The following is a 57671-nucleotide window of genomic DNA, read 5'->3' on the forward strand; positions in this document are numbered from 1 at the left end:
GGTGAGGGCGCCAGAGGGTGGTGGGTGAGGGCGCCAGAGGGTGGTGGGTGAGGGCGCCAGGGGGGTGGTGGGTGAGGGCGCCAGGGGGGTGGTGGGTGAGGGGGCGTTGCCACGTGCAGGACACGGTCTGGCAGCACCGCCACGGTCAGCGACACGATCGTGATCATCCGCGCGCGGCCGGAACGGGGCGACTGCGGCCGGAGCGGGGCGGGTACGACCGAGGCGAGGACGGCCGGAACGGGGCCAGCTGAGGCGGGTATGGCTGAGGCGGGGTACGACCGGAACGGGTACGGCCGGAACGGGACGGCTGAGGCGGGTATGGCTGAGGCGGGGTTCGGCCGCGACGGGTTCGGCCGGAACGGGACGGCCGGGGTGGTACGGCCCCTGCGGGCCGGGCTGCCGCGACCACCCGCGGCCACCAGGTGCGGTCGTGCCTGGGATTCTCCACCGGCCACTCCCACCGAACAGGCGGCTCCGCGGCCGGACACCGGGGATTCACGTGAGCACGGAACCGGACTCGTGCCTCTCGCGAACAAAGTGCTCATGAGGTGAGCACTTTGACGTCGACGATGGGACTCACCGCCTTCGAGAGAGGACAACGCGAATGCCGCGAGAAATGGACGTCATCGCCTTCGCCGACGCCGCCGAGTGGGAGTCCTGGCTCGCCGACAACCACGGGCGAACGGACGAAGCCTGGCTCAAGATCGCCAAGAAGGGCTCCGGCAGGACCTCGGTCACGCTGACCGAAGCCCTCGACGTCGCGCTGTGCTACGGCTGGATCGACAGCCACCGCAGGGGCTACGACCAGGACCACTACCTCCAGCGGTACTCGCCCCGCCGGCCGGGCGGCTCCTGGTCGCAGGTCAACGTCGGCAAGGTCGAGGCGCTCATCGCCGCGGGCCGCGTGCGCGCCCCCGGCCTCGCGGTGATCAACGCCGCGAAGGCCGACGGCCGGTGGGACGCCGCGTACCAAGCGCAGCGCGACGCCACCGTCCCGGACGACCTGGCGAACGCGTTGGCGCACAACGAAAAGGCACGAGCACGCTTCGAACTCCTCGGCAAGACGCACCAGTACGGCCTGTTCCTGCCCCTCATAAAGGCGAAGACGCCAGCGGGCCGCGCCACCCAACTCCGGCGGATCATCGCATCGCTGACAGCACCTGAGCTCACCCCTGCCGGTCACCCGGCTCGTCCCAGCTGACGGTCAACCCGGCGTCGTCGGCACCGACGTGGATGACCGCGCCGTCGCCGACGGCACCGCTGATGAGGGCACGGCCGATGCGGGTCTCCACCTCACGCGCGATGAAGCGGCGCAGCGGGCGGGCTCCGTAGACCGGGTCGAAGCCCCGCCGCGCGATGAGCTGACGGGCCTCGTCGGTGAGGCGGAGGGTCATCCGCCGCTCGGCCAGGCGGCTGCGCAGGTCGTCGAACATCAGCTCCACGATGCGTTCGACGTCCGCCATGGTCAGCGGGGTGAAGAGCACGACGTCGTCGACCCGGTTGAGGAACTCCGGCCGGAAGCGCGTGCGCAGCTCGGCCATCACCTCGGCCCGCGCGTCCGGGGTGAGGCCGTCGAGCAGGCGGTGGGAACCGATGTTGGACGTCATGATGACCACGGTGTTGCGGAAGTCGACGGTGTGGCCCTGGGCGTCGGTGAGGCGGCCGTCGTCGAGCACCTGCAGCAGCGTGTTGAACACGTCGCTGTGCGCCTTCTCGATCTCGTCGAAGAGCACGACGGAGTACGGCTTGCGGCGCACGGCCTCGGTGAGCTGGCCGCCCTCCTCGTAACCGACGTAGCCGGGTGGAGCCCCGACCAGGCGGCTGACGGTGTGGCGTTCCTGGTACTCGCTCATGTCGAGCCGGACCATGTTGTCCTCGGAGTCGAACAACGCCGCGGCCAGCGCCTTGGCCAGCTCGGTCTTGCCGACCCCGGTGGGGCCGAGGAAGACGAACGACCCGATCGGCCGACGGGGGTCCTTGACGCCCGAGCGCGCCCGGATGACCGCGTCGGCCACCAGCGTGACGGCGTCGTCCTGGCCGACGACCCTCTCGTGCAGGATCTCGTCCAGGCGCAGCAGCTTCTCCCGCTCGCCCTCTTGGAGGCGGGCAACGGGGACTCCGGTCCACCGCGACACGACGACCGCGATCTCCTCGGCGGTGACCACCTCGCGCAACAGGCGGTGTTCTCCCTGTTTCGCGGCCAGCCGCTCCTCCTCGGCGCGCAGCCGTCGCCGCAGGTCGGGAAGTCGGCCGTGCCGCAGCTCGGCGGCGCGGTCGAGGTCGTAGTCGCGCTCGGCCCGCTCTGCCTCCAGCCGCACCTGTTCGTTCTCCCGGCGCAGCGACTGGACCTTGCGCAGCGCGCTGCGTTCGGCCTCCCACTGAGCGCGCATCGCGTCGGCTTCGGCGCGCAGGTCGGCGAGCTCCTTGCGCAGGTCCGCCAAGCGGGCCTGCCCCGCGGGGTCGGACTCCCGGGTCAGGGCGGCTTCCTCGATCTCCACGCGCATCACCCGCCGGGTGAGCTCGTCCAGCTCGGCGGGCATGGAGTCGATCTCGGTGCGCAGCATCGCGCAGGCCTCGTCGACCAGGTCGATCGCCTTGTCCGGCAGGAACCTGTCGGCGATGTAGCGGCGGCTCAGCGTCACCGCCGCCACCAAGGCGCTGTCCTGGATCTTCACCCCGTGGAAGATCTCCAGGCGCTCGCGCAGGCCACGCAGGATCGAGAGCGTGTCGGCCTCGTCCGGCTCCTCAACCAGAACCGGCTGGAAGCGCCGCTCCAGCGCGGCGTCGGACTCGACGCGCTTGCGGTACTCCTGCACCGTGGTCGCGCCGATCATGTGCAGCTCTCCGCGCGCGAGCATCGGCTTCAGCATGTTCCCGGCGTCCAAGGCGCCTTCGGCCGCGCCCGTGCCGACCACGGTGTGCAGCTCGTCGACGAACAGCAGGATCCGGCCCTCCGCTGCGCTGACCTCGTTGAGCACGGCCTTGAGCCGCTCCTCGAACTCGCCCCGGTACTTCGCTCCGGCGACCAGGGAACCCATGTCCAGCGCGAAGATCGTCTTCTCGCGCAGCCCTTCCGGCACGTCGCCGTGGTTGACGCGCTGGGCGAGCCCCTCGACGATGGCGGTCTTGCCGACGCCGGGATCGCCGATGAGCACGGGGTTGTTCTTGCTCTTGCGGGACAGGATCTGGATCACACGGCGGATCTCGGCGTCGCGGCCGATGACCGGGTCGAGCCTGCCCGCCGCGGCGTCGGCGACCAGGTCGCGCCCGTACTTCTCCAGTGCCTCGTAAGCGACCTCGGGCATCGCCGAGGTGACCCGCTGGTTGCCCCGGACCGCGGTGAGCGCCCGGAGGAACCGGTCCCGGGTCAGGCCGTGCTCGTGCAGCGCCCGGCCCGCCGCGGTGGTGCCGCCCTCCTCGACCAGGGCGATCGCCAGGTGCTCCACCGACACGTACTCGTCCTTGAGCCGCTTGGCCTCCCGCCCTGCCGCGTCCAGCAGGCGGGCCAGGCGCTGGGTGAGGAAGACCTGGCCGGGCGGCGCGCCGGGTCCGGAGACCTTCGGCCGCCTGGCCAGCTCGGCCTCCACCGCCCCGCGCACCGCGTCCGGGTCGGCGCCCGCTCCCTCCAGCAGCCGGGGCACCAGCCCCTCCGGGTCCTCCAGCAGCGCCAGCAGCAGGTGCTCGCCGTCAGCCTCGGTGTGCCCGAACCGCAGTGCCCGGGTCTGCGCGTCGCGCAGCGCCTGCTGGGACTTGCGGGTCAGGTTCTCGGTGTCCACGGTCGGCCTCCGGGTCGTCGTTGTCCGTGCCGCAGCGCGTGCTCCAGCTCGGCCACCCGGTCCAGCAGGTCGAGCACCAGGCCCAGGGCGGCGTAGTTGACGGAGAAGGCGGCCCGCAGCCGCTGGATCCTGGCGAGCCTGGCCAGCTCCGCCGGGGTGAACCACAGCCCGCCCGTCCGGTCGCGGTCGGCGTCGAGCAGCCCGAGGGCGACCAGGCGCAGGACCAGCTTCGGGTGGGTGTCGGCGGCGCGGGCGAAGGCTTCCAGGTCCAGCAGGCCGAGCCGCTGGGCGCGGTACCTGGTCAGGGCGTGGCTCATCGCCGCCTCCTCGCCGACGCGGTGTCGCGGGGGTCGAACGCGGAGACCGCGGCCAGCTCGGTGAACAGCTGCCGTTCTGCGGCGGAGAGCTTGTCCGGCACCATGATCCGAGCCTCGGCGTAGAGGTCGCCCGGCCTGCCCCGTGGGTTGGGCAGCCCCTGACCGCGCAGCCGCAGCCGCCGCCCGCTCGATGTTCCCGGCGGCACCTTGACGGTGGACTGGCCGCCAGGGGTGTCCAGCGCGACGGTGGTCCCCAGTGCCGCCGCCCACGGCGTCAGGGGCAGGTCCACCAGCAGGTCGCGGTCCTCGACCCGGTAGCGGTCGTGCGGGGCCAGCCGCACGACCAGGTACAGGTCACCCGCCTGGGCGTTGCCGGTACCGCGCGCACCCTGCCCGGCCAACCTGATCCGCTGTCCGCCGGTGACCCCGGCGGGGATGGTGACCCGCAGGGTGCGCGGCCCGCCGGGCCCGGGGAGGGTGATCGAGCGCTGACCGCCGCGAAACGCCTCCTCCACGGTCAGCTCCACCTCGGCCTCCTGGTCCGCGCCACGCATCGGGCTCCGCCGGGCCCGGCCGAAGATCTCGCCGAACAGGTCCTCGACATCGAAGCCCGCGCCGGTCCGGACGCGGTGGCCACCGGTTCCCGACCGCGCGCGGGCACGTCGCCACGCTTCGGGGTCGGCGTCCTCCCGCACCTGCCGGAAGTCCGGCCCGAACGCGTCGTAGCGTCCTCGCAGCGCGGGGTCGGACAACACTTGGTACGCCTCGGAGATCTCCTTGAACCGCTCCTCCGCGTTCGGGTCCTTGTTCACGTCGGGGTGGTAGCGGCGGGCGAGCGTCCGGTAGGCGCGCTGGATCTCCTCCTGGCCGGCGCCTCGGGAGACCCCGAGCGCCTCGTAGAAGTCGCTCACGGCCACGACGCTCACCTCCCGCGCTCGCCGTCATCCGTCTCACCACCCCCTGGCGGCTCGGCTGGTTCCGGCGGGGTCGCCACGACCACCGAGGCCGGGCGCAGCTGCCACTCGCCCTGGCCGTACCCGGGGCGCAGCACGGCCACCACGGTGCCGGGCGGAGCGTGCGCGTCCGGGGTGCTCGACACCGCCTCGTGCCGTACCGGGTCGAACTCGGCACCGTGGTCCTCGCGGCGCGGGAAACCCAGGCGCGCCAACACTGTCAGCGCCTGGTCGCGGATCCCCCGCACGCCCTCCACGATCGAGGCCGGGTCGGCGTCGGCGTGCTGGAGCGCCAGGTCCAGGTTGTCCACCACCGGCAACCACGCCGCCGCCACCTCGCCGCGTTCCCGCCACCGTTGCCGCTCGGCCTCACCGACCGTCCGCTTGCGGAGGTTGTCCAGCTCCGCCGCGGTCCGTCGCCACTGGTCCTCCAGCCGCGCCACCTGCGCCCGCAGCTCGGCCATCTCGTCGTCGGCGTCGGAGCCGGCCGCACGCTCGTCGTGCTCAGCCATTGGTGAACTCGGCGTCGATCACGTCGTCCGCACCGGTCGGGCGTGACGAACCGCCCTCTCCCTCAGCTGTCCTGCCGGCGCTGTCCAGGCCGTGCGCGAGCTGCTGAAGCTCGGAGGTCAGCGACCGCAACCGGTCCAGCGCGGCGTTGTCGTCCTTGATCGCCTGGTGGGCCTCGCCGACGAGCATCTCGGCACGGGCCTTGTCGTGCTCCGGCACCGCGTCACCGCGCTCGCGGACGCGCTTGTCCACCTGGTAGGCCGCCGTGTCCAGCGCGTTGCGGGCATCGACCAGCTCCCGGATCCGGGCGTCCTCGTCGCGGTGCCGCTCCGCGTCGGCGACCATCCGCTCGACCTCGCTCTGGTCGAGGTTGGAACTCTCGCTGATGGTGATGCGCTGCTCGGCGCCGGTGGACTTGTCCCTGGCGGAGACGTCGAGGATGCCGTTGGCGTCGATGTCGTAGGTGACCTCGATCTGCGGCACACCGCGTGGCGCGGCGCGGACGTTCTCCAGCCGGAACCGGCCGAGCACGCGGTTGTCCGCCGCGCGTTCCCGCTCCCCCTGCAACACCACGACGTCCACGGCGTCCTGGTTGTCCTCGGCGGTGGAGAAGATCTCGCTGCGCCTGGCGGGGATCGTGGTGTTGCGGTCGAGCACCTTGGTCATCACCCCGCCCAGGGTCTCCACGCCCAGCGACAGCGGCGTGACGTCCAGCAGCACGACGTCGGACACCTCGCCCTTGAGCACCGCGGCCTGCAGTGCCGCGCCCAGCGCGACGACCTCGTCCGGGTTGACCGTCATGTTGGGTTCCTTGCCGCCGGTCAACCGGCGCACCAGCTTCTGCACGGCGGGAACCCGGGTCGAGCCGCCGACCAGGATGACCTCGTCGATGTCGTCGGCCGTGACCTTCGCGTCGGACATCGCCTGCCGCACCGGACCGAGGCAGCGCTGCACCAGGTCGGCGGTGAGCTGGTCGAAGGTCGAGCGCATCAGCGTGGTGTTGAGGTGTTTCGGCCCGCTCGCGTCGGCGGTGACGAACGGCAGGTTGACCGTGGTCTGGGTGACCGAGGACAACTCGACCTTGGCCTTCTCCGCCGCCTCGAACAACCGTTGCAGCGCCTGGGGATCACGACGCAGGTCGATGCCGTTGTCCTTCCGGAACTCGTCGGCCAGGTGGTCGACGACCCGCCGGTCGAAGTCGTCGCCGCCCAGGTGGGTGTCCCCCGCCGTGGCGCGGACCTCGACCACGCCGTCGCCCACGTCGAGCAGGCTCACGTCGAAGGTGCCGCCACCCAGGTCGAACACCAGCACCGTCTCGTGGCCCTTCTTGTCCAGCCCGTACGCCAGTGCCGCCGCGGTCGGCTCGTTGATGATCCGCAGCACGGTCAAGCCCGCGATCTTCCCCGCGTCCTTGGTGGCCTGCCGCTGCGCGTCGTTGAAGTACGCGGGCACCGTGACGACCGCCTCGGTCACCCGCTCGCCGAGGAACTTCGAGGCGTCGTCGGCCAGCTTGCGCAGCACCGCGGCGGAGATCTCCTCCGGCGCGTACTGCTTTCCCCTGATCTGGAACCGCACCGCGTCCTGCGGCCCCGGCACCACGTCGTAGGACACCGTGTCCTTCTCGCTGCTGACCTCGTCGAAGCGGCGGCCGATGAAGCGCTTCGCCGAGGAGATCGTGGCCTTGGGGTTCAGGATCGCCTGGCGCCGCGCGAGCTGGCCCACCAGCCGCTCGCCGTCCTCGGTGAAGGCCACCACTGAGGGGGTCGTGCGCGCGCCCTCGCTGTTGGGAACCACCGTCGGCTGGCCACCTTCGGTCGTGGCGATCACCGAGTTGGTGGTTCCCAGGTCAATACCGACTGCCTTGGCCATCACAGCCTCCCCTGTGATCGATCACGGTCGGTCCGTCAGCAACATCTCGTTGGCCCGCTGGGCCAGCACCGGGTCGACCAGCACCTCGTAGCGGTCGGCGAGCAGCTGCTTGGACGAGATGAAGTCCCTGCGGCCGCCGGTGAAGGCGTGCGCCACCAGCCCGAACACCGCCCCGGCGACAGCACCCCACAGCAGCGCCGACAGGATCGTGGTCAGCCACCACCAGACGCTGGTGGTGAACACCGCGACGAACACTCCGAACAACAGGCCGAACCACGCTCCTGCCGCCGCACCCATCCCGGCCGCCCTCGGGTAGGTCAACCGACCGAGCACGTGCTCGACCAACCGCAGCCCAACGCCGACGATCTTGGTCTTCTCGACGGGGAACCCGCTGTCGGACAACGAGTCCACGGCCCTCTCGGCCCCGTCGTAGCTGTCGAAGGTGGCGACGGCCACCATGTCCCGCACATCCATCGGTGCTCTCGCCATTACCTCTCCCCTCGTCACGGCGCGGAAGCGCTTCTCGCGGGGACAACGGACACCGATGGGCTACCCCCACCGCCCCCCGTAAACCCCCACTCCCCGCACCTCCTTCCCCACCCAAATACCTTGCCCCACAAAGACATCCGCACCCCACCCCGCCATTCGCGGGCTTATGGACGCATCTGGGGGCGCCAGGAGGTCCATAAGCCCGCGAATGGCCGTATTAGGGCAGGGAGGGGAAGTGGGTTTCGTCTACATAGGTCTGGAAGGGTTTTGGGGCGCGGCCTGTCACCTGTCGGACGGCGTCTGTGGGGGTGGAGTCGCCTTGCGCGCGCAACGCTTCGAAGGCGCGCGCGTCGGCCAGGACCTGCTCGCGGGGCAGACCCAGCGCCGTCATCGTGGCGATGTAGTCCTCGCTCTCGCCGCGGAAGGTCAGCTCGCGGCCGACCGCTTTGCCGATCATGCCAAGCGCCTCGGCGAAGGACAGGGCCTCCGGCCCGGTCACCTCGTAGCTGCGTCCGGCATGGCCGTCCTGGGTCAGCGCCGCGACCGCCACCGCCGCGATGTCGTCGGCGTCCACGAAGGCCTGGCGGACGTCGCCGAGGGGGACGGCCAGCTCCCCCGCCGCGACCGCCGCCTGGAACACGCCCTCGTCGAAGTTCTGGTTGAACCAGTTGGGGCGCAAGATCGTCCAGTCCACGCCGGACTCGGCGACCACGCGCTCCGCCGCCATCAGCCGCTCGTCGCCCATCACCTCGATCGCCATGCTGGACAGCAGCACCATGCGCCGCACACCGCCGTCCACGGCGCACCGGACGAAGTCGGGATCAACCGGCAGCTCGTGCGGCGCCATCAGGTACATGCCGTAGGCTCCGGCGACCGCGGGCTGCCACGTGCTCTTGTCGGCCCAGTCGAAGCGCACGTCAGCGGTGCGCGAGGCAGCGCGCACCGGATGCCCCGCCGCCCGCAGCCGCGCGGCCACTCGACGGCCTGTCGAGCCGGTCGCGCCGAGGACGAGTGTCGGTCTGCCAGTCGCGTCAGTCATGCCCCACTGGTAACACCGACCCCTGACACTCGACGCCCGAACCGACGCGCATCCCCCAAGCGACGCGCCGGGCGCGTGGGTAACGACCTACTCGCTGTCCTCCGACGCGCGCTCCAGCCCACGCGTGCGCGTGGGTTGCTGTCTCGTCCAACCGCGGAGGCTGCGGCGTAACTAGCATTTGAATCACGTTGCCAGGCCCGGCCATCACGATTCCTGCCTGCGCCATTATCACCGTCGCGTGACCGGCGGTGAATCAGCTTTCGGAGGGTTCTTGATGCTGAAAAGCATTGTTGTCGTCGGCGGTGGAACATCGGGGTGGATGACGGCCTCGTACCTGAGCGCCGCGTTCGGCGACCGGATTTCGGTGACCGTGGTGGAATCTGCCCGAGTCGGCACCATCGGCGTCGGTGAGGCCACGTTCAGCACCGTTCGGCACTTCTTCGAGTACCTCGGTCTTTCCGAGCAGGACTGGATGCCCGCGTGCAACGCCACCTACAAGCTCGCCATTCGGTTCGAGAACTGGCGTGAGCAGGGACACCACTTCTACCACCCCTTCGAGCGGCAGCGCGTCGTCGACGGTTTCAACCTCACTGACTGGTGGCTGCGCGAGCCGAGGTCGGACCGCTTCGACAAGGACTGCTTCCTGGTCGGCACGCTGTGCGACAACCTCAAGTCGCCGCGCCACCTCGACGGCTCCCTGTTCGAGAAGGGGCTCGGCGAGCAGCAGCACGCCTACCGCACCACGCTGTCCGAGCAGACCACCCAGTTCCCCTACGCCTACCACTTCGACGCGTCGCTGGTTGCGGACTACCTGCGGGACTACGCGGTCGCGCGCGGCGTGAAGCACGTGGTGGACGACGTGGTCGACGTGGCACAGGACGAGCGCGGGTGGATCACGCACGTGACCACGCGCGAGCGCGGTGACCTGGCCGGGGACCTGTTCGTGGACTGCACCGGCTTCCGCAGCCTGCTGATGGCGAAGACGCTCGGCGAGCCGTTCGAGTCCTACCAGAGCACCCTGCCCAACGACAGCGCCGTCGCGCTGCGGGTGCCCCTGGACATGGAGCGCAAGGGCCTGCGCCCGTGCACGACGGCCACCGCGCAGGAGGCGGGCTGGATCTGGACGATCCCGCTGTTCGACCGCATCGGCACCGGCTACGTCTACGCCAGCGACTACAGCACCCCGGAGCAGGCCGAGCAGCGGCTGCGCGAGTTCGTGGGACCGGCTTCCGAGGGCCTTGAGGCCAACCACATCAAGATGCGGATCGGCCGCAGCCGGCGGCACTGGGTGAACAACTGCGTGGCGATCGGTTTGTCGAGCGGATTCGTCGAGCCGCTGGAGTCGACCGGAATCTTCTTCATCCAGAATGCGATCGAGCAGCTGGTGAAGCACTTCCCCGACTCGAACTGGGACGAGGGTCTGCGCAACACCTACAACACGTTGATCAGCCGCTGCATGGACGGCGTCCGGGAATTCCTGGTGATGCACTACTACGCGGCGAAGCGGCAGGACAACGAGTACTGGAAGGACACGAAGAAGCGGCCCCTTCCGGACGGGCTCGCCGAGCGGCTTGAGCGCTGGCAGACCCGTATTCCGGACTCCGAGTCGATTTACCCGTACTACCACGGGTTCGAGTCCTATTCCTACGTGTGCATGCTGCTCGGGCTCGGCGGAGTCCCGTTGAAGGCATCGCCCGCGCTGAACCTGATGGACCCGTCGTCCGCTGAGCGGGAGTTCACCCTGCTCGCCGACCAGGCACGCGACCTGGAGCGGTCGCTGCCGACGCAGTACGAGTACTTCGCCCAGTTCCACTGACCGTCCGACTGACCACCTCACTGACTTCACCGATGACGACAGGGGCCGGGATGACTCTCCTCAACGGCGTGCACCTGATCGCGCTGCTGGGCGTGCTGTACCTGGTCGCGGCGGCGGGCCGGGCGGTGGCGAAGCTGCTCCGCCTGCCGTCGGTGATCGGGGAGATCGCGCTGAGCCTGCTGCTGGGCCCGGTGCTGCTCGCCGCGGCCGGGCCCGAGGTGTTCGCCGCGGTGCTGCCCAAGGACCTGACCGGGGTGCTGCACGAGGTCGGCGACGCGGGCCTGGTGCTGTTCCTGGTCGGCATCGTCTACCACCTCGACCACGGCTCCGGCGGCCTGCGGGGCAGGACGGTCCGGCGGATCACGGCGGGCTCGTTCCTGCTGCCGCTGGTGACCGGCATGGTGTTCGCGGGCTGGGTGGTCTGGCTGGCTCCGGAGGAGCTGCGCGGCAGCGCGTCGCCGCCCGCGCTGGTGCTGATGCTCGCGGTGGCGATGAGCGTCACGGCGGTCCCCGTGCTGGCGCGGATCATCGAGGACCGCGACGCGGACCTCGGTGGCGCGGGCACGCTGGCGATGATGGCGTCGATGCTGATCGACACGCTGGCGTGGCTGCTGCTGGCCGTGGCGCTCGGCTTGGCGGCGGGCGGCATCGGCGGGGTGGTCGGGGCGTTCGTGGCCATCGCGGTCGGCGGCGTCCTCGCCTACGCCGGGCACCGGGGCCTGTCGGCGCGGCGGGCGGGCACGTTCTGCGCGAGCAACCTGCGCACGACCGCGCTCGTGGTCGGCGTCCTCGCCCTGGCGGCGGGAGCGGGGGCGCGCTGGGCCGGGCTGACCGCGATCTTCGGCGCGTTCCTGGTCGGCATGATGATCCCCAAGGGCGGCGGATGGCCGAGCGTGGTCACGCTGGTCAGCCGGATCGGCCGGGGCCTGGTGCCGGTGTTCTTCGTGGTGGCGGGCGTGACGCTGTCCACCGGCGGGCTCGGCGGGATGCCGTGGGGCGCCGCGCTGCTGGCGACCGGGCTCGCGGTCGTCGGCAAGATCGGCGGCGGCTATCTCGGCGCTCGGTGGGCGGGTGAGGACAGGGTGACCGGCCTGCGGGTCGGCGTGCTGGTCAACACCAGGGGCCTCACCGAGATCGTGGTGCTCCAGGTCGGCTACACGGCGGGCCTGCTCACCCCGGGGCTGTTCGTGGCGTTGCTGGTGATGGCGTTGACCACCACCGCGCTCACCGGGCCGTTGCTCGACCTCATCGACCACCGCGCGGCGCGCGCGAAGCCGCTGGCGCGACAAGGGGGTGCGCTGTGAACACGTCCTACGAAGTGACCTCGACCGGGTTCCGGTCCCTGATGGCGGGTTTCCCGACCGGCGTCGCCGTGCTCACCACGAACGACCTCGACGGCACACCGTGGGGTATGACGTGCTCGTCGGTGTGCAGCGTTTCCCTTGAGCCACCAACGCTTCTGGTGTGCGTCCGCAACGGCAGCCCGACGCTCGGAGCGATGCTGCGACAGGGCACGTTCGCGGTGAACCTGCTGCACGACGGCGCGAGGCCGACCGCGGAGCTGTTCGCCTCCGGCGATCCGGAGCGCTTCGACCGGGTCCAGTGGGCGCACGGCCCGTCCCACGGCGGCCCGCACCTCGTCGACGACGCGCACGCGGTCGCCGACTGCCGCGTCAGCAGGACGCAGACCGTCGGCGACCACATCGTGGTCTTCGGCGAGGTCTTCACCGTCACGCACCAGTCCGGCCCGCACCCGTTGCTGTACGGGATGCGCCAGTACGCGGCGTGGCCCGCGAGCTGACTCGCGGGCCACGTCCGCTCCTTTCGCTCCCCCAGCCCGCGATCAGCGGTCGGCGAGGATCCACTCACTCGCCACCCTGATCGCGGGCGCCTGCCATTCCCGGCTCTGCGGTCCGTCGATCTCCACCAGCCGGTGCTCGCACGTCAGAGCCGCGTCCGCCGCGCGCGAGGACTCGACCGGCACCGTGGTCGGCCCGGTCCCGTGCACGATCAGCGTCGGCGCGGCGATCACGTTGAGCACACCGCGCGGCTGGAGCCAGAACACCTCGTTGAGCATCGCCCTGCCCACGGCGAAGGTCGGGGAGAGCTCCACGCGGCCGGAGGCCAGCAGCTGCCGCCCCGCCAGCTCGTCCATGACGTCCCCGGTCCACGTGGGCTGCGCGTCGACGAAGTGCTCCTTGTAGTCGATCAGCGGGTTGAGCAGCACCAACCGGGAGACCTCCGCTCCCTTGCGCGCGGCGTACCCGGCGGCGACACCGCCGGTCAGCCCGGTGGCGAGCAGGGTGACGGCCGCTCCGCCGAACCGCTCGCGCAGGTGCGCGAGCCCGGAGCTGATCGTGTTCAGCAGCCCGGACAGGCTCAGCTCCTCCTGGCTGCCCTCGCTCTCCCCGTGCCCCGGCAGGTCGAAGCGCAGGCTGGCGACGCCCTGTTCGGCCAGCTCGGCGGCCAGCCGGGTGTAGAAGCCGCCCTGCTCCCGCGTGGCGCCCTCGCCGTGCAGCAGCAGCACCGCGCGCTCCGGACTCGGTCCGGGGGTGGTCACCGTGCCCGCCAGGCGCAGGCCGTCGTGCGTGCGCACGGTGGTGAGCTTCTGGGTCTCTGCGGTCAGGGGCATCACGGACTCCCGTCATGGAGCGGCTTGAGGGCGCCAGTGTCGCTTTCGGACGATCCCGACCTACGCGCGTGCGGGAGATCCTGTTGCCTCGCGTGGTGTGAAGCCCGCTCGGGGAGGCGACCGAGTGGGGTGCGGACGCGGCAAACCGTCAACCGGGGGCCGTCTCTGGGGATGTGTGCGAACACCGGGGCTGACCAGGATGAGTGCTGGACCGTCCACGGCCCCGTTCGACCCGCCTCTGCCGAAGGAGTCCGGTGCACACCAACGTCCTCGCCGGCGCACAGCGCTGGCACACGCAGCAGAAACCGAAGCGGGTCACCGTCATCGGCGCGGGCGTCGCCGGCCTGGTCGCCGCGCACGAGCTGGAGCGGCTCGGCCACAGCGTGCAGGTCCTGGAGTCGCGCCTCGCGGTCGGCGGCCGGGTCCGCACCCACGGCTTCGCCGGTCGCGCCAACGGGCCGCTCGCCGAGCTCGGCGCGATGCGGATCCCCGCATCGCACAACCGGACCATGCAGTGGATCGACCTGCTCGGCCTGAGCGACCGGGTGCGCCAGTTCCGCACGCTGTTCTCCGACGACGCCAGCTTCCTGGAGACCCCGGCCGGGCACCAGAGGGTGCGCGACGCCTCCCCCGTGCTCGTCGAGGAGTTCCGCAAGGGCCTGCCCCCGGGCACCTCCTACCGCGAGGAGACCGTGCTGTGCGCGGCGTGGCTGACCGCGAGCGTGAACGCGGTCGCCCCCGGCACGTTCCGGCAGAGCCTGCACGCCGATCTCAACACCGAGCTGCTGGACCTGCTCGACGGCATCGACGTGCGGCCGTTCATCGTCAGCGGCTCCGCAGAGCGCATCGACCTCAACCGGTTCTTCGCCAACAACGCGGGATTCGCCGCGCGGAGCCGGTTGCAGCACTTCTTCGACGACATCATCACCGAGACCTCCTCGGCGTTGTTCCGGCTCGAAGGCGGCATGGACCAGATCGCCCGGCGACTGGCGGAGCGGCTGCGCGGGCCGATCCACCGGGGGCGCAAGGTGGTCGGGCTGCACGTGCGCGACGACGGCGTGGTCGTGGAGGTGCAGCGCGGCCTGGCGACCGTGGCCAGCCACTGCGACTACGTGCTGTGCACCGCGCCGTTCTCGGTGCTGCGCAGGATGCGGCTCAGCGGCTTCGACGACGACAAGACCGCGACCGTGCACGACATGCAGTACTGGCCCGCGACGAAGATCGCCGTGCACTGCCGCGAGGCGTTCTGGGAGCGCGACGGCATCAGCGGCGGCGGCTCGTTCAGCGGCGGCCTGGTGCGCCAGACCTACTACCCGCCGGTGGAGAGCGACCCCCGGCTCGGCGCGGCGCTGCTGGCCAGCTACACCATCGGCCCGGACGCGGACGCGCTCGGCCAGGTGCACCCGGACAAGCGAGCCAGGGTGGTGCTGGAGGAGCTCAGCGCGATCCACCCGGAGCTGTCCCAGCCGGGCATGGTGCTCGACGTCGTGACCCAGGCGTGGGGCGAGGACCCCTCCAGCATGGGCGCGGCGGCGGTGCGCTGGAGCAAGGACGCCACGACCTCCGAGGAGGAGCGCGCGCTCGCGGCGAAGGCCCAGGGCACGTTGTTCTTCGCCGGTGAGCACTGTTCGTCGTACCCCGCGTGGATCGAGGGCGCCATCGAGTCCGGACTCGCGGCGGCGCAGGAGATCCACGCGTGCTCCCCGCTCGCCCGCCCGGTGCGGGCGTCGGGCTACCGCAGGATGCCGGGCGGCGCGGCCTGATGCCCGCAGCAGGAAAGGACAAGCGATGACCTCCCAGCTCACGACCGACGTGCTCATCGTCGGCGGCGGTCCCACCGGCATGGCCACGGCGCTGGAGCTGCGCTCCCGCGGTGTCGGCTTCGTCCTGGTCGAGGCCGGGGACGGCTCGGTCGGCCACCCCAAGGTCAGCAGCATCGGCCCGAGGTCGATGGAGTTCTTCCGGCGGTGGGGGATCTCCGACCGCGTCAGGCACTCCGGCTGGCCGGGCGACCACCCGCTGGACTGCGTGTGGACAACGCGCATCGGCGGCCACGAGCTGTTCCGCCTCAAGCGGCACACCATGGACACCCGCCCCGACTTCCGGCACACCCCGGAGCCGGACGCGATCTGCCCGCAGCACTGGCTCGGCCCGCTGCTGCGCTCGGAGCTGGGCGTGCACCCGGACGGCCCGGTGCGGATGAAGACCCGCATGGAGCGCTTCGCCCAGGACGACGACGGCGTGACCGCGACGATCACCGACCTGGACACGGGCGAGAGCACCGAGGTCCGTTCCCAGTATCTCATCGCCTGCGACGGCACGGGTTCCCCGATCCGCAAGGAATGCGGCATCCCGGCACCGGCGCAGCACGAGACCCAGGTGTTCCGCAACATCCTGTTCCGCGCGCCCGAGCTGCGGGCCCGGCTGGGTGAGCGCAACGCGAACTTCTACTACCTGATGATCTCCTCGGCGCTGCGTTTCCCGTTGCGCGCCTTGGACGGCGAGAGCCTGTACCGCCTGACGGTCGGCCTGCAAGGGCACCCGGAGTCGCTTCAGGACGCGGAGACCTTGGTGCGCAAGGCGATCGCGTTCGAGACTCCGGTGGAGGTGCTCTCCGACAACGAGTGGCACCTGGTGCACCGCGTCGCGTCGGACTTCCGGCACGGCCGGGTCTTCCTCGTCGGCGACTCGGCGCACACCCTGTCGCCGTCGGGCGGTTTCGGCATGAACACCGGGATCTGCGGCGCGGCGGACCTCGGGTGGAAGCTGGCGGCGGAGCTGGCGGGCTGGGCGGGTCCCGGCCTGCTGGACAGCTACACCCTGGAGCGCCAGCCGGTCGCCTTCGAGGGCCTGGAGGAGGCCAACCGCAACCTGGAGCGCGCGATGCGGCGACAGGTCCCCGACGAGCTCAACGACGACACCCCGCAGGGCGAGCTCTTCCGCAACAAGATCAGCGAAGGACTCCAGCGCGGTGGCGTGGCCCGCGAATTCGACGCCCCGGAGATCCACCTCGGCTTCACCTACGCGGGCTCGCCACTGATCGTCCCGGACCCCACCGCGGAGTCCACTGAGGACCGTCGCCCGAACACCCGCCCAGGCTCTCGTGCCCCGCACGCTTGGGTGAAACCCGGCATGTCCACTTTGGACCTATTCGGTGACGGCTTCGTCCTGCTGCGCTTCGCCGAGTCCGCCCGGCTGGAGTCCTTCTCGTCCGCGTTCACCTCGCGCGGCATCCCGTTCAGCTCGATCGCGCTGGACGTGCCCGAGGTGGTCGAGGCGTACGAGCGGCCGTTCGTCCTGGTCCGCCCGGACGGCCACGTCGCGTGGCGCGGCCACGAGCTGCCGGAGTCCGCGGGCGAGATCGCCGACCAGGTGCGCGGCGGTGCGCGATGACGTTGCCCCCCTTCGACCTCCAGGGTTGGGACGCGGCGGACGTGCGCGATCCGTACCCGGTGTACCAGCGGTACCTGGCCGCCTCGCCGGTCCACGCCGTGGACGGGAACTACTACGTCTTCGGCCACGCCGCCGCGTCGAAGGTGTTGTCCAGTCAGGTGTTCGGCCGCCGATCGGGTTCGGGCGGCGGCCCTGTCCCCAGTGGACACTCCGTGCTGCGCACGATGGTGGAGAACTGGCTGGTGTTCCTGGACCCGCCCCGGCACACCGAGCTGCGGGCGGTGCTGAACAAGGAGTTCTCACCGACCGTGGTGAGCAACCTCCGCGAACGGATCACCACGATCGCGAAGGAACTGCTGGCGGAGCTGCCCTCCCAGGGCGCGTTCGACCTGGTGGAGTCCTTCTCGGCTCCGTTCCCGATCCTGGTGATCTCGGAGCTGCTCGGTGTCCCGCGCGACCACTGGGACTGGCTCCGCGGACAGGCGGTCGACCTCCAGGAGGCGAGCAGCAGCCGCGCGGCACGCAACCCCGACGCCCACAAGATCGCCGAAGGAGCCGCGCGGGAGCTGCACGCGTACTTCACCGATCTGGCGCGGCGGCGGCGCGCCGACCCCGGCGTGGACCTGGTGTCGTTGATGGTGTCGGCGCAGACCCGTGGCGAACCGCTGTCGTCCGACGAGATCGTGGCGACGTGCGTGCACCTGATGACCGCGGGGCACGAGACGACGACCAACGTGCTGAGCAAAGCCGTGCTGACCCTGGCGAGCCGTCCGGCCGCTCTGGCGGAGCTGCGGTCTTCCGGGGTCACCCCGGCAGCGGTGGAGGAGCTGACCCGCTTCGACTCCCCCGTGCAGGCGGTGAGCCGCTGGGCCTACGAGGACTCCACTGTGGACGGAGTCCCGATTCCCCGTGGCAGCAAGGTGATGGTGATGCTCGGCGCGGCCAACCGCGACCCCGCGCGCTTCACCGCTCCGGACGAGCTGGTGCTGGACCGCCCGGCGGGCCGCAACGTCAGCTTCGGCCTCGGCATCCACTACTGCCTGGGCGCGAACCTGGCCCGCGCGGAGATCGAGATCGGCCTGAGCCTGCTGCTCGGCGCCCTCGGCGAGTTCACAGTGGACAGTGCGGAGTACCCGTACGACATGGTCTTCCACGGCCCCTCGCACGTGACGGTCAGCCGGGTCTAGCACCCGGCGGGGAACCGGGGCCATGGCCGGCGACATGGCCCCAGTCCCTCCAACCACCCCGGCTAGTGCGCGTCCTGCAAGCCACCCCGATGGCCCGATGCAGCGCCAACCCAGCGCCACACCACCCTGCGCAGTGCCACACCACCCTGCGCCACACCGCCCTGTGCCACACCACCCTGCGCCACACCACCCTGCGCCAGGCCGCCCAGTGCCACGCCGCCCTGTGCCACGCGCCCAGGGACATGCGCACATCGGCTGACACCGCTGGGGTTTCGCGTTTTGTCACCTTGTTGCGCGATAGAGCGCTCTCTTTTCGCATTAAGGTGACATAACGCGAAAAGAGGGAGCGGCCCGCGAGGTGGTGTCGCTACTGACAGGACTCGGCCGCAGCCGGTGGCGGGATCACTCCGAGTAGAAGCTCCGGACCGCCCTGGCGTGCTCGTCGGTGGTGACGTACCCGTCGCCGTTCTCGTCGAGGCGGTGGAAGTTCTGGATGGCCTCCACCTGGCCGACGCCGAAGGCCGTCTGCGAGGTCATCCACTCGTCCAGCGACAGTTTGCCGTCCCCGTCGCGGTCCCCGAGCCGGAAGGCGAACTCCGCCAGCGGGAGGGCGACCTCGTCGACGAAGCCGGGGTGGTTGTACCCGGCCGTCCACTCCTCCAGGCTGATCACCTTGTCGCCGTTGTCGTCCAGGTGTCCTTCGAGGTGCTGCCAGAGTCTGTTCGCCCGCGTGGTGACCTCCCGCCATGTCGGCGAGCCGGGAGGCACGTTGTGGGCCTGGCACAGGGCCTGCACCACACCGTGGATGTCAGTCTGGTCGATCACGCCGTCGTGGTCGGCGTCGTACCGCTCGAAATCCTTCTCAAGCCTCTGCTGGTACAGCGTCGTGCCCATCGAGATCCCTCGCTTCGGCCATGCGGTCCCGCCCTGCGCGGGGCCATAACCGGCTTACCGGCAGCGGCGACGCGCCGTCATTGCCCCAACCAGCGACACCGAGCGCCGAACCCATTACCGAGAGTAATAGTCCCGGTTCGGAGCGGGAATGCCCGGCCGGGTGGGTTTCCGGCCGGGACACTCGGTCAGCCCAGCAGTGCCAGTCATTTGCCTACACCCCAACGGTTTTGGCGAATGCAGGACAGCACTTGAGCGGAACCTCGACCTTCCTGGATGCTCGGTTGCCGTGGCGGTGAGAACATCCCGGAACGGTTCCGCGCAGCCGAACGGCGAGCAGCCGGCGCGCTCCCCCTAGGCCCTGCCCTGCAAGCCGTCCCGATCCCCCGAGGCGCCCCCATACCCCCGTGGACGCGTGGACGCGTGAACTGGCTGACGTGGTCGGGATTTTCGCGTTTTGTCACCTTGATACGCAAAAGAGCGCTCCCATTTCGCATTAAGCCTACAAAACGCGAAACGGGGGCACGTGGGTGGTGGTAGGGCGTCGGGGGAGGGGATGAAGGCGCCAGGGGTGGGGAGGGGATGAAGGCGCCAGGGGTGGCGAGGTGGTGTTACCACGTGCAGGACACGACGGAGCACGTGTCGCAGGGGGTGGTGGTGGCGTGCCGCGGCGCGGTGGTGGTGTCGTCGTGGTAGCAGGTGCGGGCCAGTCGGGTGGAGGACGGGCGCGGCCCGCATCCCGTTGGACGCGGGCCGTGGACCTCGAACAGCACGCTCCTAGCGCTGGAGGGCGGGAGTCCGGACCAGCACGCCGTCCAGGAACGCCACGACGCTCTCGGGCTGGGCCGGGTCGGCGACCGCGGCGATGTGCCCGTCCGGCCGCACGACCACCATCAGCGCACCGTCCACATGGTACGAACGGTAGGCGGCGTGCTCGCTCGACGGGATCACGTGCGTGGTCACCGCGGCCACGTAGCGGTCGGCCAGCCGCTGCGCCAACGCCTCCGCGTCCACGTCGTCGCAGGAGAACAGCAGGACGTGGTAGCCGCCGCCGTGGGTCAGGTCGAGCACGCTCCGCGCTCCGTCGCGGGTCTGCTTGATCGGGGCGTAGGGGGCGCGGTCGCCCGGTTTCAGCGCTCCGCCGCCCGGCCCGACCGCGCGGCTGCCGCGGTAGTTGATCCAGAGCTGCGAGAACATGTGGAAGAACATCCGCCGCACCGGCGCGAGGCGGCTCACCACGCCGACGACGCGGGTCGCCACGTGGGTCCGCATCCACACCGCCACCGCGTTGTTGCCCGTCTCCAGCTTGAAGCCGAGGTCGGTCCGCTTGAGCACCGTCTGCGCGATCGGGCGGCGCTCCGCCTCGTAGGTGTCCAGCAGCCACGGCGGCGCTTCGCCGTTGACCACCTGGGCCAACTTCCATGCGAGGTTGACCGCGTCGCCGACGCCGAGGTTGAGGCCCTGGCCGCCCGCCGGGTTGTGGATGTGCGCGGCGTCGCCGACCAGGAACGCGTTGCCCACGCGGAAGCGCGAGGCGAGGCGGCTGTGGAAGCGGAACATCGAGGCCCAGATGACCTCGTCCAGCCTGGCGTCGACGCGGAAGTAGTTGTCGAACCACCGCTGGAGGTCGGCGTGGTCCAGTGCCGCGTAGGACTCGTGCGACGGGCCGCCGGTCTGCTCGGGGGCCTGGTGGATGTCGGGCGGCACCACGCCGAAGAGGCGGTAGCGGCCACTGGCCAGCGGCAGGATGCCGACGAAGCCACCCCGGGTGAGGTTCAGTCGCATGCCCTTCACGCCGAGGTCCACGTCCAGGGTGACGTCGGCGAGCATGCCGCTCTGGGTGTAGGTCTCGCCGTCGAACTCCTGGCCGAGGAACTTGCGGATGGTGCTGCTCGCGCCGTCCGCGCCCACCAGCCACCTCGCGGTCACCGTCGCCGTGGCGTCCTCGGTACTGACCCGCGCGCGGACCCCGTCGCCGGTGTCCACCAGATCGTCCACTGTGGAGTCCCACTCCACCGCGACGTCGTGCTCGGCGAGCGCCTCGACCAGGACGCGCTCGGTCTCGAACTGCTCAAGGGCCAGCGCGTAGGGGAAGCGGGTCTGGTCGCCGGTGCCCTCCCCGGCCAGCGGCATGGTGCCGGCGTGGCGGCCGCTCTCGTGGATCGCCACGTCGGTGATGGGCAGGCCGCGGGCGACCGCCGCCTCGCCGACGCCGAGCCGGTCGAGGAACTCCAGCGTCCGCGCGTGCACGATGGCGGCCCGCGCCTGTTCCACCGGGCCGGGCTTGCGGTCCACGATCCGGACCCGCACGCCGTTCTGCACCAGCATCAGCGCCGTGCACAGGCCGGTCGGGCCCGCTCCTACGACGAGGACGTCGCAGTCATGTTCGTCGCGCATGGGGTTCCTCATTCGGTTCGGCGAGTCTGTCCCGAGTATCGCCAGCCCCACGGCCCCGGCACATCTCCCAGCGCTGGGTGATCACGCGCGGCGCACCCTACGCGAGTGCGCAGGTTCTTCGCGCCCGCCCGGTTCAGCGCTTACCGCGAGGATGCGCCATCTATAGGTTCGCCTCATCCAGCCCAGACCGCGAGAAGCCGGGGACGCGTCATGACCAAACCGGAAGCCTATTTCGACGACCTCGCCGAGCTCTACGAGCGGTTCACGCAGATCAGGGACGCCGCGGCCAGCCCGGTGCGGTCCTGGCTGACCTCGCAGCTGTCCAAGGGCACGCGGGCCATCGACGTCGGCTGCGGTGGCGGGAACAACTGCGGGCTGCTCGCCGACCACTACACCGAGGTCGTCGGGGTGGACATCTCGCAGAAGATGCTGGACATCGCCGCGACCAAGCCGTCGCGGGTGCCCGTGCGGTACGAGTGCCGCAGCGCCACCGACCTCTCCCCCGAGGTGGACGGCCGGTTCGACCTGGTCATGTCGGTCAACGCGGTGTTCCACATGGGGCCTGCGGACGTGGTGCTGCCGAAGCTGCGGGACCTGGTCGCGCCCGGCGGGCGGCTGGTGGTCATCGACGTGACGCAGCCGGACGGCGCCGCCCTGCCCACCGAGCAGAGCGCCTACGCCTTCGAGACCGCGAAGATCATCTACGACGTGTCGGGGGACGTGGAGGCGGCCGCGGACTCGATGCGGATGATGCTGCACCCCCGCTGGCTGGAGATGAGCGCGGAGGCGATGCCGCTCACCGACAGCGAGTTCGCCCTCCAGTACGAGAAGGCGATGCCGGGCGTGCGGATCACCAAGGACATCATCCCCACCATGAGCGCGGCCGTCTGGGACGCGGCATGAGCGAGCTTGCGGGCGAATCAACCAACACAGTGCGCGCGGTCACGAACCACCGAGCTTGCGAGGTGGTCTCGTGAGCGTCTTCGACCTGCCGAGACTGCACTTCGCCGGGGTCGCCGTCACCCGGTTGCCGACGGGCCCGCGCGCCGGGTTGCTCGACCTGGAGACCAACCGGGCGGTGACCGATGACGGGGTGTTCGACACCGACCGCCCCGTCCAGGAGTACTACGACTTCCTGGAGTCCAAGGGCGCCAAGGGAACCAACTTCGAGGGCAACGGGCACTTCTGGATCGACGCGAAGGTCGTCGGCTGCGAGCGCGCTCCCGGCGAGGTCGACACCGAGGACCTGCTCGTCGGGCGGCAGCTGGACCTGTGGGGGCACTTCTGCGAGTACACCTCGGGCACCGCCAACCGCTCGCGGGTCTTCGACGTGGACCCGGCGTCGAACTGGACGACCACGGTCATGGTCGGGCAGCTCGCGCTGGGCAGGCTCGGCCGCTCGCACGAGGTCGGCTACCTGGTCACCGGTGACGTGTCCGGGATGTGCCCGCCGCGCTGGCAGAACACCGCCCACGTCCGCGACGAGGACACCGACCCGCGGTTCCGCCGTTCCGTGGTGCACCAGTTCGTCGTGGACAAGCACGAGGGCCTGAACTGGCTCAACGACGCGGAGAGCTCCCCCGCGCTGGCCCGGCTGCGCGAGCTGATCGACTCCGGCGCGGCCGACGGCCTCGTGGTGCAGTTCGCGCTCACCAACATGGCGACGCCGACCGCGCACGGCGAGCCGGACTTCTGGGACCTGCGCGGCACGATCGCCGCGTGGCACGCACCGGAGCTGCGCACCTACCCCGCCGGACGGCTGCTCACCGCGCGCAAGGTGGACGGCTCCGCGCTGCACAACCTCTCCGTGCGCGTCGACGACAAGCACGTCACCGCGAACCTGATCACCGCGGTCCCGGTGCTCAGCCGCGCGGAGACCCGTGGTCCGGGTCCCACGCACCGCGTCGGGCCGTTCGTCGATCTCGGTGACCTCGAAGTGCGCACCGCGTCCGGCACGCTGCTGGCGACGATCCCGCGCGAGTCCTACCTCGGCGAGGACTACCGGCTGTCCTCCGGCGTGCTCGCTGTGTCCCGTGTGGACGGTGGGCGCGGCAACCCAGGCGAGGGGCTGGTCGTCACCGCCACCGACGGCACGGTCCTGCTGCGCGAAGAGGAGACGGTCGTCCAGTCGGACGAGGCCAGCCTGTTCGTCGAGCACGAGAACACCAAGACCGGCGAGGACCACGCGGTCGAGATCCCGATCCGGTCCTACGTGCGCGGTGAACCCGCGCGCGTGGACTGGATCCACGTCAAGCAGTACGTCAACCCGCGCGGAATGCCCCTGGCCGAGACCCACGAGGACGTCCGGATCGCCGCGTTCCTGTTGACGGGCCAGGCCGACTACTCCCCCGAGTGCGTCGCCTCCACCGACGAGCACGGCCGAGGGACCATCACCATCAAGGGCGTCCGCGGTGGTGCGGCCAAGATCCTGCTGCTGCCCGACGGCGACGACCTGCCCGCGGGCGAGACGGCCGCGCAGCGCTACGACAACGACGACGAGCAGGGCTACTGGTCGGGCGTCGGCAGCATCGCGCTGCGGGTGCTACCGAACCACTGGCACCTGGACGAGCTGCCTGACAGCGAGATCACCTTCGAGACCCTCTACCGCGAGGCGTTCGCCTACTACGAGCTCCAGTACTCGTTCATGCGGTCGGAGGTGCTGAGCCTGGCCGACGAGTTCAAGGTCGAGCCGTACGCGCGATTGATCTGGCACGTCTCCGACGCCAAGCACAAGCCGAAGACCTTCTACATGCCGCCGACCCGCGACATGAGCGCGCCGCAGGTCCGCATGATGCTGCGCTACCTGCTCGCCGACGACGCGAAGCGGCAGACGCCGCCGACCCTGGTTCCGCAGCACCGCAAGCTCGGCGTGATCACCACCAAGGACGAGCTGCTGCACGCGCTCTACCAGGCGGCGGCCATCGAGCTCGCCACGATGGTCCAGTACCTCTACGCGGCGTACTCGATCCCCATCCACGGTGCGGCCAAGCACTACGTCGAGCGGGGTGAGTGGACCGAGGAGCAGCTGCTGATCGCGTGCGGCGAGGGCACGCAGACGCTGAACAACGGCATGCGCGGCAGCCTGATGAACGTGGCCCGCGAGGAGATGATGCACTTCCTCGCGATCAACAACATCCTGATGGCGATGGGACGGCCGTTCCACCTGCCGCGACTGGACTTCAGCGACTTCAACAGCAAGATCTGCGTGCCGCTGGAGTTCTCCCTCGAAGCCTTCAACCTGGCCAGCGTGCAGCGCTTCGTCGCGCTGGAGCAGCCGCACGACCTCATCCAGGAGGTGGAGGGCAACGACTCCACGGTCCGCCCCGACGGCGAGCCCTACCAGTACGGGTCGCTGAGCGAGCTGTACGCCGCGATCCGCGAGGGCATCCAGGCGGTGCCGGGCGCGTTCCTGGTCAAGAAGGGCCGGGGCGGCGGCGCGCACCACCTGTTCATGCGCGAGTCGGTCAACGCCGTCCACCCGGACTACCAGCTGGAGGTCGACGACGTCGCCAGCGCGGTGTTCGCCATCGACTTCGTCACCGAGCACGGTGAGGGCGGGCAGATCCCCTCGACCCTGCCGGAGGAGGAGTCGCACTTCGACACCTTCCTGCGGATCTCCGAGCTGCTGATCCACGAGCGGGCCAACGGCCCCAACGGCCGCAAGATCCCGTGGAACCCGGCGTACCCGGTGATGCGCAACCCCACGCTGCGCCCGGGGAACCCGGCGATGGACCACGTCACGCACGAGCCGGCGCGGATCGCGATGACGGTGTTCAACCGCTCGTACTTCATGGCGATGCAGCTGATGGTGCAGCACTTCGGCTACAGCCCGGACAAGAGCCTGCGCCGCTCGCGGCTGATGAACTGGGCGCTGGACATCATGACCGGCGTGCTACGACCGCTCGGCGAGCTGATCGTCACGCTGCCGTCCGGCAGGCCGGGGCGCACCGCTGGGCCGTCCTTCGAGCTGGACAGCGAGCCCGCCTACATCTCCCGGCCGGACATCGCCGTGGAGTGGATGGCGCGCGAGTTCGACGAGATCGCGCAGCTGGCCCGCAAGTGCTCCGGCCTGACCCCGACCGTCGCGGACCTGCTCGCGTTCATCGGCGAGCAGCTGCGCACGATGGACCTGAAGGACCTGTGATGGAGACCCTCACCACCACCGTGTGCGTCGTGGGCGGTGGCCCGGCCGGGGCGATGCTCGGGCTGCTGCTCGCGCGCTCCGGGGTGGACGTGGTCGTGCTGGAGAAGCACGCCGACTTCCACCGCGACTTCCGCGGCGACACGGTGCACCCGGCGACCTTGCAGATCCTCGACGAGCTGGGCCTGGTGCGGCGGTTCCACGAGCTGCCGCACCAGAAGGTCTCCACGATCGGCGTGGTGCAGGACGGCAAGCGCATCAACATCGCCGACTTCAGCAAGCTGCGGGTGCGCTACCCGTACATGGCTTTCGTGCCGCAGTGGGACTTCCTGGACCTGATCACCGCCGAGGCCGCGCGCCACCCGGGGTTCCGGTTGCTGATGCGCTCCCAGGCCCTCGGTGTGGTGCGGGAGAACGGACGGGTCGCCGGGGTCCGGGTGAGCGGGCCGGACGGGGAGCTCACCGTGCGCTCCACGCTCGTGGTCGCCGCCGACGGCAGGCACTCCGCGATCCGCGAGGACGTCGGAGTCACGCCGAGGCTGATCGGGCGGTCGCTCGACGTGATCTTCTTCAAGATCTCGCGCAGGGACACCGACCCGGACGAGGGCATCTGCGTGCGGATCGGCAACGGCAAGGTCTTCGGGGCCACCGACCGCAGGACCTACTGGCAGATGTCCTACGAGACCACCAAGGGCGGCTTCGAGGACGTGCGACGCAAGGGGCTCGACGCGTTCCGCGCCGACCTCGCCGCGCTGGTGCCGTTCCTCGCCGACCGCGTGCACGAAGTGTCCTCAATGGACGACCTGAGCCTGTTGGAGGCGCGGATCGACCGGCTGGAAAAGTGGCACCAGCCCGGCCTGCTGTTCATCGGTGACGCCGCGCACGCGATGTCGCCGGTCGCCGGGTTCGGCGTGAACCTCGCGGTGCAGGACGCGGTGGCCACCGCCAACGCGCTCACGGCCGCGCTGCTGCGCGCTCAGCGGACCGGCGAGCCCTTCGACGACTCGCGGCTGGCCGCTGTCCGCAAGCGCAGGCGGCTCACCACGGCGCTGTCCCAAGGGCTCCAGCGGGCCACCCAGCGCTTCGGCATCGACGACGCGCTCAACGGCTCCGGCCAGCCGCCCGCGCCGAAGCTGTTCGAGAAGTTCGCTCCGGCGCAGCGGCTGATGAGCCGCGTCATCGGACTCGGCTTCCGGCCGGAGCACGTGCGCACTCCCGAGATCAGACAACGTGAAGGGGTCCAGTCATGACACCGCCAGCAGGGCCTCCGCCGCAGGCGCGGATGATGTCGATGATCACGGGGTACTGGGTGACCCAGATCGTGCACGCCGTCGCCGAGCTCAGGATCGCCGACCACCTCGCCGACGGGCCGCGCACGGCCGCGGAGCTGGCCGAGCTGACCGGCAGCGACCCGGACGCGATGTTCCGGCTGCTGCGGGCCTGCGCCTCGCTGGAGCTGGCCTCCGGCGACGAGGAGGGCCGCTTCGGGACCACCCCGCTGCTGGCCACGCTGCTGGAGGGCGCGCCGCACTCGTTGCGTGACATCGCGATCGTGCACGGCTCGCCGGGGCACTGGCTGTCCTGGGGCAAGTTCCCCGACGCCGTGCGCGCGGGCGCTCCGCAGACCAGGGCCGCGCTGGGCATGGACATCTGGGAGCACTTCGTCGCCAACGCCGCCGAGGGCGAGCGGTTCTCCAACTCCATGACGGAGCTGACCGCGGGGCTGTCCGAGGAGATCGCCCAGCTGCTCGACACCACCGGCGTCGGCGTGGCCGTGGACGTCGGCGGGGCCAACGGCGCGCTGCTGCACGCGCTGATGCGCTCCGACGACGCGATGCGGGGGGTCGTCGTCGACCTGCCCAGCGTGGAGGAGACCGCGATCGCCGAGGCGGAGAAGGCCGGAATGCGCGACCGGGTCACCGTGATCGGCGGCTCGTTCTTCGACCCGATCCCGAACGGCGATCTGTTCCTGCTCAAGGCCGTCATGCACAACTGGGACGACGAGTCCTGCGTGCGGATCCTGGCCAACTGCCGCGAGGCGCTCAATCCCGGCGGGCGGGTCGTCGTGGTGGAGATGCCGCTCGGTCCTATCGGCGAACCGGGTTTCGCTCCGCTACTGGATCTGAACATGCTGGCCGTGGTTCCGGGCCGGGAACGGGACTTGGCGCACTATGACGCGCTGTTCGCGGCGGCCGGACTCCACCGGACGAAGGTGACACCGACCCGTTCCCCACAAAGCCTCATCGAGGCCGTGGCCATGTAACCGATCCGCCACGGATCCCGGTTCCTACCGACCGGTGTGCACGCTGGGTGCGACTGACATCACCCCGTGCACACCGGTTTTTTCGCATTGAGGCGGCCCGGACTACATCTTCCGGCTGGATGCGCCGCCGCCGCCTCCGAAAACGACCAGTTTGCCCTGACGCACACCCCATTTCTGCCCGAACATGCCGTTGACCAGGAAAAATGTTCACCTTGAACCGATTCAGCCCCCGCTCGACAACACGCTTCACCATACAAGTAAACAGCGATGCCATTTTCTATGATAGCGCTCTCACCAGCGGCTATTACCGCGCGTCAAACATTGATCGCGGACCGGATGCACTCCAGAGAACAGGGGTACGGGCGTCTTTGCTCGACCTTTACGCCTGTTTCACGTCGCCCTGGGACAAACCCATGTGACACACAACTAACAGGCAAATGACTAGGCATCGCGGACGCAACGGGGTGAGGACTTACGCTCGTACGGACTACAACGTTGACAGTTGTTACGAACTATTGCTTGACTGGAAGCGAGATCAGGTAACTGCAAATGCCTCGGGCGGGCGCCACGGGTTGCCTGACATTTGAATCTTCGATATCGGGCATTCGGTGGGACGGGGAACGGTATAGGGACGACCGATTCCCGGCTCACATGATTCTCACGGCCTCGGGCCGCGCAGTCGGGAGAGACAATGAACCGTCGGATTCTCGAAAAGCTCACGGAGTCCGCGCATCCGCCAGCGGCTCCCGCTACCCGGTCGTTGCACGGCCGCGAGAGTCAGGTGGGCCGCGTCGAGCACATGCTGCGCACGACGGCGGAGACCCACCGCAGTGGTGTGCTCGTGCTGGACTCCCCCGCCGGGACCGGCAAGACCAGGCTGCTGCTGGAGGCGGTGTCGCTGGCCGGGCGGCGCGGCTTCGCGGTGCTCGACAGCGTGGTGGACAAGCCGCGCCAGGTGAGCCTGCCGACCTCGCTGAGCCTGGTGAGCGCCCGCCAGGGCAGGCACGGCGGGCAGGAGACCGACCGGACCAGCTGGATCACCGGGCAGTTCGAGGCCCAGCTGGACGGGCACCTGCGGCGCGGGCCGGTGCTGGTGGCACTGGACGACACGCAGTGGACGGACCCGTTGGCGCTGCGCGCGCTCGGCGCCCTGATGTCCAAACTGGACAGTGCGCCGGTGCTGTGGCTGTTCGCGCTGCGCAGCGAGGACGGCGAGTCGGCCAACGGCCTGCTGCTGCGCAGCCTGGCGCGCGGCCACCGCGCCGAGTGGGTGGGACCGCTGGAGCCGCTGACCGACGACGCCGTCGCGGACCTGATCGGCGACCTGCTCGACGCGGTCCCGGACGAGGACGTGCTGGCGCTCGGCGAGAGCATCGGCGGCACCCCGCAGGCCGTCGTCGACCTGGTGCAGGGCCTTGAGGAGGAGGGCTGCGTCCAGGTCGCCGACGGCACGGCGCGGCTGACGACCGGACCGCTGGCCAGGGGGATCACCTCGGCGGTTGCGGCCGACCCGAGCGCGCACCTGCCCCGGCCCTTCCTCCGGCTGGTGCACGAGCGGCTGCGCGGGCTGAGCAGGCAGACCCAGGAGGTGCTGCAGGTCGCCGCGGTCCTCGGCCGCAGCTTCACCCCGCACGACCTGGCGGAGATGCGCGGGGAGCGCCCCGCCCAGCTGCTCGGCCCGCTCCAGGAGGCGCTGAGCGCGGGCCTGGTCAGTAGCCACCCCGACGAGTTCGCCTTCCACCGCGAGCCCGTGTGGGGCGCGGTGCTGGACACCGTGCCCCAGCTGATGCGTTCGCTGCTGCACCAGCAGGCCGCGACCATGCTGCTGGCCCGCGCGCACGGCGGCACCGAGGCGGCCGCGGTGCACCTGGTGCACTGCACCCACGCCGACGACGCCCAGGCCATCGCCACCATCCGCGAGGCAGCGCAACGCCTGCTGCCGACCTCGCCGCAGGCAGCGGCCGCGCTGGCGACGCGCGGCCTGGAGATCACCGAGCGGGGCGGGGACGACCACCTCGCACTCGGCACCACCGCGACCGCGGCGCTGGTCCGCGCGGGCAACCTGAGCCAGGCGATCGAGCTCGCCCAGTCCCTCCTGGGGGGACACGGTGAAAACGCTTGCCGGTCCACGATGCGGCCGCTGCGCACGTGGCTGGCGACCGCGCTGATGCTGCGGGGTGACACCACGGCCGCGCTCAAGGTCTCGCAGGAGACCCTCGCCGACAACGGCGCCACCACCTCGTGCTCCGACCCGTGCCCGGAGCTGCTGCTGCTGAACACGCTGTCGCACAACGACCAGACCACCGCGGTCGGCGCCGCCGAGCGGGTGCTGGCCCTGAACGCCCCGCACAGCGACGACGTGCGCGCGGCCGCGCTCAACGTGCGCGCGATGGCGTTCTGGCGCAACGGCGTGCTGGACTCGGCGTTCTCCGCCATCGAGGAGGCCGCTCAGCTGCGCGGCCCGCTCACCAGCATCTGGCAGCGCGATCCACTGTGGACGAAAGCGTGGATGCTGACCAGGGTCCGCAGGCTCGACGACGCACTGTCCGTTGTGGACACCGTGCGCCGGACGATCGACTCCGAGCGCACCGGTGTGCTCGCCTCGGTCCCGCTGGCGCTGCGCGCGACGATCCTGCTGGCCAAGGGTGATCTCGCCGCGGCGGAGGAGGACGCCACGGCGGGCCTCGCCGCCTCGGCCAAGGCGGAGATGCCGCTCTACGAGCCGCAGCTGCGGGCGGTCCTGGTGGTCGCCGCGCTGCGGCGGGGCGACCTGGCGTCGGCCTCGGAGCGGCTGAAGCAGCTGGAGGACTCCGCCCCCGGCGACCGCGCGCACCCGTGGTGGGCGATGCACCGCCTGCTCACCGCGCTGGTGACCTCCGCACGCCGCGGCGCGCACGCGGCGATGGACGAGATCCGTGAGGTGCAACGGGATCCGGCCAAGCGCAGACAGCTGCTCCTGGAGGACCCGTCGTCGACGGCGTGGTCGGTGCGCACGGCCCTCGCGGCCGACGAGCGCGAGATCGCCGAGCTGATCGTGACAACGGCCGAGGAGATCGCGGCGGACAACGGCGCGCACCCGACGGTGGTCGCGGCGGCGCGGCACGGCAGGGCGCTGCTGGACGGCGACGTCAAGGCACTGGCAGGCCTCGCCGAGCTCTACGGCGACCCGTGGGCGGCGGCGTCGGTCTCGGAGGACATCGGCGCGTTGCAGTGCGAGACCGACCGCGACCAGGCGATCGCCGAGCTGAACACCGCGATGGCCGCCTACGACGAGCTCGGCGCGGAATGGGACTCGGCGCGCGTGCGCAGGCGGCTGCGGCGCCTGGGTGTGCGGCGGCGGCACTGGAACCACGAGACCCGCCCGGAGACCGGCTGGGGCAGCCTCACCGGGACCGAGGAGAAGGTCGCCCGCCTCGTGGCGCGGGGCCTGACCAACCGCCAGGTCGCGAGCGAGCTGTTCGTCTCGCCGCACACGGTGGGCTTCCACCTGCGGCAGATCTACCGCAAGCTCACCATCCAGTCCCGCGTCGACCTGGCCCGCATCGCCCCCTGACCCACGCGGCCGCTGACCGGCGAGTCTGGTCGATCACAGGGCCTTGAGCGCACGGGGTGAACACGTGTTTACTCGACCCGATCGGGTGAACAGGTGTTCACCCCGCGCGCCCAGGAGGTCCCGCACCGATGCTCGCCCGGCCCGCCAGCCATCCGCGCCTGGTCCTCGGCACACTCGCCTCGTGCGGCGTGCTGATGGCGGTGATGCAGACGATCGTCGTCCCGCTGCTGCCCCAGCTGCCCGCGCTCACCGGCAGCGCGCCGACCGACGTGAGCTGGCTGCTGACGGTGACGCTGCTGACCGGCGCGGTCTTCACGCCGCTGCTGGGCCGCGCCGGGGACATGTACGGCAAGCGGCGGGTCCTGTTGCTGGCGCTGGGGTTCATGGTCGCCGGCTCACTGCTGTGCGCGGTCAGCTCGACCCTGGCCGTGCTCGTGGTCGGCCGCGCGTTGCAGGGCGCCGCGCTCGCCGTCGTGCCGCTGGGCATCAGCATCCTGCGCGACGAGCTGCCGAAGGAGCGGGTGATCCCGGCCATCGCGATGATGAGCGCCACGCTCGGGGTCGGTGCGGCGCTGGGCATCCCGCTGGCCACGCTCGTGGTGCAGCACGCCGACTGGCACACCATGTTCTGGCTCTGCGCGGCGCTCGGCGTCATCGACGTCATCGCCGTCCTGATGATCGTCCCGGAGTCCCCGCTGCGCACGAGCGGGCGCTTCGACGTGGTGGGCGCGGTGGGGCTGAGCGCGTTCCTGGTGTGCCTGCTGGTAGCGGTGTCGAAGGGCAGCGCGTGGGGCTGGGGCTCACCCGCGACACTCGGCTTCTTCGCCGCCGCAGTGGTGATCGCGCCGCTGTGGGCGATCCACCAGCTGCGCGCCGACACTCCCCTTGTCGACCTCCGGGTCTCGTCGCGGCCGGCGGTGCTGTTCACCAACCTCGCCGCGGTGCTGGTCGGTTTCTCTTTCTACGCCAACTCATTGGCCACCGCGCAGCTCGTGCAGGAGCCCGTCTCCACCGGCTACGGACTGGGCGCGTCGATCGTGGTCAGCGGGCTGTGCCTGCTGCCGGGCGGCGTCGCGATGGTGCTGCTGTCACCGGTGTCGGCGCGGCTGTCCGCGGCGCGTGGCCCCAGGTTCACCCTCGCGCTGGCCACCGCGATCATGGCGCTCGGCTACGCGGTCCGGTTGTTCACCAGCGAGAACCTCATCGCGATCGTCGTGGGCGCGACCGTTGTCGCAGCCGGAACCGCCGTGGCGTACTCGGCCCTGCCCGCGCTGATCATGCATGCTGTGCCGGTGACGGAAACCGCCGCCGCCAACGGGCTGAACACGCTGATGCGCTCGATCGGCCAGGCCGTGTGCAGCGCGGTCGTGGCCACGGTGCTCGCCACCGTCGTCGCGACGCACCAAGGGCACACCGCTCCGACGCTCGACGCCTACCTGGTGGTCTTCGTGATCGCCGGGGTCTGCGCACTGGCGGCGCTCGCGCTCACACTGCTGATCCCGGTCAAGCGGCAGGCGGGGTCCCGGGTGCTCGCGGGCAGCGCGGCATGACCGACACCGGGCGGCAGGCGATCCTGCTCGCCGCGCGCCGTGCCTTCGCCCGCCACCCCTACGCGGCGGTGACGCTGCGGGGCATCGCCGCCGACGCCGGGGTGAGCGCCTCGCTCATCGTGAAGCACTTCGGCGGCAAGGAGTCCCTCTTCGACGAGGTCGCGGATTTCACCGGGGCGGCGACCGCGTTGCTGGACGCGCCGAACGCGGAGCTGGGCCGGTGCGCGGTGCTCGCGCTCGTCCGGTTCCGCCGCGAGACCAACGCGGACCTGTTGCTGCGCGTGGTGTTCGCGGTGGGCAGCGGCGACGAGCGAGCCCTGCTGCGCGAGCGCTTCCGCGAGCAGGTCCTGCGCCAGGTCGCCGCCCGGCTCACCGGCGAGGACACCGCCCTGCGGGCGGAGCTGTTCGTGGCGCAGCTCATCGGACTCGGCGCGGTGCTCGCGATCGACCGCGAAGGACCGACGGCGAGCGCCACGCCGGAGCGGATCGCCGACCTCTACGCACCCGGCCTCCAGGCCCTGGTCGACACCACTCCCACGTAACCACATCCGCCTCAACGCCCTCGCGCCACGCTGCGCCCTCATTGGCTGGCCCGGTCGAGGTTTTCGCGTTTTGTCACCTTGATGCGCAAAAGAGCGCTCCCATTTCGCGTTATGCCTACAAAACGCGAAAAGGAGGAGGGGGCGCGGCGGGGTGGATGTGGGGTCGCGGGCGGAGTGGGGGGTGCGGGCGGAGCGGGGGGTGGGGCGGAGCGGGGGGTGCGGGCGGAGGCGGTCAGGGGCTTATGGCGTGGTGAGGTGCTTCGCGAAGAACTCCAGGGTGCGGCTCCAGGCGAGGTCGGCGGCGGCCTTGTCGTAGAACGAGGGCGCGTCCCAGTTGGAGAAGGCGTGTCCGGCGTCGTAGCGCAGGACCGTGACGTCGGAGTGGTCGGCGAAGGCCGCCTCGACCTCGTCGACGCGCTCCTGCGGGATGTACGGGTCGTCGGAGCCGTAGTGGAACAGCATCGGGCAGTCGACCTTGCGGCTGCCCGCTTGGACGTCCTTGATGGCCGAGCCGTAGTAGGACACGACAGCGTTCGGGCCGCGACCATCCACGCGGGACTCGGTGGCGAAGAGGTAGGCCAGCGTCCCGCCGAGGCAGAACCCGACCCCGCCGACGGCGCCGTCGCACTCCGGCATCGCGAGCAGGTGGGCGAAGGTCGAGGTGATGTCCTTCGCCACCAGCTCGAAGTCCAGCCGCCGCGCGAGCGCCGCGCCTTCGGCGAGCCCGGACTCGTCCTTGCGCTCGAAGCGGCGCTGCTCGCGCCAGAACACGTCCGGCGCGAGCACCACGTACCCCTGCTCGGCCAGCCGCAGCGCGAGTCCCCTCATGTTGTCGTTGATGCCGAAAACCTCTTGGAACAACAGGATTCCCGGCGCCGGCGGCGCTTCGGGCACCGCGCAGAACGCGTCGAAGGTGTCCCCGTCGTGCGAGCGCACGAGTTCGTTGCGTGTTGTCGGCATCACTGGCTTCCTCCCGCTCGGTGATCTTCGAGCTTATCGGGAGGCCGCCTCCAGCAACGACAGGCCGCAGCCGGTGACGCTGTGCATGGCCGAGCCGCCGCGCCGCTGGGTGACGATGAGCCCGGCGTCGCGCAGCACGGTGGCGTGCTGACTGGCCCCTGCTGGCGAGATCCCCAGCCGCAGGGCCAGCTCGGAGGTGCTCACCCCGGCCCTGGCGGCGATGGCCTCCAGCACCGCCGCCCGCGTCTTGCCCAGCAGCGCGACCAGCGACCGGGTCCCCGGCAGCCGCCGGGTCGCCGGGTCCGACCAGCCGGGGCTGCGCTCGACGGGGTAGACGAGCACGGGATCGCGGTGGGCGTCCTTCAGCGTCACCGGGTGCTTCCAGCAGAAGAACGACGGCACCAGCGTCAGGCCCCGCCCACCTAGGTGGAGGTGCTGGTCGACGGGGTAGTCCACCTCCAGGGTCGGCGAGCGCCACCGCACTCCGGGGTGCAGCCCGTTGAGCATGCCCTCCACCCCGGAGCTCAGCATCGACTGGAACCGGTTCTGCCGGTCGGCGCTGACCTGTGCGGTCATCGTGTTCCAGTACGGCTGGAGCGCATAAGAGAAGTAATGCCGAACCGTCCGGTCCAGCAGGTGCAGCACTTCGGAGTCGCCAGTGGCCAGCCGCGTGACCGGCGCGGGCAGCGGCTGCTCCTCGGCCAGCTCGGCCACGTCGGTCCGAAGGAGCTTCCCCGAGGTGCTGAGCAGCCGGTCGAGTGCGAGGTCGAGGTCCTTCGAGCCGACGGCCGGCGTGAGGAAGTCCGCCGAGTAGCCGCGAGCTGGCGCCAGCGTGGTCAGCAGCCGCACGGACGGAGTGGCCAGCCCACGCACCCTGGACCGCCACTGCCCGAACGGGATCTCCGCGTCGCTCTTCTGCAGCATGTGCACGCTGAGCAACGTCTCCCATAAGGGATCGGGTGCGTCGAGCACCCGGACGCGCGCCAGATCATCCGGCTCGAAGTGAATTCGCAGCATTCCTACCTGTCCCCAGTGTCAAGCACCTCAGGTATTACATCCTGACCATTCCGCCCACACAAAACCCCACACACATCTGTGTAGCGCGGCGGCCATTTTGCGAACCCTATTCGTTTTCCTCGGCGTCGCCGTTCTGGGGCCGGACGAGCGAGGTCAGGTGGGCGATGACGTCGGGGAGCCGGGTGTGGGGGAAGAAGTGGGTGCCGGGGAACTCGCGGGCGGAGCAGGTTCGGGAGGTGTAGCGGGCCCACTCGGCCATCGTCGGCTCCGGGGTCATCGGGTCGTCCGCGCCGAACCACGCCTGGACGTCCACCGGCAGGCGGGCGACCGTCGGCTCGTAGGAGGCGATCAGCCGCAGGTCGCCCCGGACGATCGGGACGAACAGCTCCCGCATCGGCGAGGTGCGCAGCGACGGCGGGATCGTGCCGCTGCCCGCCAGCGCCTCCAGCAGCTCGTCGTCGGGCAGCTCCGCCAGCGCCGCCTGGTCGACCGGCGAGAGCAGGTGCGGCGGGCGGGTGCCCGCGACGACCACCAGCTCCGGCGGGGTTTTTCCTTGTGCGACGAGCGAAAGCGCCAGCTCGTAGGCGATGAGCCCGCCCATGCTGTGCCCGAGGATCGCATAGCGCGGCGGTGGCTCCAGCTGGGCGAGGTCGGCGGCGACCCGCTGCACCGTCTCCTGCCGGGGCTCGCGGCTGCGGCGGCCCCGGCCCGCCAGCTCCAGCGGCCGGACCCGGATCTGTGGCGGGAACGTCCGCCGCCACGCGAGGAAGCTCCGCGCCGAGCCGCCCGCGTGCGGGACGCAGAACAGGTCGATGCTCACTTGTGGAACTCCCCGGCTGGCAACGGGTGGACGCGGACCACTCGCGGGCGTTCGCTGCGGGTGAGCAGCGACCGCAGCTGCCGCTGGACCTCGGCCTCGCTCGGCGAGTTCACGTCGTCGACGTAGACGTCCAGCTCCAGCCGCGCCGAGTCGGTGTCGGTGTCGTCGTCGAGGACCCTGGCCGCCGCGCGCACCACGTGCGGCAGCGACTCCGCGGCCCTGCGGACCGCCGCCATCGACACCTTCTCGCCCCGCACCACCGTGAAGTCCGTCGAGCGGCCGCGGACCACGACGTAGCCGTCGGGATCGACGAAGCCGATGTCGCCCGTCGCCACCAGGCCCGGCTCGACGAGCTGGCCGCGCTTGGACGGCGCCGGTTCACCGACCCGCTCGCGGTAGACCGTGTCCGAGCGCACCAGCAGCTCGTTGTCGCGCACGGTGACCTCGACGCCGTCCAGCGGCAGCCCCACGGAGCCGTGGCGGTGGGGCGGTTCGCGGTGCGCGGCCAGGGTGGACACCCGAGGCCCGGCCTCGGTGAGGCCGTAGGTCAGGTACACGCCGAGGTCCGGGTTGAGCTTGAGCAGCCGGGCGACGTGGTCGCCGTCCAGCGCCTGGCCGCCGACCGTCAGCGAACGCAGCGGGGACGGCAACTCCACCCCCGCGGCGACCAGGGACTTCGCCAGGATCGGGGTCAGCGAGGAGACCGTCACCCGCCTGCCCCGCACCGTGGACAGGTAGTTGGCCGTGGAGAACGGCGGTCCCGCAACGACCAGCCGGGAGCCCGCGACCAGGCTGCCGAGCACCTGGGCGACCAGGGCGAACGAGTAGTAGGCCGGCAGGCTGACCAGCACGGTGTCGGCGGCGTTCTGGCCGATCGAGGCGACGTGGCGGCGGGCGTTGCGCAGCAGCGCGTCCATGCCGTGCAGGCAGCCGGTCGCCAGGCCCGAGGTGCCCGAGCTCATCAGGATCACGTTGCCGGGACCGTGGGCGGTGTGCGGGCCGGGGAAGACCGCGAGGTCGGAGCCCGCGAGCCGCCGCACATCGGCCTCGCCGTAGTCCCCGCGCCGGATCGCCGCCCGGACCAGCGCGAAGGCGCCCAGGTGCCGGGCGATCCCGCGGACCCGCGACGGCGGGGTGGACGGGGACAGCAGGACCGGGGTGTGCCCGGCGAGGTGGACGGCGAAGAACAGGCGCAGCAACCGGGTCCCGTTGGGCAGCGCGATCACCACGACCGAGCCGGGCCGGGCGGGCAGCGCCGCGAACGCCGCCACCAGCTCGGCCAGCGACTCGGTGCCGCCGTCCGGTCCGGGCTGCGCCTCCTCGACGCCGTCGAGGAACCCGGTGATCCGGTCGAGGTCGTAGTGCTGCGCGGTCATCGGTCGGTGCTCCTCGGCGTCGGGGTTGTCCTTCCGCGCACCACGCACTCCGCGCGGTGGCCGCCGTCCTCGGTCGGCTCGTGGGTGACGACGACGACCTGCTCGACGCAGGGCAGCGGGCCGCGGAGCCAGTCGGCGAGCAACGCGTCGATCACCGGGCGGGCGCGCTCCTGCGGCATCGGCAGCACGGCGGTCGGCCCCTGGAAGCCGAAGACGGAGCAGAGCAGGCCGGCGGGTGAGCCCGGACCCGCCGCGGCGAAGCGCATCGGCGACACCCGGCCGTTCGACGCGCCGTCGGCGACCTGGCGGAGGGTGTCGCGGGTCGCGAACTCGCTGACCGTGATCACGCCGACCCGCGACGGGCTGGTGATCTCGCAGTCCGCGAGCGCGGTGTGCACCACGTCGGCGAGCAGCCACGCGACGGGGTCGGCGTACACGCCGGGAATCCGGCGCGGCGCAGTGCCGGGGTCGGCGGTCTCGACGGTGGCGCTGGCGAGGATCATCGGGCACGCTCCGCGACCAGGCACGTGTTGAAGCCGCCGAAGCCCAGGGTCACGCTGATCCCCACCGGACCGTCAACCGGCAGCGCCGCCCCACTCGGCAACATCGGCGGGGTTTGCTTGTGGTGCAAGGAAAGCAGCAGGGCGATGGCCTCGATCGCACCGGTGGCGCCGAGGGTGTGCCCGAACGCGGGCTTGGTCGCCGACAGCACGGGCCGGTCCCCGAAGAGCGTGGCGTAGCACGCGGACTCGGTCGCGTCGTTGGCCGGCGTGCCGGTGCCGTGGGCATTGATCACCGCGACCTCGTCGGCGGTGACCCCTGCCTTGCGCAGTGCCCGTTCGACTGCCAGCACCGCTCCCCCGCCCGAGGAGTCCGGCGCGGTGGGACCGGTCGCGTCGTTGGAGGAGCCCCAGCCGCGCAGCTCGCCCCAGACCCGTGCCCCGCGAGCCTCGGCGTCGGCCCGCGCCTCCAGCACCAGGAACCCGGCTCCCTCACCGAGCACCGTGCCGTCGCGGTCCTCGGCGAACGGCCGGATTCCGGTGGTGGAGGCCGTTCCGAGCGCCGCGTGGCCCAGCAGCTTGGCCTCGCTCAGCAGGTCGATGCCCCCGGCGACGCAGCGCCGCGCGGCACCGGTGCTGATCATCGCGGCGGCGACCAGCAGCGCGTCCGAGCCCGACGAGCACGCCGTGCTCACCACGACGGGGCTCTCGCGCACACCGAGCCGCTCGCCCGCCGCGCTCGCCCAGGCGTGCGGCGACTCCTCGCACGCGTCGTCCAGGTGCGGCCCGAGACTGCTGCCGAGCACCAGCACGTCCACGGCCTCCGCGCCGCATCCCGCGTCCGCCAGAGCCAGTGAGGCCGTCGACGCGGCCAGCGAGACCTGCCGTTCGGTCGCGGGTCCGCCCGCTCCGGGCAGGGTGGCCGCCCAGCGCGGGCGGCCCCTGGCGTCCGGGGCCAGCTCGCGGATTCCGCTGTCCCCCTTCACCAAGCGCCGCCACACGCCGTCGATGTCATCGCCGAGCGCGGTGGTCCACCCCATGCCCGTCACGCAGACAGCCCCGCCGGTGGCCATCAGTGCTGCACCGGACATCGCGGCCCACCGGAACCGTCCGCGCCCTCGTGGCGGGTGCCCAGCGTCCAGTAGGTCTCCTCCGCCGCCCGCCACAGCTCGGGGAACAGCGTGAAGTTCGCTCGTGCCTCCATTGTGGACAGTGAACGGCCGCCGAGGCTCTGCGGCAGCTCGCCTCGGCCCTCCTCGTTGCGCAGCCCCGGCTGGCCGCCGAGCTGCGACCACACCATGACCAGGTGGCTCTGCTTCCACTCCAGCACGTTGCTGTCGAAGCGCAGCAACGACTCCCGCAGCAGCGCCAGCGCCTGCGCCCCGCCCTTGTCGTCCACACCGGCCTCGTCGTTCTGCGCCGCGATCAGCTCGGGCAGGGTGAGCCCGGCCCTGGCGACGGCGTCCTCGAAGCTCTTCCACACCGGCCGGGCGACGCGGCGCAGGTTGCGGTAGCCCGGCGAGTCCAGGCCGGTCGCGTTCTCCGGCAGCGCGTTGCGCATCATCAGCAGGCTGTGCTGCGGCAGGTGGCTGCCCAGCAGCCGCACCGCCTGGACGGTGATCTCGCTGAGCCCGATCACCCTGCCAAGCAGCCGCTGCGCCTGCAGCGGGCGGTCGGCGTCCATGTGCTCGATCACCCGGCGCAGCTCGTAGTGCACCTGCGCCCACGCGTACTCGCTGATCAGGTGGGTGACCTGGAAGAAGTGCAGGTCGGGGTGGCCCGCCTCGGTCTCGGGGACGAGCGCGGCGAGCGCGTCGGTGAGGTGCAGGACGGACTCGTAGTTGCTGCCCCGGTCGTACTCGTAGGCCAGCGACGCGTTGGTCTCCTGCGGGTTGAGGGTCCGCTTCATCTACTCCCCCTGGACCACGTACTCGACCACCCAGTGCCCGGGCAGCTCGAAGCGGATCGTGTCGGTCAGCGTCAGCCCCGCCTGGGCACCGAGCTCGCGCAGGTCCTCGACGCTGCGCTCCCGCGCGCCCAGCAGGACCAGCATCAGCAGGTCGGCGTAGCTGGCCATCACCGGGTCCTTGCCGCTGTCGAGCAGCCGCTCCACCACGACCACCTTGCCGCCGGGCCCTGCCGCCTCGACGCAGCGCCGCAGGATCCTCAGCGCGTCCTTATCGCTCCAGTTGTGCAGCGTGTTCGCGATCAGGTAGACGTCGGCGCCCGTGGGCATCGGGTCGAAGAAGCTGCCCGCGACCAGGTCGCACCGGTCGATCACCGGGGCGAGGGTGTCCTTGGCCTGCTCGACAGCGCTTTCCAGCTCCAGCAACGTTCCCCGCAGGTCCGGGTAGGTCTTCAGCAGCGTCGCCAGCAGCGCCCCGGTGCCGCCGCCGACGTCGACGACGTGCTTGACCGAGCCCCAGTCGTAGATCCGCGTCAGCTCGGGCACCAGCCGCGCGGCGATCCTGGCGATGCCGGAGTTGAAGGAGCGGTCCAGGTCGGGGTGTGCGGCCAGGTCGTCCCAGAACGGGCGGCCCCACGCCTTCTCGTAGACCGGCTCACCGGTGCGCACGGCGTCCAGCAGCAACGAGATCGCGGGCTCGAAGCGCGCCTCCATCGGCCTGCTCGGCTCGTCGAGGCTCAGCCACCGCCGCAGCCCCGAAGGGTGCTCGGTGTGCAGTACCCGGCCGACCTCGGTCACCTCGTAGGTCTTGGCCTGGCTCTCGGTGAACAGCCCGAGCAGGCTCAGGTAGTGCAGCACGCGGCCGAGGGACTGGCGGTCGCAGCCGGTCTGCTCCGCCAGCGCGTCCACGGTGGTGTGCCCGGCGTCGACAAGGTCGGGCAGCTTCAGGGTCGCGGCCAACCGCAGCGCGGTCGGGGTGAACCCCGACGCCAGCGCCACGATGGTGTTCAACGGGTCCTGACGGAACACGTGTTGCTCCTTGGATGAGTGCGAGGGGCCTAGAGGCCGAGGTCGTCCAGCGCCTTCAGCAGGTGCAGCAGGTCGTCCCGACTGCCGAGGGAAACCCTGACGTAGCCGGGAGAACCGAACAGTCCGGCGTCGCGCACGAGGATGCCGTGCTCGTCGGCGAGCCGGTTCTGCGCGAGTGCCGAGTCGGCGACATCGACCGCCATGAAGTTGGTGGTGGTGGGGAGGAAACCGCGTCCCCTCCTGGTGAGCTCCTCGGCGAACCAGACCCGCTGCGCGGCGTTGGCGTCGCGCACCCCGCGCAGGAAGTCCTGGTCGGCGAGCGCGGCGAGCGCCGCGGCCTGAGCGAGCCGGTTCGCGCTGAAAGGCAAGGTGCGCAGGGTTTCCGCGAGCTCGGAGAGCAGCGCCGCGGCGCCGACCGCGTAGCCGACGCGCAGCGCGGCGAGCCCGTACGCCTTGGAGAAGGTGCGCAGCGCGATGATCGGCGCGTCCGACGACAGGTAGTCGCGCACCTGTGGTGTGTCCGGGTCGGCGAAGTCCATGTACGCCTCGTCGAACACCAGCGGCACACCGCTGTCCTCCGCGCGGGCCACCAGGGTGTCCATGTCCACACGGGACAGTGCGGAGCCACTGGGGTTGTGCGGGTTGCAGATGTAGCCGATCCCGTGCTCCGGCAGCCGCTCGGCGAACTCGCCGACGTCGAGCGCGACGGCGGTGCAGCCCCGCCCGACGCGGTCGAGGCAGGACCGGTACCCCGGGAACGTGCCCGTGGTCACCAGCCCCGGCCGGGACCTCTCGCCCAGGGTGAGGGCGCAGGCCAGCACAAGCTCGTCGCTGCCGTTGGCCACGGCGACGCGGTCGCGGCCAACACCCCAGTGCTCGGCGAGAGCGCCGACGAGCGCGCTCCGCTCCGGGTCGGGGTAGATGTTGACCCTGCGGAGCTCGCGTTCGGCCGCCTCGACAGCCCACCTGCTTGCCCCATAAGGGCTTTCGCTCAGGTGCAGCCGGACCAGGCTGTCGGCGTCCGGAACGCTGGCGTTGAACTTCGAGCTCACAGCTTGTCCCCGATGAGCACGCCGAAGCAGTAGCTGCCGCGTTCGGCCTCCAGCGTCAGGAAGCAGTGCTCGCTGCCCGCGGGGATCCGCATCACCGCGGGCGAGACCAGCTCGTGCCGCTGCCCGTCCAGCATCACCTCGATGCGCGCCGCCCCCGGCGTCGGCGAGACCAGGAAGTAGATCTCGTCGACCTCGTGGGTGTGCGGCGCGGCGACCGGCTTGCCGACCAGTTCGCTCAGCTCGCCCCCAGCGAGCTGAACGGGAAGACCGCCGAACATCTCCGACGTCAGGTAGAACGGCGCGGGCTGGTGGTGCCCGGCGACCGCGAGCGGGATCGGCAGGTCGGTGTGGATCTCGGGCGCGCTCATCACGCCTCCAGCACGAAGAGGTAGGTGTGCGGTGCACCGAAGGGCACCGTGCGCCGGATCGTCAGCCCCGCGTCGACGAACAGCCGCTCGTAGTCCTGCCGGGTGTGCAGCGGAACACCCATCAGCGCGTGCGCCAGCTCGAAGCCGCTGGAGAACATCGGCAGCGTCCGTTCGGCCGCCCCTCTCGGCCGGATGGTGGTGTCGGCCAGCAGGAAAGTCCGCGCGTTGGGGAAGGCCTCCCGCATTTCCGGGATGACCCTGGAGCGCGTCGACGGGTCAGCGAGCAGGTCGTGCAGGAACATGAAGCTCATCACGGCATCGACCTCGGCGGCGCCCTCGGGCTTCAGCTCGCCCGCGACGACCTGGCGGACGTCGGCGCACACCGGCTCGACCCGGTCCCGCAGTCCGTACCCGGCGACCGTCCGCGCGGCCAGCTCGGTCGCGGACCTGCTGATGTCCAGCCCGATCCCCCTGGCCCCCGGTCTGTCCTTGACCAGCCTCGACAGCCGCTCGCAGGTGCCGCTGCCGAGGTCGGCGAGCACCGAGAAGTCCACCTGGGCGATCTCGGCGTCCAGGATGTGCCGCATCAGCGCGGTGTCGGCCTGCGCGGAGCCCAGCGCCACCATGGCCTCGTCGCGCAGCACGTCCGAGCCGAAGGCGCGCTTGCCGGTCGCGATCGGCGCCGCGGCCGCGAAGACGTCGTGGTACCCGCCGACCGCCCAGGTGAAGAAGCCCAGCTGCCGGCGGACCTCCTCACCGTGCTCGGTCGGCAGGACCCGGTCCCCGGTAACGGTGACGTGGCCGAAGGACTCCGCCGCGCCGACCAGCGCCCGGAACACCGCGTCGTCGAGCCCGTGCTCCGCGCAGAACCCCGTCATGTCAAGGCTTCCGGCCTCCGCGAAGCGGGCGAAGACACCCAGCCGCTCGAAGGCGAAGACCACATGGGTGCAGACGAACCCGTTGAACGCGGTGTCGGCGGTGACCGGCGTCGCCGCCGTTCCCGACCATTCCCGCGGAACCTCGATACCGGCGTCGCCGGGGTTCACGCCATAACAAGCGCTCACCGAAGTCAAAGCGCACATCCTCCCTGTTCAACCGCTGTCGGGCGGCTAGTCGCGCACCGAAACCGATGCCGCGATCCTGCTTTCCACAACAACGGCCAGCTCCTGAATGGTGGGGTGATCGAATACCTGTCGGACGGGCAGCAGAACGCCGACCCGGCGCCGGAGTTTGATGAGCATCAATGTGGCTTTCACAGAATGTCCACCAACCTCGAAAAAGCTGGTTTCGTTATCGAAGTCAGTATGCCCGAGAACCTCGGACCAGACCTCGCGCACGTGCTCGATCACTTCTTCGAGGGCACGCTCCCCCGATTCCTTGCGCGCGCCCGCATACACGAAGTGCGCGTCGACTTCCTTGCCCCAGTTCACGGTCTCTCCCCACGATAACGCCTTGAGCTGGGAAAACAGAGAGAAGGCCGTCCCCTGAACACGGTACGTCGCCCAGGGCAAGCGACCGGACATTTCCCCTAAACCTCATCCATACGGACCAGTCGCCTGGCGCTCAAGGTAAACCAAGAGTAAACGCACCTGCCACTTCGGCACGCACCATACGCACGGCGGAAAGATCTGGTCAAGGACCGCCGGAACAGGCGTTACGGGCAACCTCAATGACTCCGTTCGGCCTACAGGAACTTTTTGTGTAACGTTGACTCCGCATAAAAAACCCTGTTGCAGGTTGACGCTGAGAAGTGCGTCTGCGTAGCGTCCGAAGTGGGCGACAAAGGGCTGAAAAAGCCGCTGCTCGCATCACTACTGGGGAGTGCTCCGCCGACCACGGCGCACGTGGGCGGGCGGGGGCGATCATGCGAGGAAACGCGTTGAGACATGCCATCCTGGGGGCTGGCGGTGTCGGCCTGGCGGTCGGTGCCGCGCTGGCCGAGCACGGCCACGAGGTCGTGCTCGTGCTGCGCGGGTCCACGCCCGCCGAGCACCCGGGCGCCATCACGGTCCACAGTGGACTCCACGGCGAACGCGCACTGCCGGTCACCGCGGTGTCCCTGCTGCGCGAGGACGTGGACGTGCTGTGGGTCACGGTGAAGGCCCCGGCGCTGACCGCCGCGCTGGGCAAGGTGGTCCCCGGCGCCGGGACGGGCGCGGTCGTCCCCCTGCTCAACGGGTTGGACCACCTGGACCCGTTGCGCCATCGGTTCGGCGACCGGGTGGTCGCCGGCTCCATCCGCATCGAGGCCGAACGCAGCGCACCCGGTTCGGTGACCTGGCACGCGATGAGCGCGACGGTGGAGCTCGCCGGGGATGACGACGCCCGGCTCGCCTCCGTGGTCGACGCCCTGCGCGGCACCAGGATCGACTGCGTCGTCGGACCCGACCCGGTGACCGTGCTGTGGCGGAAGCTCGCCATGCTGCTGCCGCTGGCGCTGGCGACGACCGCGGCGGACGGGCCGCTCGGTGTCGTGCGCCGCACGCCGGAGACGCGCGAGCTGATGCGCTCCGCAGCCCGCGAGCTGTGCGCCGTCGCCGCGGCACAAGCGGTTTCACTCCGTCCAGAAGACAGCATCGCCGTCCTGGACGCCCTTCCCGGCCGGACGGACACGTCGCTGCACCGCGACGTCGTCGCGGGGGTCCAGCCGACGGAGCTGGCCGCGCTCACCGACCCGGTGCTGCGCCTGGCAGCCGCGCACCGGGTGCCGACGCCGTCGATCACCACCCTCGTCAAGCAGATCCGGAGGCAACGATGACCGCCAGTTCCCAGCGCTGTCTGGAAGACCAGCTGCGGGAGATCCTCGTCCGCGACCTCTACCTGGAGGTGCCCGCCGAGGAGATCGGTGAGGACGACGGGCTCCAGGACGTGCTGGGCCTGGACTCGCTGGGCTTCGTGGAGCTGCGCGCCCAGTGCGAGCAGCGGTTCCGGGTCACCATCGACGACACCCTGTTCACCCCGGAGCACTTCCGGTCCGTGCGGACCGTCGCCGGCCTCGTCCGCTCGCTGGGCGGACAGTCCCGTTGAGCGCCACGCCGTGGGTGGCGGCCTCACCGGGCCAGCTGGAGGTGTGGCTCGCCTGCCAGCGTGAACCGGAGTCCAGCCGCTACAACATCAACGTCGACCTGGAGTTCGTCCCGGGAGTCGACGTGCCCGCGCTGCGGGCGGCGATGCGGGACGTGCTCGCGGCGCACCCCGGCCTGCGCAGCTGGTTCGACGCAGAGAACGGCGGCTTGGCCCGCGTGGTCGAGCCCGCGCCACCGGTGGCGTTCGTCGAGCACCGCGAGCCGGGCGCCTACGACCGCGCGCGGGCGTTGCGGTGGGCGGTCGTCTCCGGCGGGCCGGTGTTCGACCTGGCCGTCGCGCCGCTGCTGCGCGCCGCGGTGCTGGTCAAGGACGACGGCGCGCTGCTCTCGGTCACGATGCACCACATCGTCTCCGACGGCTGGTCCACCAACGTCTTCACGCGCGACCTGATCGCCGCCTACCGCGCGCGGGTCGGCGAGGGCGGCGGTCTGCCCGAGCGGGTTCCGGCCGAGGAGCCGGAGGTGTACCCGGAGCTGGCCGAGGCCGCGGAGCTGCACTGGTCCACGGTGCTGCGCGACGCGCCCTCCCCCTTGGTCCCACTGCACGACCTCGTCGCCGAGGACGGCCTGCCCGGTCCGTCCGCCGACGTCGAGCTGGTCATCCCCGCCGAGGTGATGACGGACGTGCATTCCTTGGCGCAGAGGGTTCGCGGCTCCTCGTCGGTGGTGCTGCTGAGCGCGTGGTCGATGCTGCTGCACGCGTGGAGCGCCCGCTCGGAGGGCACCTTCGGCATGGTCTTCTCCGGGCGCGGCTACGGCACGGAGGACGAGATCGACCTGCGCAGCCGGGTGCTGCCGATGCGCGACCGGCTCGACCCCCACCGGTCGTTCCAGGACGTGCTGGCCGGGCTCCGCGACCAGCTGCTCGACGCGTTGGAGCACTCGTCGGTGCCCGCCGAGCGGTTGCAGCGGATCCGGCGGGAGAGCACCGACAGCGCGACCGTCGAGCGCACGGTGTTCATGTACACCCCGGCCTACGAAGGCGAATGGCGGATCGGGGACACCACGGTCCGGCGCTTCGACCACCCCGACGACACCACGAAGTACGAGTTCTCGATCAACGTGATCGAGGGCGCAGAGAGCACCCGGCTGTGCCTCTACTACGACTCGGCGCGGTACCGGGAGGCCACCGCGCGGCTGTTCGTCGAGCAGCTCCGGGAGCTGGTCACGCGGGCGGTGGCCGATCCGGCAGCCTCGTGCGGTGACCTGCTCGCCGCGTGCGACCCCGGCCTAGCTCAGCTCCACTCGCACGGCGCGCCCGTCGCACCGGATGCCGAGCTGGTGCCCGATCTCGTGCTGCGGCACGCGGAGCAGCGACCGGACTCCGTCGCGGTCCGGCACGGCGAGACCGCGCTCAGCTACCGGGAGCTCGTCGACCGGGCGAGCGCGGTCGCGAACTGGTTGCGGGACAACGGTGTTCGTCCTGGTGAGACCGTCGCGCTGTTGCTGCCGCCAGGCACGGACACGCCCGTCTTCTGGCTCGGCTGCGTGCTCGCGGGCGCCGCGTACCTGCCGTTGGACCCCGCCTACCCGCAGGCCCAGCTCCAGCTGATCGTGGACGACGCCCGCCCACCGGTGCTGGTCGTCGATCCCAGCTGTGAGGTCGTCGTCGAGCTGCCGCGCGGCGTCGTGGTGACGGTCACCGACCTGCTCGCGCAGGCTCCCGACGGGTCCGCCCCGGTGGTCGAGCGCGACGGGGCATCCACCTTCTGCGTGCTCTACACCTCGGGAACCACCGGGCGCCCCAAGGGTGTTGTGCTGCCACACCGGGGAATGGCCCGGCTCATGGAGCGCCCGGACTTCATCCCGCTGGACCCCACCGACGTGGTCGCGCAGCTGTGCCCGCTGAACTTCGACGGGGCGACCTACGAGATCTGGGGCGCGCTCGCCCACGGCGCGGAGCTCGTCGTGCTGGACAAGCACCTGGTGCTAAGCCCACGGGAGATGCGGACCGTGGTGCGGGAACGCGGCATCACCACGCTGCTGGTGACGACGCCGCTGCTGAACCGGATCATCGAGGACGCGCCGGACCTGTTGCAGTCACTGCGGCGGGTGTACTTCGGCGGTGAGCTGATCTCGGTTGCGCACATGCGCCGGGCGCTGCGCTGGTGCGGCCCGAACGTGCTGTTGCACAGCTACGGCCCGACCGAGAACTCCTTCACCTCGACGTGGTTCGCCATCAACGAGGTGGACCCGAACGCGCGCACGCTCCCGATGGGCAAGCCGGTTCCGGGCACTGAGGCGCGCGTGGTCATGGAGGGCACCATCACGCCGGTGCCGCGCGGAGTCGCCGGCGAGCTGCTGCTCGGCGGCGTGGGACTGGCGGACGGCTACCTCAATGACCCGGAGCTGACCGCCTCCCGGTTCGTCACCGCCGACACGCGGCTGTACCGGACCGGCGACCGGGTGCGGTGGAACGCCGACGGGCTGCTGGAGTTCATCGGCCGCAACGACAACCAGGTGAAGATCCGCAGCCAGCGGGTGGAGCTCGGCGAGGTGGAGGCCGTGCTCGACGGGCACTCCGCTGTCGAGTCGGTCTTCGTCACCGTGCACCGCAACCAGCGCGAGGAAAAGGAGATCGTCGCCTACGTGGTGGCGGCACGACCGGTCGGCACGACGGAGCTGCGGCAGTACGCGCAGGCCCGGCTGCCGGGTTTCGCGGTGCCCCGGCACATCGTGGTCGTCGAGCGGCTGCCGCTGACCCCGACCGGCAAGATCGACCGTCGTCGGCTGCCCGTCCCGGACCTCGGCGAGGCCCAGGAGGTGCGCACCACAGGCATGCTGGACCAGGTGCGCTCGGCCTGGAAACGCGTGCTGGACCACGACGTCATCGATCTCGACCTGAACTTCTTCGACGCGGGCGGCCACTCGCTGCTGCTGGTCAAGCTCCAGGACGAGCTGCGCGCGGCGACCGGGACCGAACCGTCCATCATGGACCTGATGCGGCACGTCACCGTGCGCGCACAGGCGAATCTCCTTGGTGGGCAAGCACAACCGGTCACCACCGTTGCAGAAGCCCCTCAGCGGAGCCGGGCCCAGGTGACCACGTCCGTCGCGGCCCCGCTGGACGAGCGTCGCCACCACGTGCTGGCGCTGTCCGCACGCAGCGCTGACGCGCTCGACGCGGCACGTGACCAGCTCACGCGGCACGTCGCGGGCGTTCGCGGACTGCGGCTGGAGGACGTGGCCAGGACGCTCGACGTGGGACGCGAGCGCTTCGAGCACCGGTTCGCGGTCGTGACCGACGACCTCGCCACGGCAGCGCTCACCATCGGCGACGCAAGCGTCACGCGCTCCGAACAGGTCGTGTTCGCTTTCGGCGATTGTGTTGCGCCACTTGGTGATTCCTACCGGCTGTTCCCGAGGATCCGCGCGCTCGCCGAGGGGACGAGCGGGTCGGCGACGGCCTACGCCGTCCAGGTCGGCATCGCCGAGCAGTTCATCGAATGGGGCGTCTCCCCGGTCGCGGTGTGCGGCGTCGGCTCCGGAAGGCTGGCCGCGGCGACCGTCAGCGGTGCTCTGTCCTTGTCGGATGGTCTGCGCGGCGCGACCGCTCTCGGCACTCCAGAGCTGCGCTGGATCACCACGGAGCAGGACGGCCTCTCCGGCACGGCCGGGCTCGCCGACCTGGCGAAAGCCGCCTGCCACGAGTTCGGCCCCACTGTCCTGCTGGACATCGGGACGGCTCCGGCAGCGGAGATCGCCGTCGCCGACGCCGTCGTCGTGCCCACCCTCACCCCGGGCGTCGCCGACGACCGAGCGCTGATGACCGCCGTCGCCGCCCTGTGGTGCCGGGGCGTCGACGTGGCGCTGTCCACCGGAGGACGGCGCGTGCACCTCCCGGGACATCCCTTGTCCTGGGCCACTACCAAGAGCACGGAGGCTCAGCATGCCCGCACTACGCGGTGAGGCCGCCATCCTCGTCGAGCCCGGCCGGGTGGAGGTGGAGGAGGTCGCGTTCCGCGACATCACCGAGGGCGAGGTGCTGGTCCGCAACGCGGTCGGCGCCATCTGCGGCAGCGACGTGCACCGGGTGCGCGCCGAGTCCCCGTTCTTCCGGGACATGCGCGACCACGAGTACCCGTGCCCGCCCGGCTACCCCGGCCACGAGGGGCTCGGCGAGGTCGTGGAGAGCCGGTCGTCGTTGTTCTCCCCCGGCGACCGCGTTCTGACCGTGCCCAACCACGCCTACATGGCCTCGTTCGCGCGCTACCAGACGATCTCAGACCAGTTCCTGCTGCACGTGCCGGTGAACGGGTCGGCGATGCACTACCTGATGGCGCAGCAGCTCGGGACGGTCATCTACGCGCTGAAGCGGTTCTGGCCCGGCCCGGTCAACGGCGGGACGGCCGCGGTGGTCGGCACCGGGTCGGCGGGCATCCTGTTCGTGCAGATGCTCAAGCACCTCGGCTTCCACCGCGTGATCGCCGTGGACCTGGAGCCGGGCCGCCTGGAGCTGGCGAAGACCCTCGGCGCCGACGACGCGATCCTGGTGCCCGACGACGACGTCGGCGAGGCCACGAAGGAGCTGACCGGCGGGCTCGGCGTGGACCTGGTGGTCGAGGCCGCCGGGACCGACTCCGCGCGCGAGCACGCCATGGCCATGGTCGGCATGCGCGGGCGCCTCGGTTTCTTCGGGATGCCGGAGGACTACACGCTCTCGGTGCCCTACGCCGCGCTGTTCGGCAGGCAGATCGCGCTGACGACCGCGGTCGGCGCGCAGATGGAGCCGGACCTCGCCTCCTTCCGCCAGGCGCTCCAGCTGGTGGTGGAGGGCAAGATCGCGGTGAAGGACCACATCACGCACACCTTCGACATCAAGGACGTCGCCGCCGCGCTCGAACTCGCGCACAACCGGCTCGACGGTGTCGTCAAGGTCGGGCTCACCTTCGACTAGGGGATCCACTGTGGACACTGACGTGCCAGGCGAGGCCGTCGCCGTCATCGGGATGGGCGGCCGGTTCGCCAAGTCGCCGGACATCCCGGCCCTCTGGGCCAACCTGCGCGCCGGGCGGGACTGCTTCACCAGGGCCGACGAGCCCGTGGTCGAGGACATCGGCGGTGACACCCTGCGGGTGCACTCCTACGGGCTGATGCCGCACCGCGACCGCTACGACACCGACCTGGTCGGCGCCACCGGCCTGGACCCGCAGCACGGCATCCTCTACGAGTCGATGTGGCAGGCCGCGGAGGACGCCGGGCTGAAGTTCGCCGAGATCAACGAGCGGACCGCGGTCTACGCGGGCTGCGCGCGGACCAAGCACGTGCCGCGCGCGGCCTTCGACGAGGTCATGAACATCGACCCGACCTTCGCCGGACCGCACTTCTCCTACCTGCGGAACCTGCTCGGCGAGAGCATCATGATCGACTCGGCGTGCGCGACGTCGGCGGTCGCGGTGCACCTGGCCTGCCAGAGCCTGCGGCTGCACGCCTGCGACTACGCCATCGCCGGGGCCGTCGCGGTCCAGGAGGACGTCCAGGGCTGGTACCTGCGCCCGCCGCGCAGCATCCACGCCACCAACGGCATCAGCAGGCCGTTCGACCCGCGCACCACCGGCGTGATCCCCGGCGACGGCTCGGGCGCGGTGCTGCTGCGCAGGCTGGCCGACGCGCTCGGGGACGGTGACCCGATCCACGCGGTGATCCGCGGCAGCGCCGTCGACAACGACGGCGGCAACAAGCCCGGCTTCGTGATCCCCGGCGTGGACGGCAAGGTCAGCGTGGTGCGCAAGGCACTCGCCGTCGCCGGACTGTCCGGTGTGGACGTCGGCTACGTCGAGGCGCACGGCGTCGGCATCCCGCTCAACGACCAGATCGAGGCGACCGCGCTCACCGAAGCCCTTGGCGCGGAAGGACCTCCGGTGGCCATCGGCTCCGTCAAGGCCTCGGTCGGCCACTGCGACACCGCGGCCGGGATGGCCGCGCTCATCAAGACCTCCCTCGCCGTGCGCGAGGGTTTCCTGCCGGCGACACCGAACACCCGCGACCCGATCCCGGAGCTCACCAGGCACGGCGACCGCTTCGGCATCCTGCCGGAGGGTCGGCCGTGGGACTCCGGGGGCCGGCCGCGCGTCGCGGGTCTGATGTCGGCGGGAGTCGGGGGCACCAACGCGTTCCTGATCGTCGAGGAACCACCCGGCGTCTAGTCAACCACCATGTCCGAAGGGATTCCCCCGTGTCACAGGCAACCCAGGTGTCCGGTCACGTCAGCGCCGACCTCTACGTGGAGGTGAAGAACTTCTACGCCAGGCAGATGCGCATCCTCGACGAGCTCGACGTGGACCGCTTCACCGAGACCTTCACCGAGGACGGCTCGGTCGAGCACCCGCACCGCACCGAGAAGGTCTCCGGCCGCACCGCCATGCGCGCCAAGATGCACAGCATGCTGCCGCAGTACCAGGGCCTGGTCACCCGGCACTGGTTCGACCACTTCCTGATCGAGGACGCGGGCGAGGGCGTCCTGCGCGTCACCTACTACTCGCTGGTGACCCAGACCAACACCCAGGACGAGGTCAAGTTCTTCTCCTCCTCCAGCGTCGAGGACCTGATGGTGCGCGAGAACGGCGAGCTGAAGATCCGCGCCCGCGTCATCCTGCGCGACAAGCCCTGACCCACCCGAGGGCGGGCGGGCTCTTGGGGGTCCGCCCGCCACCCCAGTGACGGAGTCTGCAGATGGATCGACTGCCCCCGGCCTCCTGGAACGACACCGCGCACGCCTTCGACGACCACCTGTCCATGGTGGACCTCGTCCAACGCCAGGTGCACAAGGCCCCCGACGCCCCGGCTGTCCGGCTCGGCGGCGACGACACCAGGTCCTACGCCAGGCTGTGGGCGGACTCCGGCGCACTGGCGAAGTTCCTCCAGGACAACGAGATCGGGCGCGGCGACTTCGTCGGCATCCTGGTGGAGAGCTCCTACACCTCCGTCGTGGCGGTGCTCGGCGTCCTCCGCTCCGGGGCCGCGTACGTGCCGCTCGACACGCGCTGGCCCGCATCCCGTGTGGCACAACCACTCCAGCAGCTCAGTGTCAAGTGGACGGTCACCTCGCGGTCCTGGCTGCGGCGCGCGGAGGAGGCCGCGGACCTCGCCGGGACCGCGACCCGGTTCGTGTGCACGTCGTTCGAACCGGCCCCGGAGCCGGATCTGACCGACGAGATCCAGAGCATGTTCTGGGACGAGCTCGCGAACGAGACGGACCTGACCCGTGCCTCCGGTTTCACCGACGAGTTCTCCCCGGAGCAGATCCAGACCTACGTCGAGCACGTCCGCGACCTCGTCGGCCCCGCCTCGCACGTGGTGGAGGTCGGTTGCGGTGCCGGCCTGATCGCCAAAGCGCTGAAAACCGAGTCCTACACGGGGATCGACATCTCCCCGGCCACCGTCGAGCGCGCCGCCCGTGAGATCCCCTCGGGCCAGTTCCACCACGGCACCGCCCTCGACCTGCCCCGGCTGGTCTCGCCGGGCAGCGCGGATGTCGTGCTGCTGGCCAGCGTCGCCCAGTTCTTCCCCGACTTCGAGTACCTGCGCTCGGTGCTGCGCGACGCGCTGTCCACCGTCGCTCCGGGTGGAGCCGTGGTTCTCGCGGATGTCGTCGACCCCGCAACCGGCGGGTCCCTCTTCGGCGTGTCACCGCAGTGGTTCTCCCGGCTCGGCGCGGCACTGGGCGTCCCTGTCTCGGTCGAGGTGCGCAGGAGGTCCGGCTCCGAATGGCACCCGCTCATCAAGGACCGCTACGACGTGGTTCTGCGGCGCGGCAAGGAGTCCGTCGCGGCTGAGCCGGTGGTGACGCACTGGGCGTCGCTGTCGGGCTCCGTCTGCGGCGCGGGCCCGGAGCCGTCCGACACCGCGTACGTGATCTTCACCTCCGGCTCCACCGGAGTGCCGAAGGGCGTGTCGGTCCGCCACCGCGGCGCGGTGAACCTGATCCAGTGGGTGAACGAGCGCTACGGCGTCGGCCCGGACGACACCCTGCTGTGGGTGACGTCGCTGACCTTCGACCTGTCCGTCTACGACATCCTCGGCACCCTGGCCGCGGGCGCGGCGATCCGGGTCGTGCCACCGGCCGAGCTGGGCGACCCCGTGCGGCTCGCGGAGGTCCTGACGCGGGAGCCGATCACCTTCTGGGACTCCGCCCCGGCAGCGCTGAGCCTCGTGATGTCCATTGTGGACGAGCTGCCGCCCGCGTCGGTCCCCGCGCTGCGCCTGGTCTTCCTCAGCGGCGACTGGGTTCCGCTCACCCTGCCAGACCGCGTCCGGACCCACTTCCCGCAAGCCCACGTGGTGGCGCTCGGCGGGGCGACCGAGGCGACGATCTGGTCCAACTACTTCGACGTCGCCGAGATCGACCCCGACTGGGCGAGCATCCCCTACGGCAAACCGATCCACAACGCCCGCTACTACGTCCTGGACGCCGAGCGCCGGGTCTGCCCGATCGGCGTTGAGGGCGACCTCTACATCGCGGGCACGGCGGTCGCGGACGGCTACGTCGGCGACGCGGACCTCAACGCCCGCAAGTTCCTCCCCGACACCGTGCTCGGCGTCCCCGGCGAGCGCATGTACCTCACCGGGGACCGGGCCCGCTGGAAGGCCGACGGCACCATGGAGTTCCTCGGCCGCCGCGACGACCAGGTCAAGATCCGCGGCTACCGCGTCGAGCTCGGCGACGTCATGGCGGCGCTGCGCCAGCTCCCCGGCGCGGTGGACTGCGCGGTGGTGACCACGCCGGGCGACGACGGGCCGGAGCTGCTCGCGGCGGTGGCCTCGGCCGCGCTCACCCCGCGCGAGGTCCGGACCCACCTGTCGGAGCACCTGCCGAGCTACATGGTCCCCGACCACGTCCTGGTCCTGCTCACGCTGCCCGTGGGGCCGACGGGCAAGGTGGACCGCAACGCCCTTTCCCAGGCGCTGACCCGTTCGCGCAGGCGCTGACCCCGAGGGCCTCAGCCGAGCAGGCCGCGCCCGTGCAGCTCGTCGAAGATCACCCGGCCCGCCTCGGACATCAGCTCCCGGTCGGCGTGGCCCAGCCAGCGGATCTCCTCGATCTCGCTGGTGGGCTCGGGGGTTCCGGTGTGGTCGGCGGTGTAGCAGGCCACCCGGACCACCACCCCGTCGGCCTTCCCGTCGGCCTGCGCCTCGAAGGTGCCGATGTGGCGCGCGGTGCCGGGCTCGATGGCCACGGCCAGCTCCTCGGCGACCTCGCGCACCAGCGCCTGCACGTCGGTCTCCCCCGGATCGCGCTTGCCACCGGGGACGTAGAAGAGGTCCTTGCCGTAGGAGCGCGCGCAGAGGACCCGCCCGTCTTCGAGGTGGATCCAGCCGATCTTGTCGATGAGTGCCACGGCCCGAACTCTAACGCCGGGTCATCTCGCGCACGTACGCGTTCGCGTCCGGCTGGAACATCAGCACGGTCGCGACGGTCGCGAGGACACCCACGACGCCGTAGCCGATGGCCAGCGGCGGGATCGGGACCAGGAACGCCGGCATGATCGCGACCGCCAGGTACACCAGCACCACGGCAACCACGGCCAGGTAGATCCGCGGACCGCGCCATCCCTTGCGCAGACCGGAGACGCACCACAGCACGGTGAGGCCCCCGAAGAGGGCAGCGCTGTTGACGGGCGCGGCCGGATCGGCGCCGATCGCGAGGTTGAGCAGCAGCAGGAGCAGGATCGCCGCACCCACGACGCCCCAGAAGACGGCGGCCAGGTCCACGTTCCTCGGCCGGCGACCGGGGTCCTGTTCGCGGCGCTGTCGGCGGCGAGCAGCGCCCGCGCTCTCCTCCGGCTCAGTCACTCGGTTCATGGTAGGGACGAGCGCAACTCATGATCCGGCAAGTGCCTGAGTCGGGGTGAGCCGCGCGGCCCGGACCGACGGGTGAATCCCAGCCAGGACACCGACAACCACGGCACCGAGCACTCCGCCCAGCACCGCGACGGCCGGGATCACCGGTGGCCAGCCCTGGTGCGTGGCGTACCCGAGCGTCGCGAGCACGCCGAGCGCGGTGCCCGCCAGCCCGCCGAACCCGGACAGCACGACCGCCTCGGTGAGGAACTGCCACCGGATCTGGCGGCGGGTCGCGCCGAGCGCCCTGCGCAACCCGATCTCCTCCCTGCGCTCCAGGACGGAGATGAACATGGTGTTGGCCACCCCGACCCCGCCGACGAGCAGCGCCACCCCGGCGAGCCCGAGGAACAACGCGGAGAAGTTGTTCTCCGACAGACGTTTCGCGGCGAGCGCCTCGGACGGGCGGCTGACCTGGACCAGGCCGGGCAGCTGCGGGTGGAGCGTCGCGGGCAGCACGGCGCGCACGTCCTCGATCGCCTCCTCCCGCGCTTTCACGTACACCACGGTGGGATGACCGTCGAAGCCGAGCCACTGGCGCGCGGCGCCCCAGCCGACGAGAACCGAGCGCTCGATGTCCGGTGCCAGGGGCATCGGCGCGAGAACGCCGATCACGGTGAACCAGCGGTCGTCGATGAGCACCTGCCGTGACTGTCCGTTCTGGACGATGTCGGTGAAGCCGAGCCGCCCTGCCGCGACGTGACCGAGCACGACCGTGGGGAAGTTCTCCGTCACCGGGCCGAGAAAGCCGCCGGACCGCACGTGCCCGTTGATCGTGTCGAGCAGGTCAGGGCTGCTGGCCAGCACGCTCAGCCCGGAGTCGTCGCCTGCCGCGACGCGGTCGTTCCTGCGCACGGTGCGGTGCGTGTTGGCCACCGCCGCCGCGCCGGTCACCGGCCCGATCCGGCGGGCCATGCCGACCGAGTCCGGCGGCAGCAGCACCGGCGGGTCCTGGTTCGGCGCTGCCGACGCGCGCAGGATGGTGGTGCCCAGCGCGGTCAGCTCGTCGAGCAGCGCGGCCTGGCCGGACGCGGGGATGCCGGTCACGACCACCATCGTCGCGATGCCGATGGAGATGCCGAGTGCTGAGAGGGCCGCGCGGAGCTTCCTGGTGCGGATTCCCAGCAACCCCAGGCGGAGGACGTCACCGAGCGGGAGGCGGACCGGCCCGGTGTCCCGGGCGGTCATCGCGTGTCCGAGACGACGCGGCCGTCGCTGAGCCGGACCCGGCGCGGCAGCCGCGCGGCGATCTCCCGGTCATGCGTGATGATCACGATGGTGGTCCCCTCGTCGTTGAGCCCGGTCAGCAGGTCGAGCACCGCGTGCCCGGTGGCCGTGTCCAGCGCGCCGGTCGGCTCGTCGGCCAGCACGAGCGCCGGGTTGTTCACCACCGCGCGGGCGATCGCGACCCGCTGCCGCTCCCCGCCGGAGAGCTGGTGCGGCAGGTGGTCGACGCGATGGCCGAGCCCGACCCGGTGCAGCGCCTCCACCGCGAGCGCGCGGCGACGGCGGCGCGGAACCCCGGCGTGGAGCAGGCCGGTCGCCACGTTCTCCTCGGCGCTGAGCCCGTCGGTGAGGTGGAACCGCTGGAACACGAAGCCGAGCTCGCGCCCGCGCAGCGCCGACAGGTCGCGGTCGGAGAGCCCGGCGGTGTCCCGGCCGCCGATCTCCACGGTGCCGCTGGACGGCGCGTCGAGCGTGCCGACGATGTGCAGCAACGTGGACTTGCCTGAGCCGGAGGCACCGACAACGGCGAGCAGCTCACCGCTGCCGACGACGAGCGAGACGTCGTCCAGCGCGGTGACTCCGCCGGGGTAGTGCTTGCTCACCCCGCGCAGTTCGAGCACGGCGCTCACGACGTCGTCACCACCGGCAGCCCCGCCGTGATGCCGGGACCACTGATCTCCACGAGGCCCTTGGCGAACATGCCGGTCTCGACGGCCTTGAGCTGGTTGTCCGGCTGCTGCACCGCGTAGCCGCCCTCGCGCAGCGCGACGAGCGCCCCGACGGGAACCGTCAAGACCGCCTTGCGCTCCTCGGTGGTGACCCGCACCCGCACCGAGGCGAGGTCCAGTTGCGCGACCCCGGCCGCGTCGTCCGGGGTGACGGTGACGTTGATCTTCGGGGGCGGGCCGCCGATGGCCTTGGTGTCACCACCGTCCACAGTGGAGCTGACAGCGGTCACCCTCGCCGGGACCTCCTTGGCGGTCGGCAGGACCACGGTCACCGGGGCACCGGTGGTGATCACGCCGATCTCGCCCGCGTCCACCGGCATGGTCACGATCTTCGCGGTGGAGGTCACGGTCAGCAGCGGCCCGGCGGCGGGGTCGCCGAGCTGCGCCGCCACGGAGTTGACCCGCACCGGCCCCGCGACTACGGCCGCCTGACCGGCTTCGAGC

General features: G+C 71.0%; 48 protein-coding genes (1 of these 48 running past the window's edge). 21 read left to right on the forward strand and 27 right to left on the reverse strand.

Translation table 11 applies throughout. The annotated features are described in order from the left end of the window. Window positions 1-604 precede the first annotated feature (604 nt). On the forward strand, window positions 605-1201 hold the full coding sequence (locus ACFFQA_RS00005; RefSeq protein ID WP_377849393.1) for a YdeI/OmpD-associated family protein: 597 nt from the start codon (window positions 605-607) through the stop codon (window positions 1199-1201). Here the strand turns inward: ACFFQA_RS00005 and clpB are convergent. The 7 genes from clpB to ACFFQA_RS00040 form a co-directional block, all read right to left on the reverse strand. After that, window positions 1167-3776, reverse strand: coding sequence for an ATP-dependent chaperone ClpB (clpB, locus tag ACFFQA_RS00010; protein WP_377849394.1), 2610 nt, complete (start codon window positions 3774-3776; stop codon window positions 1167-1169). The two genes, ACFFQA_RS00005 and clpB, sit on opposite strands and share 35 nt — an antisense overlap. After that, window positions 3758-4093: a chaperone modulator CbpM gene (locus ACFFQA_RS00015; protein ID WP_377849395.1), complete on the reverse strand. Its 336-nt coding sequence runs from the start codon at window positions 4091-4093 to the stop codon at window positions 3758-3760. The genes clpB and ACFFQA_RS00015 overlap by 19 nt, the downstream gene beginning before the upstream one ends. Then, the gene (locus tag ACFFQA_RS00020) at window positions 4090-5010 is read right to left on the reverse strand and encodes a DnaJ C-terminal domain-containing protein (RefSeq protein ID WP_377849396.1); all 921 of its coding nucleotides are present in this window, start codon (window positions 5008-5010) and stop codon (window positions 4090-4092) included. The genes ACFFQA_RS00015 and ACFFQA_RS00020 overlap by 4 nt, the downstream gene beginning before the upstream one ends. A 5-nt stretch (window positions 5011-5015) precedes the next feature. Then, window positions 5016-5558 (reverse strand): nucleotide exchange factor GrpE, encoded by a 543-nt coding sequence (locus ACFFQA_RS00025; RefSeq protein WP_377849397.1) that lies wholly within the window; start codon window positions 5556-5558, stop codon window positions 5016-5018. Continuing rightward, window positions 5551-7425 (reverse strand): molecular chaperone DnaK, encoded by a 1875-nt coding sequence (gene dnaK / locus ACFFQA_RS00030; protein ID WP_377849398.1) that lies wholly within the window; start codon window positions 7423-7425, stop codon window positions 5551-5553. The genes ACFFQA_RS00025 and dnaK overlap by 8 nt, the downstream gene beginning before the upstream one ends. 21 nt (window positions 7426-7446) lie before the next feature. After that, window positions 7447-7914: a YflT domain-containing protein gene (locus tag ACFFQA_RS00035; RefSeq protein ID WP_377849399.1), complete on the reverse strand. Its 468-nt coding sequence runs from the start codon at window positions 7912-7914 to the stop codon at window positions 7447-7449. A gap of 217 nt (window positions 7915-8131) precedes the next feature. Continuing rightward, window positions 8132-8953, reverse strand: a complete 822-nt coding sequence (locus ACFFQA_RS00040; RefSeq protein ID WP_377849400.1) for an NAD(P)H-binding protein — start codon at window positions 8951-8953, stop codon at window positions 8132-8134. 274 nt (window positions 8954-9227) lie between these two features. On the opposite strand from ACFFQA_RS00040, the gene ACFFQA_RS00045 reads away from it, so the two are divergent. From ACFFQA_RS00045 to ACFFQA_RS00055, 3 genes are read left to right on the forward strand one after another with little or no spacing between them, the layout of a single operon-like run. Then, window positions 9228-10769, forward strand: coding sequence for a tryptophan halogenase family protein (locus ACFFQA_RS00045; protein WP_377849401.1), 1542 nt, complete (start codon window positions 9228-9230; stop codon window positions 10767-10769). A 50-nt stretch (window positions 10770-10819) separates the two neighbouring features. Beyond that, a complete protein-coding gene (locus ACFFQA_RS00050; RefSeq protein ID WP_377849402.1) occupies window positions 10820-12073 on the forward strand; it encodes a cation:proton antiporter in 1254 nt (417 codons plus the stop codon). Beyond that, window positions 12070-12570, forward strand: a complete 501-nt coding sequence (locus ACFFQA_RS00055) for a flavin reductase family protein (protein ID WP_377849403.1) — start codon at window positions 12070-12072, stop codon at window positions 12568-12570. Before ACFFQA_RS00050 ends, ACFFQA_RS00055 begins: the two co-directional genes overlap by 4 nt. 42 nt (window positions 12571-12612) lie before the next feature. Here ACFFQA_RS00055 and ACFFQA_RS00060 read toward each other — a convergent pair whose 3' ends face one another. Then, the gene (locus tag ACFFQA_RS00060) at window positions 12613-13401 is read right to left on the reverse strand and encodes an alpha/beta hydrolase (RefSeq protein WP_377849404.1); all 789 of its coding nucleotides are present in this window, start codon (window positions 13399-13401) and stop codon (window positions 12613-12615) included. A gap of 254 nt (window positions 13402-13655) precedes the next feature. Here ACFFQA_RS00060 and ACFFQA_RS00065 point away from each other — a divergent pair, with 254 nt between their 5' ends. Genes ACFFQA_RS00065 through ACFFQA_RS00075 form a run of 3 tightly spaced genes read left to right on the forward strand, consistent with a single transcriptional unit; the run spans window position 13656 to window position 17981 of the window. Further along, window positions 13656-15164, forward strand: coding sequence for a flavin monoamine oxidase family protein (locus tag ACFFQA_RS00065; RefSeq protein WP_377849405.1), 1509 nt, complete (start codon window positions 13656-13658; stop codon window positions 15162-15164). A gap of 25 nt (window positions 15165-15189) precedes the next feature. Then, on the forward strand, window positions 15190-16794 hold the full coding sequence (locus ACFFQA_RS00070; RefSeq protein WP_377849406.1) for an FAD-dependent monooxygenase: 1605 nt from the start codon (window positions 15190-15192) through the stop codon (window positions 16792-16794). Then, window positions 16791-17981: a cytochrome P450 gene (locus ACFFQA_RS00075; protein ID WP_377849407.1), complete on the forward strand. Its 1191-nt coding sequence runs from the start codon at window positions 16791-16793 to the stop codon at window positions 17979-17981. Before ACFFQA_RS00070 ends, ACFFQA_RS00075 begins: the two co-directional genes overlap by 4 nt. Window positions 17982-18383: 402 nt before the next feature. Here the strand turns inward: ACFFQA_RS00075 and ACFFQA_RS00080 are convergent, their stop codons facing one another. Both ACFFQA_RS00080 and ACFFQA_RS00085 read right to left on the reverse strand, forming a co-directional pair. Next, window positions 18384-18875 (reverse strand): EF-hand domain-containing protein, encoded by a 492-nt coding sequence (locus ACFFQA_RS00080; RefSeq protein ID WP_377849408.1) that lies wholly within the window; start codon window positions 18873-18875, stop codon window positions 18384-18386. Between the two features lie 774 nt (window positions 18876-19649). Continuing rightward, complete coding sequence (locus ACFFQA_RS00085; RefSeq protein WP_377849409.1) at window positions 19650-21269, reverse strand: FAD-dependent monooxygenase; 1620 nt, start codon at window positions 21267-21269, stop codon at window positions 19650-19652. A 210-nt stretch (window positions 21270-21479) separates the two neighbouring features. On the opposite strand from ACFFQA_RS00085, the gene ACFFQA_RS00090 reads away from it, so the two are divergent. The 7 genes from ACFFQA_RS00090 (at window position 21480) to ACFFQA_RS00120 (ending at window position 33318) form a co-directional block, all read left to right on the forward strand. After that, on the forward strand, window positions 21480-22172 hold the full coding sequence (locus tag ACFFQA_RS00090) for a class I SAM-dependent methyltransferase (RefSeq protein ID WP_377849410.1): 693 nt from the start codon (window positions 21480-21482) through the stop codon (window positions 22170-22172). Between the two features lie 70 nt (window positions 22173-22242). After that, window positions 22243-25413: a ferritin-like domain-containing protein gene (locus ACFFQA_RS00095; protein WP_377849411.1), complete on the forward strand. Its 3171-nt coding sequence runs from the start codon at window positions 22243-22245 to the stop codon at window positions 25411-25413. Continuing rightward, window positions 25413-26660, forward strand: a complete 1248-nt coding sequence (locus tag ACFFQA_RS00100; RefSeq protein ID WP_377849412.1) for an FAD-dependent oxidoreductase — start codon at window positions 25413-25415, stop codon at window positions 26658-26660. The genes ACFFQA_RS00095 and ACFFQA_RS00100 overlap by 1 nt, the downstream gene beginning before the upstream one ends. Then, window positions 26657-27673 (forward strand): methyltransferase, encoded by a 1017-nt coding sequence (locus ACFFQA_RS00105; RefSeq protein ID WP_377849413.1) that lies wholly within the window; start codon window positions 26657-26659, stop codon window positions 27671-27673. Before ACFFQA_RS00100 ends, ACFFQA_RS00105 begins: the two co-directional genes overlap by 4 nt. A 691-nt stretch (window positions 27674-28364) precedes the next feature. Next, a complete protein-coding gene (locus ACFFQA_RS00110; RefSeq protein ID WP_377849414.1) occupies window positions 28365-31226 on the forward strand; it encodes a helix-turn-helix transcriptional regulator in 2862 nt (953 codons plus the stop codon). A 128-nt stretch (window positions 31227-31354) separates the two neighbouring features. Next, window positions 31355-32776: an MFS transporter gene (locus ACFFQA_RS00115; protein ID WP_377849415.1), complete on the forward strand. Its 1422-nt coding sequence runs from the start codon at window positions 31355-31357 to the stop codon at window positions 32774-32776. Continuing rightward, window positions 32773-33318 carry a TetR/AcrR family transcriptional regulator gene (locus ACFFQA_RS00120; RefSeq protein ID WP_377849416.1) on the forward strand — a complete coding sequence of 182 codons (546 nt, stop codon included), beginning with the start codon at window positions 32773-32775 and terminating at the stop codon, window positions 33316-33318. Before ACFFQA_RS00115 ends, ACFFQA_RS00120 begins: the two co-directional genes overlap by 4 nt. 240 nt (window positions 33319-33558) lie before the next feature. On the opposite strand, the gene ACFFQA_RS00125 is transcribed toward ACFFQA_RS00120, so the two are convergent. The 12 genes from ACFFQA_RS00125 to ACFFQA_RS00180 all read right to left on the reverse strand — a co-directional run bounded on the left by ACFFQA_RS00125 (window position 33559) and on the right by ACFFQA_RS00180 (window position 43776). Continuing rightward, on the reverse strand, window positions 33559-34278 hold the full coding sequence (locus tag ACFFQA_RS00125; RefSeq protein WP_377849417.1) for a dienelactone hydrolase family protein: 720 nt from the start codon (window positions 34276-34278) through the stop codon (window positions 33559-33561). A gap of 33 nt (window positions 34279-34311) precedes the next feature. Next, a complete protein-coding gene (locus tag ACFFQA_RS00130) occupies window positions 34312-35295 on the reverse strand; it encodes an ArsR/SmtB family transcription factor (protein ID WP_377849418.1) in 984 nt (327 codons plus the stop codon). A 106-nt stretch (window positions 35296-35401) separates the two neighbouring features. After that, complete coding sequence (locus ACFFQA_RS00135) at window positions 35402-36115, reverse strand: thioesterase II family protein (protein WP_377849419.1); 714 nt, start codon at window positions 36113-36115, stop codon at window positions 35402-35404. Next, on the reverse strand, window positions 36112-37491 hold the full coding sequence (amcH, locus tag ACFFQA_RS00140) for an adenylate-forming 2-oxoglutaryl-ACP ligase AmcH (protein WP_377849420.1): 1380 nt from the start codon (window positions 37489-37491) through the stop codon (window positions 36112-36114). Before amcH ends, ACFFQA_RS00135 begins: the two co-directional genes overlap by 4 nt. After that, the gene (gene amcG, locus ACFFQA_RS00145) at window positions 37488-37994 is read right to left on the reverse strand and encodes a cispentacin moiety biosynthesis protein AmcG (RefSeq protein WP_377849421.1); all 507 of its coding nucleotides are present in this window, start codon (window positions 37992-37994) and stop codon (window positions 37488-37490) included. The genes amcH and amcG overlap by 4 nt, the downstream gene beginning before the upstream one ends. Then, complete coding sequence (gene amcF / locus ACFFQA_RS00150) at window positions 37991-39082, reverse strand: cispentacin biosynthesis acyltransferase subunit AmcF (protein WP_377849422.1); 1092 nt, start codon at window positions 39080-39082, stop codon at window positions 37991-37993. Before amcF ends, amcG begins: the two co-directional genes overlap by 4 nt. Next, window positions 39064-39900, reverse strand: a complete 837-nt coding sequence (locus ACFFQA_RS00155; protein ID WP_377849423.1) for a tryptophan 2,3-dioxygenase — start codon at window positions 39898-39900, stop codon at window positions 39064-39066. Before ACFFQA_RS00155 ends, amcF begins: the two co-directional genes overlap by 19 nt. Then, window positions 39901-40926 carry a methyltransferase gene (locus ACFFQA_RS00160; protein WP_377849424.1) on the reverse strand — a complete coding sequence of 342 codons (1026 nt, stop codon included), beginning with the start codon at window positions 40924-40926 and terminating at the stop codon, window positions 39901-39903. Between the two features lie 29 nt (window positions 40927-40955). Next, complete coding sequence (locus ACFFQA_RS00165) at window positions 40956-41978, reverse strand: pyridoxal phosphate-dependent aminotransferase (RefSeq protein WP_377849425.1); 1023 nt, start codon at window positions 41976-41978, stop codon at window positions 40956-40958. Then, on the reverse strand, window positions 41975-42346 hold the full coding sequence (locus tag ACFFQA_RS00170; protein ID WP_377849426.1) for a cupin domain-containing protein: 372 nt from the start codon (window positions 42344-42346) through the stop codon (window positions 41975-41977). Before ACFFQA_RS00170 ends, ACFFQA_RS00165 begins: the two co-directional genes overlap by 4 nt. Further along, entirely contained in the window at window positions 42346-43410 is a 1065-nt protein-coding gene (locus ACFFQA_RS00175) for an SAM-dependent methyltransferase (RefSeq protein WP_377849469.1), read from the reverse strand. Before ACFFQA_RS00175 ends, ACFFQA_RS00170 begins: the two co-directional genes overlap by 1 nt. 45 nt (window positions 43411-43455) lie before the next feature. Next, window positions 43456-43776 carry an acyl carrier protein gene (locus tag ACFFQA_RS00180; protein ID WP_377849427.1) on the reverse strand — a complete coding sequence of 107 codons (321 nt, stop codon included), beginning with the start codon at window positions 43774-43776 and terminating at the stop codon, window positions 43456-43458. Between the two features lie 449 nt (window positions 43777-44225). On the opposite strand from ACFFQA_RS00180, the gene ACFFQA_RS00185 reads away from it, so the two are divergent. From ACFFQA_RS00185 to ACFFQA_RS00215, 7 genes are all read left to right on the forward strand, one after another. Further along, window positions 44226-45104 carry a ketopantoate reductase family protein gene (locus ACFFQA_RS00185; RefSeq protein WP_377849428.1) on the forward strand — a complete coding sequence of 293 codons (879 nt, stop codon included), beginning with the start codon at window positions 44226-44228 and terminating at the stop codon, window positions 45102-45104. After that, window positions 45101-45373, forward strand: a complete 273-nt coding sequence (gene amcB / locus ACFFQA_RS00190) for a cispentacin biosynthesis acyl carrier protein AmcB (RefSeq protein WP_377849429.1) — start codon at window positions 45101-45103, stop codon at window positions 45371-45373. The genes ACFFQA_RS00185 and amcB overlap by 4 nt, the downstream gene beginning before the upstream one ends. Beyond that, window positions 45370-49341, forward strand: coding sequence for a non-ribosomal peptide synthetase (locus tag ACFFQA_RS00195; RefSeq protein WP_377849430.1), 3972 nt, complete (start codon window positions 45370-45372; stop codon window positions 49339-49341). The genes amcB and ACFFQA_RS00195 overlap by 4 nt, the downstream gene beginning before the upstream one ends. Further along, a complete protein-coding gene (locus ACFFQA_RS00200) occupies window positions 49322-50329 on the forward strand; it encodes a zinc-binding dehydrogenase (protein WP_377849431.1) in 1008 nt (335 codons plus the stop codon). Before ACFFQA_RS00195 ends, ACFFQA_RS00200 begins: the two co-directional genes overlap by 20 nt. Before the next feature lie 10 nt (window positions 50330-50339). Further along, window positions 50340-51578: a beta-ketoacyl [acyl carrier protein] synthase domain-containing protein gene (locus ACFFQA_RS00205; RefSeq protein WP_377849432.1), complete on the forward strand. Its 1239-nt coding sequence runs from the start codon at window positions 50340-50342 to the stop codon at window positions 51576-51578. A 29-nt stretch (window positions 51579-51607) separates the two neighbouring features. Beyond that, window positions 51608-52042 carry a nuclear transport factor 2 family protein gene (locus tag ACFFQA_RS00210; RefSeq protein ID WP_377849433.1) on the forward strand — a complete coding sequence of 145 codons (435 nt, stop codon included), beginning with the start codon at window positions 51608-51610 and terminating at the stop codon, window positions 52040-52042. A gap of 62 nt (window positions 52043-52104) precedes the next feature. Then, on the forward strand, window positions 52105-54360 hold the full coding sequence (locus ACFFQA_RS00215; protein WP_377849434.1) for an amino acid adenylation domain-containing protein: 2256 nt from the start codon (window positions 52105-52107) through the stop codon (window positions 54358-54360). Between the two features lie 11 nt (window positions 54361-54371). Here the strand turns inward: ACFFQA_RS00215 and ACFFQA_RS00220 are convergent, their stop codons facing one another. The 5 genes in view from ACFFQA_RS00220 to ACFFQA_RS00240 are tightly spaced (at most 27 nt apart) and all read right to left on the reverse strand, a layout consistent with a single transcriptional unit that may run on beyond the window. Next, a complete protein-coding gene (locus ACFFQA_RS00220; RefSeq protein WP_377849435.1) occupies window positions 54372-54770 on the reverse strand; it encodes an NUDIX hydrolase in 399 nt (132 codons plus the stop codon). A 10-nt stretch (window positions 54771-54780) separates the two neighbouring features. Further along, entirely contained in the window at window positions 54781-55224 is a 444-nt protein-coding gene (locus ACFFQA_RS00225; RefSeq protein WP_377849436.1) for a hypothetical protein, read from the reverse strand. 27 nt (window positions 55225-55251) lie between these two features. Further along, complete coding sequence (locus ACFFQA_RS00230; RefSeq protein ID WP_377849437.1) at window positions 55252-56460, reverse strand: ABC transporter permease; 1209 nt, start codon at window positions 56458-56460, stop codon at window positions 55252-55254. Then, the gene (locus tag ACFFQA_RS00235) at window positions 56457-57128 is read right to left on the reverse strand and encodes an ABC transporter ATP-binding protein (protein WP_377849438.1); all 672 of its coding nucleotides are present in this window, start codon (window positions 57126-57128) and stop codon (window positions 56457-56459) included. The genes ACFFQA_RS00230 and ACFFQA_RS00235 overlap by 4 nt, the downstream gene beginning before the upstream one ends. Continuing rightward, window positions 57125-57671, reverse strand: partial view of a peptidoglycan-binding protein gene (locus ACFFQA_RS00240; RefSeq protein ID WP_377849439.1) — the 3' portion only. 506 nt of this gene lie beyond the right edge of the window; only the last 547 of its 1053 coding nucleotides appear in the window; its start codon lies off the right edge, out of view; the stop codon is at window positions 57125-57127. Before ACFFQA_RS00240 ends, ACFFQA_RS00235 begins: the two co-directional genes overlap by 4 nt.

Source organism: Allokutzneria oryzae (assembly GCF_042429765.1).
GTDB lineage: Bacteria > Actinomycetota > Actinomycetes > Mycobacteriales > Pseudonocardiaceae > Allokutzneria > Allokutzneria oryzae.

Bases quoted from the DNA above. Each gene is read 5' to 3' on its own strand.
- ACFFQA_RS00005 (WP_377849393.1), top strand. From the start codon at position 605: ATGCCGCGAGAAATGGACGTCATCGCCTTCGCCGACGCCGCCGAGTGG.
- ACFFQA_RS00015 (WP_377849395.1), bottom strand. From the start codon at position 4,093: ATGAGCCACGCCCTGACCAGGTACCGCGCCCAGCGGCTCGGCCTGCTG.
- ACFFQA_RS00025 (WP_377849397.1), bottom strand. From the start codon at position 5,558: ATGGCTGAGCACGACGAGCGTGCGGCCGGCTCCGACGCCGACGACGAG.
- dnaK (WP_377849398.1), bottom strand. From the start codon at position 7,425: ATGGCCAAGGCAGTCGGTATTGACCTGGGAACCACCAACTCGGTGATC.
- ACFFQA_RS00035 (WP_377849399.1), bottom strand. From the start codon at position 7,914: ATGGCGAGAGCACCGATGGATGTGCGGGACATGGTGGCCGTCGCCACC.
- ACFFQA_RS00040 (WP_377849400.1), bottom strand. From the start codon at position 8,953: ATGACTGACGCGACTGGCAGACCGACACTCGTCCTCGGCGCGACCGGC.
- ACFFQA_RS00045 (WP_377849401.1), top strand. From the start codon at position 9,228: ATGCTGAAAAGCATTGTTGTCGTCGGCGGTGGAACATCGGGGTGGATG.
- ACFFQA_RS00050 (WP_377849402.1), top strand. From the start codon at position 10,820: ATGACTCTCCTCAACGGCGTGCACCTGATCGCGCTGCTGGGCGTGCTG.
- ACFFQA_RS00060 (WP_377849404.1), bottom strand. From the start codon at position 13,401: ATGCCCCTGACCGCAGAGACCCAGAAGCTCACCACCGTGCGCACGCAC.
- ACFFQA_RS00070 (WP_377849406.1), top strand. From the start codon at position 15,190: ATGACCTCCCAGCTCACGACCGACGTGCTCATCGTCGGCGGCGGTCCC.
- ACFFQA_RS00075 (WP_377849407.1), top strand. From the start codon at position 16,791: ATGACGTTGCCCCCCTTCGACCTCCAGGGTTGGGACGCGGCGGACGTG.
- ACFFQA_RS00080 (WP_377849408.1), bottom strand. From the start codon at position 18,875: ATGGGCACGACGCTGTACCAGCAGAGGCTTGAGAAGGATTTCGAGCGG.
- ACFFQA_RS00085 (WP_377849409.1), bottom strand. From the start codon at position 21,269: ATGCGCGACGAACATGACTGCGACGTCCTCGTCGTAGGAGCGGGCCCG.
- ACFFQA_RS00090 (WP_377849410.1), top strand. From the start codon at position 21,480: ATGACCAAACCGGAAGCCTATTTCGACGACCTCGCCGAGCTCTACGAG.
- ACFFQA_RS00100 (WP_377849412.1), top strand. From the start codon at position 25,413: ATGGAGACCCTCACCACCACCGTGTGCGTCGTGGGCGGTGGCCCGGCC.
- ACFFQA_RS00105 (WP_377849413.1), top strand. From the start codon at position 26,657: ATGACACCGCCAGCAGGGCCTCCGCCGCAGGCGCGGATGATGTCGATG.
- ACFFQA_RS00110 (WP_377849414.1), top strand. From the start codon at position 28,365: ATGAACCGTCGGATTCTCGAAAAGCTCACGGAGTCCGCGCATCCGCCA.
- ACFFQA_RS00115 (WP_377849415.1), top strand. From the start codon at position 31,355: ATGCTCGCCCGGCCCGCCAGCCATCCGCGCCTGGTCCTCGGCACACTC.
- ACFFQA_RS00120 (WP_377849416.1), top strand. From the start codon at position 32,773: ATGACCGACACCGGGCGGCAGGCGATCCTGCTCGCCGCGCGCCGTGCC.
- ACFFQA_RS00125 (WP_377849417.1), bottom strand. From the start codon at position 34,278: ATGCCGACAACACGCAACGAACTCGTGCGCTCGCACGACGGGGACACC.
- ACFFQA_RS00130 (WP_377849418.1), bottom strand. From the start codon at position 35,295: ATGCTGCGAATTCACTTCGAGCCGGATGATCTGGCGCGCGTCCGGGTG.
- amcH (WP_377849420.1), bottom strand. From the start codon at position 37,491: ATGACCGCGCAGCACTACGACCTCGACCGGATCACCGGGTTCCTCGAC.
- amcG (WP_377849421.1), bottom strand. From the start codon at position 37,994: ATGATCCTCGCCAGCGCCACCGTCGAGACCGCCGACCCCGGCACTGCG.
- amcF (WP_377849422.1), bottom strand. From the start codon at position 39,082: ATGTCCGGTGCAGCACTGATGGCCACCGGCGGGGCTGTCTGCGTGACG.
- ACFFQA_RS00155 (WP_377849423.1), bottom strand. From the start codon at position 39,900: ATGAAGCGGACCCTCAACCCGCAGGAGACCAACGCGTCGCTGGCCTAC.
- ACFFQA_RS00170 (WP_377849426.1), bottom strand. From the start codon at position 42,346: ATGAGCGCGCCCGAGATCCACACCGACCTGCCGATCCCGCTCGCGGTC.
- amcB (WP_377849429.1), top strand. From the start codon at position 45,101: ATGACCGCCAGTTCCCAGCGCTGTCTGGAAGACCAGCTGCGGGAGATC.
- ACFFQA_RS00200 (WP_377849431.1), top strand. From the start codon at position 49,322: ATGCCCGCACTACGCGGTGAGGCCGCCATCCTCGTCGAGCCCGGCCGG.
- ACFFQA_RS00215 (WP_377849434.1), top strand. From the start codon at position 52,105: ATGGATCGACTGCCCCCGGCCTCCTGGAACGACACCGCGCACGCCTTC.
- ACFFQA_RS00230 (WP_377849437.1), bottom strand. From the start codon at position 56,460: ATGACCGCCCGGGACACCGGGCCGGTCCGCCTCCCGCTCGGTGACGTC.